Below are 56,710 nucleotides of genomic sequence, written 5' to 3' on the forward strand. Positions count from 1 at the left end.
GGATTGCTCGGCGACTCGCCGGGGGAGCGTCCCCTCACCGACTTTTCACGAAATCGGTTGATACCTCGCAAGCAGTAACGCGCCACCTTCGAAGCCCTCCCCGCGCACCCACCACCGGCGCCCGGAAAACGATTCCCTCCGGAGCCAGAACTTTCCCCGCCCGACCCGGGTCCCACATGTACCGGATCACCACGCCCTGGTGATCTACCACCATGGGGGGCGAGTACCACAGCGAAGTGAGCGACGCCCAGTTCGCCAAGCAGCTGAGGGACGCCAGGAGGATGGCGGTCAAGGTCTGCTCCCTGCCCGGCGTCTGCTGACCGTACGCGACGGGGGAGTCCGTATGGCGACCGGGACACGGTCGCCATACGGGACGGGGGTCACACCTCGATGACGACCGGAACGATCATCGGGCGGCGGCGGTAGGTGTCGCTCACCCAGCGCCCCACGGTCCTGCGGACCACGCGGCGGACCTGCTGGATGTCCACCACCCCGTCGGCCGCGTTCTCCTGCAGCGCCCGCTCCACCTGCGGCAGGATGTCGTCGAACAAGGCCGGGTCGATGCCGGATCCCCTGGCGTGGATCTCCGGGCCTGCGGCGAGCTTGCCGGTGGCGGTGTCGACCACGATGACGATGGAGATGAAGCCCTCCTCGCCCAGGATGCGGCGGTCCTTCAGCGCGAAGTCGGTGACGTCTCCCACCGAGGTGCCGTCCACGTAGACGTAACCGGCGGGAACCGCGCCCACGATCTTGGCCCGGCCGTCGACCAGGTCCACCACGACGCCGTCCTCGGCGATCACGATGTGGTCGTCCGGCACCCCGGTCAGCGCGGCGAGCTTGGCGTGCGCCCGCAGATGGCGCCACTCGCCGTGCACCGGCATGAAGTTGGACGGCCGCGTCAGGTTGAGCACGTACAGCAGCTCGCCCGCGGCGGCGTGCCCGGAGACGTGCACCTTCGCGTTGCCCTTGTGCACCACGCGGGCGCCCCAGCGGGACAGGCCGTTGATCACGTTGTTGACCGCGGTCTCGTTACCCGGCACCAGCGAGGAGGCCAGGAGGACCGTGTCGCCCTCGGCGATCCGGATCGGGTGATCGCGGTTGGCCATCCGCGACAGCGCCGCCATCGGCTCCCCCTGGGAACCGGTGCAGATCAGCACCACGTCCTCGGGCGGCCAGCCCTCGATCTCCTTGGAGTCGACGATCAGGCCCGGCGAGACCCTCAGATAGCCCAGGTCGCGGGCGACGCCCATGTTGCGCACCATCGAGCGACCGACCAGCGCGACCTTGCGACCGTGCTTCTCCGCCGCGTCGATGACCTGCTGGACACGGTGGATGTGAGAGGCGAAGCTCGCCACGATCACGCGCTTGCCGGCCGTGCGGACGACCTCGTCGATGACCGGCGCGATCTCCCGCTCACTGGTGACGAAGCCCGGTACCTCGGCGTTGGTCGAGTCGGACATCAGCAGGTCGACGCCCTCCGCGCCGAGCCTGGCGAACCCCCCCAGGTCGGTCAGCCGCCCGTCACTGGGCAGCTGGTCCATCCGGAAGTCACCGGTATGCAGGACGATGCCCGCGGGTGTCCTGATCGCGACGGCCAGCGCGTCGGGGATGGAGTGGTTGACGGCGAGGAACTCGCACTCGAACGGCCCGAACCTGTGCCGCTCCCCCTCCACGACCTCGCGCCTGGCCGGCTGGATTCGGTGCTCGGTGAGCTTGGCCTCGATCAGCGCCAGCGTCAGTTTGGACCCCACGATCGGGATGTCGCGACGCTCGCGCAGCAGGTACGGCACGGCACCGATGTGGTCCTCGTGCGCGTGGGTCAGGACCACGGCCTCGATGTCGTCCAGGCGGCCCCGGATGTACTCGAAGTCGGGCAGGATCAGATCGATGCCGGGCTGGTCGGGCTCGGGGAACAGCACCCCGCAGTCGACGACCAGCAGACGGCCCTCGTACTCGAACACGGCCATGTTGCGGCCGATCTCGCCAAGGCCGCCCAGAGCGACGATGCGCAGGGCGCCTTCGGGCAACGTGGGCGGCGGCCCTAGCTCGGGATGGGGGTGACTCATCAGGCCACACCTCTCTCAGCGGTCTCACATGTGACAGAGGCTCCCGTGGGCAGCAGGACTACTCCCTCGCCGAGCACTCCGTCCTCCGGCGGACCAACATTTCTTCTTTCTCGCAAACTCTCGTTCCTCCTGGATGCGGCCGGTCAGGGCCGCGGTCGTCTCTCTCATGTCACAACCTCGTCGGACAGCTTCACACCGCCCGTGATCAAGTCTTCGCGCAGCCTGGTGAGCTGCTCATCGGTCGCCTCCACCAGGGGCGGCCGCAGCGGTCCCGCGGACTGTCCCACCAGGCTCAACGCCGCCTTCGCCATGATCGCGCCACCGGCCTGCATCATGATCGCGGAGACCACGGGGAGCAGCCTGCGGTGGATGGCGAGCGCGCCCGCCGCATCCCCCGAGTGGTACGCCTCGATCATCGCGGCGATCTCCGCGCCCGCGACGTGGCCGATCACGCTGACGCACCCCGCCGCGCCCACCGACAGCCACGGCAGGTTGAGCGCGTCGTCACCCGAGTAGTAGACAAGGCCGGTGGACGCGATGACCTGCGAGCCCTCGAACAGGTCGGCCTTGGCGTCCTTCACCGCGACGATCCGCTCGTGCCCGGCGAGCCGTTCCAGCGTCTCACGCTGGATCGGCACTCCGCTACGGCCGGGGATGTCATAGAGCATGGCCGGTAGAGCCGTTGCGTCTGCCACTGTACAGAAGTGACGGTAGATCCCCTCCTGGGGAGGCTTGCTGTAGTACGGCGTCACCAGCAGGAGACCGTGGGCCCCGGCGCGCTCGGCGGCTCGGGCCAGTTCGACGCTGTGGTGCGTGTCGTTGGTACCGGCTCCGGCGACGACCGTGGCGCGGTCACCGACCGCCTCGACGACGGCGCGCAGCAGGCGCTCTTTCTCCTCGTCGGTGGTCGTCGGGGACTCCCCCGTCGTGCCGCTCACGACAAGGCCGTCATTGCGCTGCTCGTCCACCAGGTAGGTGGCCAGACGACGCGCTGTCTCGTAGTCGACTGCTCCGTCACTTGTGAACGGCGTGACCATGGCGGTCAGCATGCGGCCGAAGGGGGCGTCGGAGGTTCCAGTTGGCGCTGCCATAGACCGAACGCTACCTGGATCCGCTGAAACGGTGGACCCCGCCACCCCGCCTAACCTCCGTCCACCGATGGGCCCAAGAGCGAACATCCCCCCGAGGCGCCCGCTGCACACCGTACACGCGGATATACGACGCCGAGGCGAAGGACTCGGATCCGCCCGTCACGGGGCCGGCTACGGCGATCGGGGCCGTCCACGCCGATACGCGCCGATGCGCGCCGATCCGGGTCGACGCGAGATGACCGGGGGAGATCAGCTGCCGGGATCGACATCCGAGACTCCACGATCAACGCCCGACTACATGGGTTAACGATGTTTTTGTCCGCTTTGGCGATGGTGAAGGATTCCTTGAAGGAAAAAGAGGCCGCCGATATGTGCTCGGGGGTACACACATCGACGACCTCTACCGTTGAATCGGCGGCCCTTACCCGGGCGTTACACGGTCTCTGAGATATTTTTGGACACTTCTGGGAGCGGCACGCAAAGTTGGAGTTCCAAATCTTCGCCATCACCCTGTGTCGCGCATTGAATACGACAGGATGGGACAACGCCCCAGAACCCAGGGATGAACACGTGGCAAGCTCCGATCCTGTCTACCTGCGCGTCGTCGCCGACATCCGGCGCCAGATCGTCGACGGCACCCTTCCCCCAGGCTCCTCGATCCCCTCGCGCGCCCAGCTGACCAGGAAGTACGGCGTGGGCGAGACCGCCGCCAGGCACGCGCTGCGCGTGCTCACCGCCGAAGGCCTGATCGTCGGCCGCGTCGGCTCGGGCCACTACGTGCGGGAGCAGCCGCTGCTGCTCCCGCTGCACCGCTGGCGCTTCCACGACCACCACGCCCCCTTCGGGGCCGACGTCCAGTCGCAGGGCACCCGGGCCACCTGGGAGTGGCGGGCCGAGCCCACCGACGCCACCCCCGACATCGCCCACCGCCTCCGGCTGGACGAATCCGCCCCGCTGACCCGCACCCGTTACGTCTTCCGCGGCGACGGCAAGCCGATCCAGCTGGCCACCTCCTACGAGCCCGCCGAGTTCAGCGAGCCCGTCACCGAGGAGAACCCCCGCAGCCTGATCGCCCGCCTGTCCGCCTTCGGCGTCAAGATCACCGATATCGTCGAGCAGGTCCACACCCGCGTCCCACAGCCCGCCGAGAGCGACGCCCTCGCCCTGCCCGCGGGCGTCAACGTCCTGCATGTCGAGCGCACCCACTGGGCCGGAGACCGCCCTGTGGAGACCAGCGACATCATCATTCCCGGCGACCGCTTCCGCCTGGTCTACTCCCACCCTCTGCACCCCTGAGAGACCTCGGCCACCGCCCTGCCGGCGCCTTCCTCCGCACCCCTGAGAGACCTCGGCCACCGCCCTGCCGGCGCCTTTCGCCCGAACGAACGGGCGGTCACAGGCGGGGACGGGAACGAAGAACCTCCAGGGCGCGGTCCGCGTGGGCCTCCATGTGGGTCTCGCTGTGGATCACTTCCAGGAGGCGGTGGTCCACGTCGACGACGAAGGTCATCCGTCGGGTGAGGAAGGGGCCCACCGCGATGGTGCGGCGGGCGCCGAGGCTCCGGGCGACCGCGCCGTCCGGGTCGGAAAGCAGCGGAAAGCCCAGCTGGTTGGCCTGGGCGAACCTCGCCTGCCTGGCGACCCCGTCCCGGCTGATTCCGATCCTGGTCGCTCCCTCGGCGGCGAAGTCCGCCGCCAGGTCACGGAAGTGGCAGCTCTCGGCCGTGCATCCCGACGTCATGGCCGCCGGATAGAAGAAGAGCACCACCGGCCCCTTGACCAGAAACTCGCTGAGCCGCCTTTGCGTGCCCGTCTCGTCGAGAAGCTCGAAGTCCTCGACCATGTCTCCCACCGCGAGGCTCATGCCCACGAATTGTCTCCCTACGCCATCGGAGGACCTCCGCCGCGGTCGTCGTATCCGACGAGGGCGGAAGTCGATGTTCCGCCCCATTCTCCGGCGATCCGCCCACGGCACAACAGGGCCGCGCCTCACCTCGGTTCTCAGGAGCGGGATCGCTGCGTCAGGGCCACGCACGCGAGGACCACCAGTGCCGCCGCGATCGTGACCGGGCCGAACAACTCGTCGAGCAGCAACCAGGCCCACAGCAGCGTCAGCAGCGGCTGGGCGAGCTGGGTCTGCCCCGCACGGGCGATCCCGCCCATGGCCAGGCCCGCGTACCAGGGGATGAAGCCGAGGAACATCGAGACCAGGCCGACGTACGCGAACCCGGCCAGCGACGCGACGCCGGGCCGCACGTCGGTGGTCAGCGCCAGCACCACCGTGATCGGCACGGTCAGCGGGGCGGCGAGGACGAGGGTGTGGGAGATGACCCGCCAGCCGGGGGTCTCCCGGGCCAGGCGCCCACCCTCGGTGTAGCCGACGGCGGCCGACAGCAGCGCGCCGACGAGCAGCACGTCGGCCCCGGTGATGTGACCGCCCCCCATGCTGAGGGTGAAGGCCGTGATCGCCACGGCGCCAAGGCCGCAGGAGACCCAGAACAGCGCCTTGGGCCGCTCCCCCGCCCGCAGCACGGCGCAGGCGGCGGTGGCCGCGGGCAGCAACCCGATCACCACGGCGGCGTGTGAGGTGGAGGCCCCCGCGTTGAGCGCCAGGCCGCTGAAGACGGGGAAGCCGAACACCACGCCCGCCACGATGACGAGGTAGGACCGGAGCTGGGAGCCGGGCGGCAGCAGCGGCACCCTGGCCGCGAGCAGGAACGCGGCCGCCGCGACCGCCGCGATGGCGGCCCGTCCGACCGCCACCAGATAGGGGTCGAAGCCCTCCATCGCGAAGACCGTCGCCGGGAACGACCCGGAGAACACCAGCACCCCGAGCCCTGCCAGCAGGGTCCCCCGCCACGCCATGCCCGCCGGCCCGGACGGCACCTTTCCAAGGACCTCGGGAGCTCTCCCGCCGGCGCCGACCGCTACTCGATCCGATACGATAGCGCTACTATTATCCCTCATGAATGACGATAGCAGTATCGTCCGATTGGCCGCCACGCTCCGCGAGGAGATCGGGCGGCTCCGCCCGGGCGACAGGTTGCCGTCGAGCCGCGAGCTGGTCCGGCTGTACAACGTGAGCCCCGTGACCGTGTCGCGCGCGATCGGCAGGCTCTCCGCCGAGGGACGGGTGATCACGAAACCCGGTAGCGGCGCCTACGTCGCCCCGGCGGTCACGCACGGCGCCGACAGCGCCGACCTGTCCTGGCAGACGGTGGCGCTCGGCGACCGGGTGGTGGACGACAGCGAGGTCAACGGCCTGCTGACCCCTCCGCCGGACGGGGTCATCCCGCTCACCGGCGGCTACCTCAACCCGGCTCTGCGCCCCTCCAGGGCCCTGTCGGCCGCCGCCTCCCGCGCGCTCCGCCGCCCCGACGTCTGGGAGATGCCGCCGCTGGCGGGCTCCGCCGAGCTGCGCAGGTGGTTCGCCCAGGAGCTGGGCGGCGACGTCACCCCCTCGGACGTCCTCGTCGTCAGCGGCGGGCAGGCGGCGCTCACCCACGCCTTCCGCTCCCTCGCCGCCCCCCAGACCCCCGTCCTCGTCGAGACCCCCACCTATCCGGGCGCGCTGGCCTCGGCGCGGGCCGCCGGACTCCGCGCGACGGCCGTGCCCATGGACCGCGACGGGGTCAGGCCCGAACTCCTCGCGGAGGCGTTCGCCGTGACCGGCGCGCGGGTCTTCCTCTGCCAGCCGACCCTGCACAACCCCACCGGCGCGACCCTGACCCTCGAACGACGCGAGCAGGTGCTGGCGATCGCCCGCGCCGCCGGAGCGTTCGTGATCGAGGACGACTACGCCCGTTACTTCACCACGGCCCCCGTCCCGCCGCCGATGGTCGCGCTGGACACCCACGGCACGGTCGTGCACATCAACTCCCTGACCAAGGTCCTGTCGCCCAGCATGCGGGTCGCCGGAGTCGTCGCCCGCGGCCCCGCCGCCCGGCGCCTGAGGGCGAACCAGCTCGTGGAGTCGTTCTTCGTGGCCAGGCCGCTCCAGGAGACCGCCCTGGAGTTCGTCAGCTCGCCCGCCTGGCGGCGCCACCTGGCCACGCTGGGCACCGAGCTGACGCTCCGCAGGGACACCCTCGCCGCCGCCCTGACCGCCCGGATGCCCGCCGCCGGGATCCACCTGGTTCCCCGCGGCGGCCTGCACCTGTGGGTACGGCTCCCCGCCGAGGAGGACGAGGACGCCGTGGTCGAGGCCGCCAGGAGGGCGGGCGCCCTGGTGAGCCCCGGGCGCATCTACTACCCGGCCGAGCCTCCCGGCCCTCGCATCAGGGTGACCCACTCGGCGGCCGTCCACACGGCCGAGCTCGTCGAGGGCGTCCGCAGGCTGGCCACGGCACTGGACGCCTCCTGACCCCACCCTCTGACCCCACCCGCTCCTTAAAACACCGTCTATCAAGCTATGACAGTGTCGGAAGGAGTACAACCTCCTAATGGCATACAGTGGTTGCGGAGAGGTGAGCTACGACATGGACAACCCCGCCGACCTGGTGATCGACTTCGTCAACACGTACGACGTCGAGAGCGACGCCGACTCGATCCCCTCTCCCGCCGCGCTGACCGCCTGGCTCGCCGGGCGGGGCCTGATCGGGCCAGGAGAGGTGGCCGACGAGACGGATCTGGCGACGGCCGTCGACCTTCGCGAGGGCCTCCGCGCGGCGCTCCGCCACAACCACGGCCGCCCCGGCGGCGAGAACGGGGACAGGCACGAGGACAGGGACAGGGACAGACGCCGGGACGGGGACGGGCTGCCGCGGGCGTTCGCCGCTCTCCCGCTCCGGGTCGCCCTGACCACCGACGGGCCGGTGCTCGAACCGGTCGCGACGGGAGTGCCCGGCGGGCTGGCCGGCATCGCCGGCGCCGTGATGAGCACCCGCGCGGGCGGGATGTGGCCGCGCCTGAAGGTCTGCACCGAGAGCACCTGCCAGTGGGCGTTCGTCGACTCCTCCAAGAACCGTTCACGGTCGTGGTGCTCCATGAGGGTCTGCGGCAACCGCACAAAGACAAGGGCATATCGGGCCCGTCGGCAGACGGAGCCGGGTTCACGTCATCTCTGAGTCGGATTCCCCGATACGGTGTAAGAGCCTGACTCACGGATCCACCCGCCTGATGCCCGCTCGCGTGGCACGAGATCCGCGAGACAGCGCGTTCCGAGGCGACGGCAGAGAAGGAGCGGGCCGAGATGGCAGACGTAGGCGTGCGGGCGGCTCGGCACGAGGATGTCGCCGCGGTGACGAGCACCCAGATCCGCGCCTGGAAGTACGGCTACCGGGATTTCCTTCCCGAAGGACCGCTGGAGCAGATGACCGGCCCGGCGGCCGAGAACATGTGGCGGCAGCAGTGGGACGACGCGATCACCTCGCCGCCCAGCTCCCGGCACCGCGTGCTGGTGGCCGTGGAGCAGGTGGTCCTCGACACCGACGCCTTCCCCGCGCTCGGCCCCGGCGGCATCGAGGCCATGGCGGCGATGCAGGGCGCCGAGAAGGTCGCGGGCCTGGCCTCACACGCCCCGGCCGAGGACCCCGACCTCGACCCGACCATCGCCGGCGAGATGCTCACCTTCCTCATCGACCCCGACCACGTCCGGCGCGGTCACGGCAGCCGGCTGCTCAACGCCACCGTCGACTACCTCCGTGACGACGGCTACCACACCATCGTGACCTGGGTGTTCGCCGACAACTACGCGGTGCTCGGCTTCCTGGAGTCCGCCGGTTGGGGTGCCGACGGGGCCGAACGGGTCATCGACATGGGCCGTACGGTGCGGATGATCCGCCTGGCGACCGACATCAGCTAGAGCCGGAGAGGAACACCGCACCCCCATGGCCACCCCGAGCCAGTGGATCGCCGGAGCACGTCCACGCACCCTTCCCGCCGCCGTCGTCCCCGTCGCCATCGGCACCGGGGTCGCGATCGGATACAGCGGAGGGGTGTGGTGGCGGGCCCTGCTGGCTCTGTTCGTGGCTCTCGTCCTCCAGGTGGGCGTCAACTACGCCAACGACTACAGCGACGGGGTGCGCGGCACCGACGAGGGCCGGGTCGGCCCGATGCGCCTGGTCGGCTCAGGTGCCGCCCCGCCACGCCAGGTCCTCGCCGCGGCCCTCGCCTGCTTCCTCGCCGCCGCGGTGGCGGGACTGGTGCTCGTCGTGTCCACCGGGACGTGGTGGCTGCTGCCGGTCGGCGCGGCGGCGATCGCCGCCGCCTGGTTCTACACCGGCGGCTCCAGCCCGTACGGTTACCGCGCACTCGGCGAGATCTCGGTGTTCGTGTTCTTCGGCCTGGTGGCCGTGACGGGCACCACGTACGTCCAGCTCGAACACCTGCCCCCGCTCGCGGTGGCGGCGGCCGTCCCGGCGGGCCTGCTGGCCTGCGCGATGCTCGTGGTCAACAACCTGCGCGACATCGTGACCGACGGCCCGGCGGGCAAGCGCACCATGGCCGTGGTGCTCGGCGATCGCCGCACCCGTGTCCTCTACACCCTCTGCCTGGTCCTGCCCCTGCTGATCGCGCCCGCGCTGGCGCCCTGGCAGCCGTTCGCGGCGTCGGCACTGCTCGCCGCCCCACTCGCCGTCGCCCCGGTCAAGGCGGTCCGGGCAGGCGCCACGGGCCCGGCGCTCATCGCGACGCTCCAGCAGACGGGCCGCTTCCAGCTCGTGTACGGGCTACTGCTGGCCGTAGGCCTGGCTCTTTGAACGGTCCCCCTCCCGAACGAGGGGATTCTTCCCTTATCCGGCTTTCCTCCCCGTCTTCGGAGAGACAGCCCCGCCAGAGGTGGGAGGTACCTGTCAGAGGTCGAGAAGGGGCTCCAGGCCGATGGTCAGGCCGGGGAGCTCGCGGACCCGGCGCACGCCCAGGAGCACGCCAGGGGTGAACGACGAGCGGTTCATCGTGTCGTGCCGGATGGTCAGGATCTCGCCGTCGCCGCCCAGGATGACCTCCTGGTGGGCGATGAGCCCGGCCAGCCGCACCGCGTGCACCCGGACCCCGTCGACGTCGGCGCCGCGGGCCCCGTCCAGCTCCGTGCTGGTGGCGTCGGGCATCGGCGCGGAGCCCGCCTTGCGCCGGGCCTCGGCGATCAGCTCGGCGGTGCGGCGGGCGGTGCCCGAGGGCGCGTCCGCCTTGTTGGGGTGGTGCAGCTCGACGATCTCGGCGGACTCGAAGTAGCGGGCGGCCTGCTGGGCGAAGTGCATCATGAGCACCGCCGCGATGCCGAAGTTGGGGGCGATCAGCGCGTTGACGCCGGGGTTGGCCTCCAGCCAGCCCCTGACCGTCGCGAGCCGCCCGGCGTCGAAGCCCGTGGTGCCGACCACCGGGTGGACCCCGTGGGAGATGCACCACTCGAGGTTGCCCATGACGACGTCGGGGTGGGTGAAGTCGACCACCACCTCGGCACGCTCCAGCTCCTCGATCGGGTCGCCCTGGTCGACCGCCGCGACCAGTTCCAGATCGTCCGCCGCCTCGACGGCCTTGCACACTTCGACACCGACGCGCCCTCGGGCGCCGAGAACTCCAACCCTGATCACAGCCCCAAGGCTATACCGTACGAGCCCGCCTGGATGTCACGGACCACCCCGGGCCCCGGGTCCCGGGAAGGCCGGACAGAGGGCCTGGAGACGCGGGCCACCCCGGGTGCCCCAGGTCACGGGAAGGGCCCGGACAGAGGGCCTGGAGGACACGGCCCCCCGGGTCACAGGAGAGCCGGACAGAGGGCCTGGAGACGCGGACGGCCCCGGCGGGGAACGCCGGGGCCGCTCGCATTCGGGATCGTCAGCTGACCAGGGCCGCGCTGAAGTCCTTGTCATCGTCGTAGGGGCCGATGACCGCGAGGGACATCGGGCGGTTGAGGACGTCCGCCGCGACCTCGCTGATCTCCTCCGAGGTCACCGCGTCGATCCTGCCGAGCAGGTCGTCGACCGAGAGCAGCTCGTCGAAGACCAGTTCGCCCTTGCCGATCCTGGACATCCGGGAGCCGGTGTCCTCCAGGCCGAGCACGAGACCGCCGCGCATCTGCCCCTTGCCCCGGACGATCTCCTCCTCGGTGATGCCGTCGGCGATCACGCGGAGCACCTCCTCGCGGCAGATCTTCAGCACGTCGTCGATCTTCGACGGCAGGCAGCCGACGTAGATGCCGAACTGGCCGGTGTCCGCGAGGGCGGAGGTGTAGGAGTAGGCCGAGTAGGCGAGGCCCCTCTTCTCCCTGATCTCCTGGAACAGCCGCGACGACATGCCACCGCCGAGCGCCGCGTTGAGCACGCCGAGCGCGAAGCGGCGCTCGTCGGTGCGGGTCAGCGCGGTCGTACCCAGGACCAGGTTGGCCTGCTCGGTCGGCCGGTGCACCACCCGCGTACCCGAGCGGGTCTCGACACCGGGCCCCGACACGCGCGGAGGCACCGGCGAGGCGTCCCCGCCCAGTGCCCCCGCCCGCTCGTAGGCCGCGGCGACCAGGGCCACGACCTGCTCGTGGTCGACGTTGCCCGCCACCGACACCACCGTGTGGGTGGGCAGGTAGTAGCGCCGGTAGTACTCGGCGATCCGGTCGCGGGTGACCGCGGTGATCGAGTCGACGGTGCCGAGGATCGGCCTGCCGACGGGCGTGTCGCCGTACAGCTCGGTGGAGAACTGCTCGTGCACCACGTCGGAGGGGTCGTCGTCGTGCATGGCGATCTCCTCCAGGATCACGCCACGCTCGGCCTCGACGTCCTCGTCGGTGATGAGCGAGGAGGTCACCACGTCGGCGAGCACGTCGATCGCCACCCGCAGGTCCTCGTCGAGGACCCGCGCGTAGTAGCAGGTGTACTCCTTGGCGGTGAAGGCGTTGATCTCGCCGCCGATGCCCTCGATGGCCGCGGAGATCTCCAGCGCGTCCCGTGTGGGGGTCCCCTTGAACAGCAGGTGCTCAAGGAAGTGGGAGGAGCCCATGTGCTGGGGGGACTCGTCTCTCGATCCGATGCCGACCCACATGCCGACCGCGACGGAACGCACGGTCGGCATGGACTCGGTCACCACCCGGAGCCCACCGGGGAGGACGGTGCGCTTCACGACCCCGGCGCCGTCCTTGCCGGGGTGCAGAGTGGTGGTGATCACGAGTTGCGGTCTTCCCCTCCACCGCGGTTGCCGCCACCACCACTGCTGCTGCGGGTGCGGGTGCGGCGGGGCCGCTCCTCGCGCGGCCGGTCGTCGGCGGGTGCCTCAGCGGGCGGGGCCGCCGAGGTGTCGGAGTCGCCGGCCTCCGCCTTGGCCGCGGCCTCCTTCTCGATGACCTCGACGGGCACCAGGGAGAGCTTGCCGCGCGAGTCGATCTCGGCGATCTCCACCTGGACCTTCTCGCCGACGTTCATGACGTCCTCGACGTTCTCGATGCGCTTGCCGCCGTGCAGCTTGCGGATCTGGGAGACGTGCAGGAGGCCGTCCTTGCCCGGCATGAGGGAGACGAAGGCGCCGAAGGCGGCGATCTTGACGACCGTGCCCAGGTAGCGCTCGCCGACCTCCGGCATGTGCGGGTTCGCGATGGCGTTGATCGCCGACCTGGCCGCCTCGGCGGACGGGCCGTCGGTGGCGCCGATGTAGATGGTTCCGTCGTCCTCGAGGGTGATCTCGGCGCCGGTGTCGTCCTGGATCTGGTTGATCATCTTGCCCTTCGGGCCGATGACCTCTCCGATCTTGTCCACCGGGATCTTGATCGTGATGATGCGCGGGGCCGTGACGTTCATCTCCGCCGGGGAGTCGATGGCCTCCTGCATCACGTCGATGATGGCCAGACGAGCGCCCTTGGCCTGCTTCAGCGCGGCCGCCAGCACGGAGGCCGGAATGCCGTCCAGCTTGGTGTCGAGCTGGAGCGCGGTGATGACGTCCTTGGTGCCGGCGACCTTGAAGTCCATGTCGCCCATGGCGTCCTCGGCCCCGAGGATGTCGGTCAGCGTGACGTACTGGTCGCCCTCGTTGATGAGGCCCATCGCGATGCCCGCGACGATGCCCTTGAGCGGGACACCCGCGTCGAGCAGCGCCATCGTCGAGGCGCACACCGACCCCATGGAGGTCGAGCCGTTGGAACCCAGCGCCTCGGAGACCTGGCGGATCGCGTACGGGAACTCCTCGCGCAGCGGCAGGACGGGCAGCAGCGCCCGCTCGGCGAGCGCGCCGTGGCCGATCTCGCGCCGCTTGGGAGAGCCCACCCGGCCGGTCTCGCCGGTGGAGTAGGGCGGGAAGTTGTAGTTGTGCATGTAGCGCTTGGTGCGCTCGGGGTTGAGCGTGTCGATCATCTGCTCCATGCGGAGCATGTTGAGGGTGGTGATGCCCAGGATCTGGGTCTCGCCACGCTCGAACAGGGCCGAGCCGTGCACCCGGGGCACGACGTGGACCTCGGCACTGAGCTGCCTGATGTCCTTGACGCCGCGGCCGTCGATACGGACGCCCTCGGCGATGACGCGCTCGCGCATGAGCTTCTTGGTCAGCGACCGGAACGCGGCGCCGATCTCCTTCTCGCGGCCCTCGAAGTCGGGTCCGACCTTCTCCAGCGCCAGGGCCTTGACCCGGTCGAGCTCGGCCTCGCGCTCCTGCTTGCCCGCGATGGTCAGCGCGGCGGCGAGCTCGCTCTTGACCGCGCCGGTCACGGCCTCCAGGACGTCGTCCTGGTAGTCGAGGAAGAGCGGGTACTCGGCGGTCTCCTTGGCGGCGACCTTCGCGATCTTGGCCTGTGCCTCGCAGAGCACCTTGATGAACGGCTTGGAAGCCTCCAGGCCCTGCGCCACGGTCTCCTCGGTCGGCGCCACGGCTCCCTCGCCGACGAGCCTGAGCGTGTCACGGGTGGACTCGGCCTCGACCATCATGATCGCGACGTCGCCGTCGTCGAGCACGCGGCCCGCGACCACCATGTCGAAGGTGGCGTTCGCCAGCTCGGAGTTGGTCGGGAAGGCGACCCACTGGCCCTCGATCAGCGCGACGCGGACGCCGCCGATCGGGCCGGAGAACGGCAGCCCCGCCAGCTGGGTGGAGAGGGACGCGGCGTTGATCGCGACGACGTCGTACAGGTGCTCGGGGTGGAGCGCCATGATGGTGGCGACCACCTGGATCTCGTTGCGCAGGCCCTTGACGAACGAGGGGCGCAGCGGCCGGTCGATCAGGCGGCAGGTGAGGATGGCGTCCTCGGAGGGACGGCCCTCACGCCGGAAGAACGAGCCGGGAATGCGGCCCGCGGCGTACATTCGCTCCTCGACGTCCACCGTGAGGGGGAAGAAGTCGAGGTTCTCCTTGGGATTCTTGGACGCGGTGGTCGCGGAGAGGACCATCGTGTCGTCATCGAGGTAGACGACGGCGGAACCCGCCGCCTGGCGCGCGAGCCGCCCGGTCTCGAACCGGATGGTACGCGTGCCGAATGAGCCGTTGTCGATAACGGCTTCGCTGCTGTGGACACCCTCCACGGGGACCTCCTTGTGGGTCGGTCGCCCGCGTCCGGCCAGACGCACGTGTCGCGCCTGGTTCGTCGTGTTTGCCGGCTCCCCGTAGGTGCAGCGCCGGTCTTCGATCGAAGCGCCCGGTTCCGTATGGCTTGTGCCAAGATGACCGGGGGCCACTACCGAGGACCGGCCCTCCGACGCCGTGGGGCGCGCTTGCTTGCGGACGCGGGGCACTGTCTCGGCTATTCAGTTTGCTCACTGGGACGGCGTCTTCATGGCGCGACGCGCCGACACCGAGCCATATGAGATGAGGGAGCGGCGCGAGGCCGCTCCCTCATGACTCTATCGGCGCAGGCCGAGCCGCTCGATGAGCGAACGGTAGCGCGCGATGTCCTTGCTCTGCAGGTACTTCAGCAGCCGGCGGCGGCGGCCGACGAGCAGCAGCAGACCGCGACGGCTGTGGTGGTCGTGCTTGTGCATCTTCAGGTGCTCGGTGAGCTCGCTGATGCGCTTGCTCAGCAACGCGATCTGCACCTCGGGGGAACCGGTGTCGGTCTCACCCTTGGCGTAGTCACCGATGATCTGCTTCTTTGCGGCGGTGTCGAGCGACACTTCTCTCCTTGAACCTCTACGGGCACGCGCAGTTCCGACTCCCCGAACGACCGTGCGTGCCTACAGTCGCCGTGGCGAGATCAGCGCCGGGATCGTGAGAACACGGTTACAGAGCTGACATGCCAGGCTACCACCGGCCTCGTCGCCCCCGCACATCATGCGGCAGCCCCATGAATCCGGCCCCCGTGGACCGCCTGGACGGCGTGTCGGCTCACGAGAGCCACGCGTGGCTCGGCGGGACGACGGGTTCGGCGAGTTCAGCGGGACGGCGGGTTCGGCGGGCGCTCGAACGGGCCATACGGCCCCTGTGGCGAGGAACGCGCGGGAGAGATCAGCCCGTCAGGCGCCGTACCTCGTCCACGTCCGCCCGGATCTGCTCGACGAGCGCCGCGATCGAGTCGAACCTGGTGTTGCCGCGAAGCCTCGGCCCGAAGTCGACGGCCACATGCGCACCGTAGAGGTCGAGATCGTCACGGTCGAGCGCGTACGCCTCGACGGTGCGGGGCACGCCCTCGAAGGTCGGGTTGGTACCCACGGAGATCGCCGCGGGCCAGCGCTCGCCGCCGTACACGGCGGGCAGGTTGCCGGTCTCGACGCCCTGCAGCCAACCGGCGTAGACGCCGTCGGCGGGGATCGCGGTGAACTCCGGCGACTCCAGGTTGGCCGTCGGGAAACCGAGCTGCCGGCCGCGCTGGTAGCCGCGGACCACCACGCCCTCGACCCGGTGCGGGCGGCCGAGCGTCAGCCTGACCGCCTCCATGTCACCGGAGGTGATCTGCTCGCGGATCAGCGTGGAGGAGATCGTCTCACCATCGCTGACCAGCGGGACCGCCTCGGCCACGAAGTCGTACTTCTCGCCGAGGGTGCGCAGTGTCTCCACGTCACCGGAGGCCTTGTGGCCGAAGCGGAAGTTCTCCCCCACCACGACCCCGGCGGCGTGCAACCGGTCGACGAGCACGGTCTGCACGAACTCGTCGGGGCTCATCCGGGAGAACTCCAGCGTGAACGGCAGGACGCACACCGCGTCGACGCCCAGCCCGGCGAGAAGCTCGGTGCGGTGCCTGGCCGTCGTCAGCCTCGGAGGATGCGTGCCGGGCCGCACCACCTCCTCCGGATGCGGGTCGAAGGTCACCACCACCGAGGGCACCGCAAGATCCGCGGCCATCGCGACGGCTCTGGCCACCATCTGCTGATGCCCGCGGTGAACGCCGTCGAAGACGCCGATCGTGACGACGGACCTGCCCCAGTTCTCGGGCACGTCGTCCAATCCGTGCCAACCTCGCACCGCAGCCTCTTCCCCTTGTAGCGGATCGACCCCTAAAGCCTGCCATGCTCCCCGGTCATCTCTCCAACCGGGGAGCGTATCGGAAAGTGACAGGCCACCTGACGTCCGCCGACGAGGCTCGGCGCGGGACGTTCGGTACGGCACCGCTCCTGGGCGATCGGGCAGCGGGGGTGGAAGGAACAGCCGGTGGGCCGGTCGATCGGGCTGGGCACGTCGCCGGTCAGCACGACACGCTCGCGGCGTGGCGCTCCCGACCCGTCGTCGATCTCCGGAACCGCCGAGAGCAGCGCGTGGGTGTAGGGGTGGGCGGGGGCGGCGTACAGCGCCTCGGCCTCGGCCACCTCGACGATCTCCCCGAGGTACATCACCGCGATCCGGTCCGACACGTGCCGCACCACGCCGAGGTCGTGCGCGATGAAGACGTAGGTGAGCCCGAGCTCCTCCTGGAGATCGGCGAAGAGGTTGAGCACCTGCGCCTGCACCGACACGTCGAGCGCGGAGACCGGCTCGTCGGCCACCACGAGCTTGGGCGACAGGGCGATGGCCCTGGCGATGCCGATCCGCTGGCGCTGGCCACCGGAGAACTCGTGCGGGTAGCGGTCCAGGTGGCTCTTGGCCAGGCCGACCAGGTCGAACAGCTCACCGACCCGGTTCCTGATCGCGCCGGCGTCGCCGTACCCGTGGATCCTGAGCGGCTCCGCGACGGCGTCACCGGCCGTGCGGCGCGGGTTGAGCGAGGCGTAGGGGTCCTGGAAGACGAGCTGCAAATCCTTGCGGACCGGGCGGAGGCCGCGCCGGGACAGGCCGGTGATGTCCTGCCCGTCGAACTCCACCCGGCCCGCGGTGACATCGGTCAGCCGGACCAGGCAGCGGCCGAGCGTGGACTTGCCACACCCGGACTCACCGACCACGCCGAGGGTCTCCCCGGCGCGGACCTCCAGCGAGACCCCGTTGACGGCCTGTACGCCCCGGCCTCCACGCGCCCTGAAGTGCTTGACCACGTTGGTGGCCCTGAGCAGGGCGTTCATCGTCGTGTCCGTTGTGTTCACGGGTCGCTCAACGCTCCTCATCCGCCGCGAGGGCGGTCTGTCGTGCCGGGGACGCCACCAGGCCGTCGCGGTCGCCGCGACGGATCCGCTCCCTGCCCTCCCGGGGCAGCAGGCAGGCGTCGAGGTGGCCGGCCACGCCGACGAGCGGGGGGACCTCGTCGCAGGCGTGGTGGCGGTGGACGCAGCGGTCGGCGAAGGGGCAGCCGCCGCCCGAGGCGCCGGGGGCGCCCGGGATCGTGGGCAGCCGCCGGACGCGCGGGCCGCCCACCCGGGGCACCGAGTCGAGCAGGCCCCAGGTGTAGGGGTGGCGGGGGGCGTGGAAGACCTTTCCGCGGGGACCGCGCTCGACCGCGCGCCCGCCGTACATGACCAAGACCTCGTCGGCGATCTCCGAGACCACGCCCATGTCGTGGGTGATCATGACGATCGCCGAGCCGTGGTCGGTGCGCAGGCGGCGCATCAGGTCGAGGATCTGCGCCTGGGTGGTGACGTCGAGCGCGGTGGTGGGCTCGTCGGCGATCAGCAGCCCGGGGTTGCACGACAGCGCCATGGCGATGACCACGCGCTGGCGCATGCCGCCGGAGAACTCGTGCGGGTAGGAGTCCACCCGCTTGCCGGGGGCCGGGATGCCGACCTCGTCGAGCAGCTTGACCGCGCGGTCGCGGGCCTGCCTCTTCGAGATCCTCTCGTGGGCGCGGATCTGCTCGGCGATCTGCCAGCCGACCGTGTAGACGGGGGTGAGGGCGGTCATCGGGTCCTGGAAGATCATGGCGATCTCCCGCCCCCGGACGGCCCGCATCTCCTTGTCCTTCAGCGACAGCAGGTCACGGCCACGGAAGATCACACTTCCAGAAATTTCGGCATTAGGGGTACGGATCAGCCGGAGCACGCCGAGCATCGACACGCTCTTGCCCGAGCCCGACTCCCCCACGATGCCCAGCACCTCGCCGGGCCGTACGGAGAAGGACAGCCCGTCGACGGCCGTGAACCGGCCCCTGCCGGTGCGGAAGCGCACCCGCAGGTCGTCGACTTCGAGAAGCGGTTGGTCAGGCACGGCGCACCCTAGGGTCGAGCCGGGCGTACAGGACGTCCACCACGGCGTTGGCCAGTACGACGAAGAAGGCGGCGTAGAGGACCGTGCCCATGATCACGGGCAGGTCGAGGTTCTGCAGCGCCTGGTAGGTGAGTTTGCCGATGCCCGGCAGGCCGAAGACCACCTCGGTGAGCAACGCCGCGCCCCCGACGAGGGCGCCGAAGTCCAGGCCGAACAGCGACACGATCGGGATCAGCGAGCAGCGCAGCGCGTGCCTGATCAGGATGCGCCACTCGGACAGGCCCTTGGCGCGGGCGGTGCGCACGTAGTCCTCGTTCAGCGCCTGGATCAGCTCGCCGCGCAGCAGCCTGGCGTAGATCCCGGCGTACAGCAGGGCCAGGGTGAGCCAGGGCAGCAGCAGGTGCAGCGCCCACTGTCCAGGGCTCTGCGAGAGCGGGACGTAGCCGAGCGGCGGGACCCAGGAGAAGACCGAGTCGTGCAGTTCCTTCTGGGTGATGAGGTTGACCACCTCGCCCAGCCAGTAGACCGGCAGCGAGACGCCGAAGACGCCGAGCAGCATGACCAGCGGGTCGACCACCGTGCCGCGCATGGCGCCGGCGAGGGTGCCCATCGCCACGCCCAGCACCATCCAGATCACCGCCGCGCCGGCGACGAGCGAGAGCGTGACCGGGACCGCGGCCATGATCTGCGGGATCACCAGCGTGCCCCGGTTGACGAACGAGGTGAGGTCCTGGGTGACGAACAGGTGCTTCATCATCATCAGGTACTGCACGGGCAGCGGCTGGTCGAAGCCGAACGACGCGCGCACCTGCTCCAGCGTGGCCGGGTCGGCGTTCTTGCCCGCGATGCGTGCCGCCGGGTCCACGCCCGGCGTGGCGAAGAAGATCAGGAAGACCAGCACGCTGATCGCGAAGAGGACGAGCAGCGCGGCACCGAAGCGCCGCAGGATGTAGCCGATCATCAGGCGCCTCCCCGCAGCCGGGCGTTCGGGTCGAGCGCGTCGCGCACGCCGTCGCCGAAGACGTTGAGCACGACCGCGGTCAGCGCGACGAACAGCCCCGCGGCGATAGTGATCATCGGCCGGGTGTAGAGCAGGGCGAGGCCGTCGTTGATGATCGTGCCCCAGCTCGCGTCGGGCGACTGGACACCGACCGACAGGAACGACAGCGCCGACTCGGTGAGCATGCTGAGCGCCGTCATCAGCGGCAGGAACACCACCACTGTGGGCAGGATGTTCGGCAGCACCTCACGGCGCATGATCCGCAGGTCGCTCGCGCCCAGGCCGACGGCGGCGTGCAGGAACTCCTTGTCGCGCAGCGCCATCACCTGGCCCCGCAGTGGCCGGGCCACGTAGGGGACGTAGATGATCGCGATGATGACGATCGGCAGTGCGAGGCTGCCCGCGTCGATGTGGACCGGCCCCAGGTGCAGGCCGCTGGTGAGCAGCACCACCGACAGGCAGATGGCCAGCAGGTAGACCGGGAAGGCCCAGATCACGTCGAAGAACCGGGAGAGCACGGCGTCGATCCAGCCGCCGAAATAGCCGGCGACCACGCCGAGCACGGTGGCCAGCGCACAGCAGAGCAGCGCCGCGGAGACGCCGATCAGCAGGCTGTTGCGCCCGCCGTACAGGAGCCTGGCCATGACGTCGCGGCCCTGGTTGTCCGCCCCGAGCAGGTAGTGGCCGGGGTCGCCGGTCGGGCCGATCGGGGTGACGCCCAGACCGAGGCCCTCGGTGCTCTGCTGGAGGACCTGGACCTCCTGGCCGTCCACGACCGTGGTGCCGGAGATGTTGGAGACGAACGGGTCGGTGTGCGCGATCGAACCCGCGTAGACCGGGGCCAGCAGGCAGACGAGCACGATGAGGAGCAGTCCGGCTCCGGCGATCATCGCCGAGCGGTTGCGCAGGATCCGGACGGCGGCCTGCCGCCACGGGCCGGCACCGGGCCGGACCGTGGCGGCGACCGCGGGGATGGTCTCCGCCCCGCTCATCGTGCTCACCTACTTGACCCAGAGCTGGGAGATGAGCATGAAGAACTGCTTGTGGAACTGGTAGTTGCCGACCCTGCTGGAGACGAAGTCGACCTGCTTGGGGGTGAACAGCGGGATGATCGGGCTTGCCTTGGTCAGGTCGCGGTCGATCTCGCCCCACTTGGCGTTCGCGGCGTTCTTGTCGGTCCGGTCCAGCGTCATGGCCTCGGCCATCCGGGCGTCGATGTCCTTGTCACAGAAGCCGGAGATGTTGATGCTGGAGTCGCTGCCCGGGCGGAAGGACGCGCAGGACAGCAGCACGTTCAGGAAGTCCGAGGCGGCGGGGTAGTCGGCGTACCACTGGGAGACGCTGGCCTGGACCTTGTTCTTGTCGTTCTGGATGTAGGTGAAGTGGATGTTCGTCGAGATGACCTTGAGCTTGGCCTGGTAGCCGATCTGCTCCAGGGTGCTGCGGACGTACTCGCCGATCTGCTTGCTCACGTCGTCGTCGGCGACGACCAGGGAGACCTCCTGGCCCGCGGTGCCCGACTGCTGGACGAGTTCCCTGGCCTTGGCCAGGTCCTGCTTGGGGAAGTCACAGAAGTCGGCGTGACCGGGGATGCCGGGCGGCAGGAGTGAGCAGGCGGGCTGGGCCACGTTGGCCCCGCCGAACATCTTCACCACGGCCTGGCGGTCGATCGCCCAGTTGAGCGCCTGACGGGCCTCGGGCTTGTCGAACGGGGCGAGGTTGACGTTGAGCGGGAGGTACCAGAAGGCCGAGAGCTGGTTCACGTGCGCCTGGGAGGCGTACTTGGTGCCGATCTCGCTGAGCCGATCGGCGGGCAGCGGGTCGAAGACCCAGTCGGCCTGGCCGTTCTGGACAGCGGTGACCGCGGCCTCGGCGGTGAGGCCGTAGGAGTAGACGATCTCGTCCGGGTACCCCTGCGGCTGCGCCTCGCGCGACCACTCGGTGAAGTTGGGGTTGCGGACGAGCTTGAGCTCCTTGTTGGGGTCGTAGGAGGCCGCCGTGTAGGGCCCGGTGCCGCCGATCGGCTTGGTGCCCTGGTCCTTGTCCGGGGTGTCCTTCGGCAGCACCGCCGCGTGCGGCAGCGCGAGCTTGAGCGGGAACTCCGAGTCCGGCTCGACCAGGTTGATCGTGACCGTGTTCTTGGCCTTGTCGGCGACCACGCCCGCCTCGAGCGTGCAGCCCTTCGGCTTCTTGACGCAGTCTTCGGCGCCGACGATCCCGGCGTAGAAGGTGCCGGAGGTCGGCCCGGAGACCTTGTAGATCCGCTCGAAGGAGGCCACCACGTCGTCGACGGTGACCTCGCCGCCGCCGGCGAACCTCACGCCCTTGCGGAGGGTGAAGGTGTAGGACCTGCCGTCCTGACTGACCTGGGGCATGGCCTCGGCCAGGTCCGGGACCAGGTCGTAGGAGGCCTCGCCACCGACCTTCTTGAAGGCCAGCAGGCCGTCGTACATGGCCTGGAAGACCTGCCAGTTGCCGTTGCTGTAGTTGATGTGCGGGTCGAGCGTGCCGTCGCCGGCCTTGGCCTGCAGGCGGAGCGTGCCGCCCTTGTGCTGCTCCTGGAAGCCCGCTGAGCCCGCCTGGGAGGATCCGGCCGGGCCGGCCTGCCCTGCGGACCCGGCCGGGGCGGAGGCGCCGGAACAGGCGGCGACGGACAGGGCGAGCAGGGCCGCGCCCGCTGCGATCGGGATGTTGCGCTTCATGGGGGTCCTAGTCCGTGGAGTCGAGGAATGAGCCGACCACCTGCAGGAAGAGCTCCTCTTCCTCGATGTGCGGCATGTGACTGGAGTGCTCGAAGATCTGCCATCGGACGTCGGGGATGTGGTCCGCGAAGGGCTGCACGGTGCGAGGGGTGGCCTCGTCGTGCCGCCCGGAGACGAGCAGGGTGGGCGCGGTCACCTGGTGCAGCCTGTCGACCACCGACCAGTCCCGCAGGCTGCCGACGACGTGGAACTCGGTCGGCCCGTTCATCGTGTGGTACACGGTCGGGTCCTCCGCGGTCTTGGCGTCGCTGGCCAGGACCTCCGGCGGGTTGGGAACGATCATGCAGACGTGGCGGGCGTTGAACACCTTCTCCGCCGCGCGGTACTCGGGGCTGCCGGTGGTCCCGGCGGCCTCGTGCTCGCGGAGCGTCCGCTCGACCTCGGCCGGAAGCTCGGCGCGCAGCCGGTCGCACTCCTCGCGCCAGAGCCCCATCGAGGCGGGCGAGTCGGCGATGACCAGCCCCTTGAGGCCCTCGGGCCGGAGTACCGCGTGCTCGGCGGCCAGCATGCCGCCCCACGACTGGCCGATCAGGTGGTATCCGCCGGCGATGCCGAGATGGGTCAGCAGGTTGTCCAGTTCGGCGAGGAAGAGCTCGACCGTCCAGAAGTCGGCGCCGCGATCGGGCAGGTGGGTGGAGAGCCCCACACCGAGCTGGTCGTAGTGGACGACCGCCCGGTCCTGCTCGGCCAGCCGCGCCATACGCAGGGTGTAGTCGTGGGCGGCGCCGGGGCCGCCGTGCAGCACGACGAGGGGGGCTTTGCCCGCGTTCAGGTCTCCCGTGACGCGGTACCAGGTATGCCAGTCCTTGAAGGGGGCCAGGCCCTGGGTGGTCGGTTCGGGGATCGCCACCGCAGTCCTCCATACAACAAGTGGGCATATGCCACTAGATGAGCCGAATGTCCATGTCGTGGACATCATATGGATTAATGGCCTGAACACAATACCTTTTTTGGAATCGTAAGGTTGTGTAACGTGCCGGGTGTGTACCCCGACGCGACGTCCCCCGGCACCGACGATCTCTCCCGCATGCTGGGCCAGGTGCTGGGCGACGCCACCCAGTCCTCCGTGCTCAGCCCCGTCAGGGTGCAGTCGGTGGCCACCGAGGTGGCCGATCGGCTGATGACCGCCGTCGCGATAGGCGACTACCTGCCCGGCGAACGCCTCCCCGGAGAACGCGAGCTGGCCACGATCCTCGACGTGAGCCGCGCGACGGTCCGCGAGGCCATCGGCCGGCTCCAGGCGGTGGGCATCGTGGAGATCAAGCGCGGCCGGACCGGCGGGGCCTACGTCAGGACGAGCTGGACCGAGGCCACGGCCTCCGCCGTGCGCCGCACGCTCCTGCCCCGCTGGCCCGAGCTGGAGCAGCTGTTCGACCTGCGCTGCCTGGTGGAGGGGCTGGTCGCGCGGACCGCCGCACTCCGCCGTACGGACGAGGACCTGTCGGCCATGCGCGTGGCGCTGGACGGCTACGCGACGGCCGGCACGCTGGGCCAGGAACAGGCGGCCGACGCGGCCTTCCACGGCGCCATACTGGCCGCGACGGCCAACCCGAAGATCAGCGCGCTCAGCCGGGACCTGCTGACGCGGGTGAGCCTCGGATTCCCCGTCGAACCGTACGGGGAGGACGATCCCGATGATTACCAGCGGGCGCTGACCGAGCACCGGAAGATCTACGAGGCCATCGCGGCCGGCGACGCCGAGCGGGCAGGCTCCCTGTCGGAGCAGCACTTCGCCCTGACCTCCGACATGATGCGCGCCATGCTCGAACGCGCCCAGGAACGGGCCTCCGGATAGCCCGCACCCGCCCGGCGACCAGATCCCGGGCAGCCTCGTCCCACCCGGCGACCGATCCCCGGACAGCCCCGGCCCCGTTCGGCGACCGATCCCCGGACAGCCCCGGCCCCGTTCGGCGACCGGTTTCCCGGACAGGACCGTCCAGGAAGCCGCGGTCCAGGCTAGGGGCGGGTCTCCAGATAGCCGATCAGCGTGCGGACCATCGCACCGGTCGCGCCCACCGGGCCCAGGTCGGTGGGCTTGTCCAGGTAGGCGGTCGTGGCGAAGTCCAGGTGGGCCCAGGGCAGGCCGGCGGTGAACGGCCGCAGGAACAGCGCGGCGATCGTCGCGTCGGCCAGATTGCCGCCCTCGTTCTTCGCGTCGGCCACCTCGGAGGCGAGCCTGTCGGCGTACGGCTCCCAGAGCGGCAGCTCCCACATCGGCTCACCGGCCCGTGAACCGGCCGCGATCAGCTCGCCGACCAGCCCCCGGTCACTGCCGATCACCCCGGTGATGTCCTCACCGAGCGCGTGCATCACCGAGTAGGTCAGCGTGGCCGCGTCGATCAGCACGTCGGGAGAGCTCTCGGCCAGGTAGGCGAGCGCGTCGGCCAGTACCAGACGGCCCTCGCTGTCGGTGTCGGTCACCTCGGTGGTCCGCCCGTTGCGGTGCCTGAGCACGTCCCCGGGCCGGGTGGCGGAGCCGCTGACCATGTTCTCGGCCGCGGGCACCACGGCGGTGACCCCCACCGGCAGCCCCAGCCTGGCGGCGGCCTGGACGACCGCGAGCATGGTCGCCCCACCCGCCATGTCACACTTCATGGTGGACATCGCCCCGAGGCCCTTGATGGCGAGACCGCCGGAGTCGAAGGTGATGCCCTTGCCCACGAGGCCGACCGTGCCGCTCGCGCCGTCACCGGGGTGGCTCACCTCGATCAGGCAGGGCGGGTTCGCGCTGGCCGCGCCGACGCCGAGGATGCCGCCGAAGCCGCCCTCGCGGAGCGCACCGGTCTCCAGCACCCGCACGCCCAGCCCGCACGCCCCGGCCATCTCCCGCGCCCGCTCGGCCAGGTCCATCGGGACCAGGTCACCGGCCGGGGTGTTGACCAGGTCGCGGGCGAACGTCACCGCGTCGGCGACGATCCCGGCCCGCACGACCCCCGCGGGGTTCTCAGCCGCCAGGATGATCAGTTCGCGTACGGCATGCCCGGATGGCTCGCTCTTGTAGCCGTCGAACCGGTAACCGCCCAGCCGCACGCCCTCGATGACCGCCTGGGCGTGGGGGAAGGCGATGGCCACGGTGGGGAACTCGGCGAGCCGTGGCGCGACGCGGCCCACCGCCCGCCGTACCGCGTGCTCGCCGTCGTCGGTGCCGAGCCCGACCAGCAGGACCGCGGCCGCGCGGAAGACGTCGCCGTCCCGGCGCGGCAGCAGCAGGTCCTGACCGGCCCTGCCGGTGAACCTGACCTGGCCGAACACGCCGCCGAGGCCGAGCCCGGGGTCGTGCCCCTCGCGCACCGGCAGGACGAGCAGGTCCGCGGCGATCTCGGCGGCGGGCAGGGAGGAGAGGGACACCTCCATGAGACGACTCCTAACAGGACTAAATGGTTCGGTTCACGAACCTTAAAGCACTGCCAGGTCACGCGGGTCACCGGGTCACCGGGTCACCGGGTCAGGAGACGAACACCGCCAGTGACCTGGTGATCTTGTCGTGCTCCTCGACCAGTGCCAGCAGGGTGCCGTCCGGGCCGAACACGCCGATCGGCCCCTTGCCCAGCCCCAGCGAGGGCAGCCGCCCGCCGTGCGAGACGGTGCTCGCCTCCTCGGCGGTCACGTCGCGGCGAGGGAAGGCCGCCGCGACCGCGTCGGCCATCGGCAGGATCGAGCACTCGGCGGAGAGCTGCTCGACGGTGCGCGCCATCGACAGGTCGTAGGGCCCCACGCGGGTGCGGCGCAGGTAGGTCAGGTGGCCGCCGACGCCCAGATCGGCCCCCAGGTCACGGGCCAGCGCGCGGATGTAGGTGCCGCTGGAGCAGGTCACCGAGACGTCGACGTCGATCAGGTCGCCGTCGCGGCGGATGCCGATGATCTCGAAGCCCGACACGGTCACCGGGCGCGCCTTCAGCTCGACCTCCTCCCCCGCCCTGGCTCGCTTGTAGGCTCGCTCGCCGTTCACCTTGATGGCGCTGACCTGCGGCGGGATCTGCATGATCGGGCCGGTCAGTGCGGCGACCCCCTTTCGGACGTCCTCCTCGGCGACACCCGCCGCCGACGCGGTCGCGATGATCTCCCCCTCGGCGTCGTCGGTGTTGGTGGCCTGGCCGAGGCGGATCGTGGCATCGTAGCCCTTCTCGGTGAGCGCGAGGTGGCCGAGCAGGCGGGTGGCCTTCTCGACGCCGACCACCAGCACGCCGGTGGCCATCGGATCGAGGGTGCCCGCGTGGCCGACCTTGCGGGTGCCCGCGATGCCGCGGAGCTTGGCCACGACATCGTGCGAGGTCCACTCGGCGGGCTTGTCGACGATGATCAGGCCGCTCGGCGGCGGGGTGCGCTTGGCGCGAGCCGTGCTCAATGGGATTCCTTTGACAGACGTGCCAGGAGAGTTCTACAGCAGTGCCCGGAGACTGGCGATCGTCTCCTCGACGGGCAGGTGGGAGGTGAAACCCGCCGCCCTGGCGTGCCCGCCGCCGCCCAGTTCGGCGCAGACGCGCGAGACGTCCACCCCTCCCTTGGACCGCGTCGAGACCTGCCAGGCACCCTCGTCGTCCTCCTTGAGGATCGCGGCGACGTCCGCCTCGTCGGTGCGCCGGACCACGTCGATGATCCCCTCCACCTCGTCGTACGGCAGCCCGTGCGCGGCCCGGTCTGCCCGGGTGACGAACGTCCAGACCAGGCCACCGCCCACCTCCGGCTCCAGCCGGACCCTGTCCAGCGCGGTACCGAGCACCTTCAGGTAACCGAACGGGGAGCGGTCCCACAGCTCGCGGGCGAGTTCCTCGGGGTCAAGCCCGCATGCCACCAGCCGGGCGGCCATGGCATGCGCCCGCGGGGTGGTGGAGGAGTGCCGAAACGAGCCGGTGTCGGTGACGAGCCCGACGTACAGGCAGGTCGCGATGTCCCTGTCGATCGGCAGGCCGAGCCTGTGGATCAACTCCTCGGCGAGCACGGCGGTGGCGGCGGCGCCGGGGTCGACCAGGTTGAGCGTGCCGAACCCGGTGTTGGACGGATGGTGGTCCAGCACGATCAGCTCTCGCGCCCCGGCCGCGTTTCCGGCCAGGGTGCCAAGGCGCTCAACGGTGGGGAGGTCGAAGGTGACCATCACCTCGGGTACGGCGGGATAGTGCGCGGGGTCGATCAGCAGGTCCTGCCCCGGCAGGAAGCGGAGCAGCCTGGGCACGTGGAAGCTCCGGTCGCCGAAGGACGCGGTGACCCGCTTGCCCGCCGCGCGCAGCGCGAGCCCGACGCCCAGCATGGAGCCGAGCGCGTCACCGTCGGGCGAGACATGGCAGGCCAGCGCGACCTCGTCCGCGGCCGAGATGATCCGGGCGGCCCGGTCCCAGTCCTGACCGGGCACCGGGCCGTCGTCACGCGGGTCGGGCGTCACGTCGCGGAATATCCCGCGCGCTCCGAGGATTCGTCCTCTTCGTCCTCGGAGTCGCCGGCCCTGTCCTCGGGCTTGCGGTAAGGGTCGGCGTCCCCCGCGTGCAGAGCCCCCTCGGCCCGCTTGGCGATCTCCACGTCCCTGGCCTTCGCCTCGGCGAGCAGGTCCTCCAGATGACGGGCGGTGTCAGGGAGCGGGTCGTGGGTGAACGTCAGCGTCGGCGTGTGGCGCAGACCCGTCTGGCGGCCCACCTCCGAGCGGATGAGCCCCTTGGCGCTCTCCAGCGCCAGTGCGGAGTCGGCCCGCTCGGCCTCCGAGCCGAAAACGGTGTAGAACACCGTGGCCTCACTCAGGTCGTTGGTGATCCGTGTGTCCGTCACGGTCACGAACCCCAGCCTGGGGTCCTTGATCCGGCGCTCCAGCATCTCCGCCACGATCTGCTGGATCCGGTCGGCGATCTTGCGTGCTCGCGCGGCGTCCATAGCTCCCCCCTTCTTGTGGGGACGGCCGGAGCGGGAGGGGTGCTTCCGCCACCGGCCGTCCCCCCATCTAGTCCTCGTCCTCGTTGTAGAGCCGGTGTCTGGCGGACAGCAACTCGATCTCCGGCCGGAAGGCGATCAGCCGCTCGCAGTCGTCCAGCACCGCACCGCAGTTGGCGGCGGTGGCGGAGACGACCGCGATCCCGATCTCGGTACGGCGATGCAGATCAAGATGACCGGTCTCCGCGACTGCCACACCCGGGAAGCGTCGCTGCACCTCGGCGACGATGGGACGCACCACCGAGCGCTTCTGCTTCAGCGAGTGGACCTCGCCGAGCAGGATGTCCAATGTCAGGGCACCTACATACATAGTGGATCACTCGCCACGGTCGTCACCGTGCCATCGGGAGGGACGGACCGCCCGCCGACGCCCCCAAGGGGGCGACCGGCGGGACGGTCCTCCTGCCTGTCCGAGGCATCAGGCGCGCGGCTTCTCCCGCATCTCGAAGGTCTCGATGACGTCATCGATCTTGATGTCGCTGTAGCCGACACCGATACCGCACTCGAACCCTTCACGCACCTCGGTCGCGTCGTCCTTGAAGCGGCGCAGCGAGGAGACGGTGAGGTTGTCGGAGATGACGACCCCGCCGCGGATGATACGGGCCTTGCTGTTGCGGACGATCGTGCCCGAGCGGACCAGAGCACCGGCGATGTTGCCGATCTTCGGCACCTTGAAGACCTCGCGGACTTCGGCGGTGCCCATCTGGACCTCTTCGAACTCCGGCTTGAGCATGCCCTTGAGGGCCGCCTCGATCTCCTCGATCGCCTGGTAGATGACCGAGTAGTAGCGGATGTCGACGCCCTCGCGCTCGGCCAGATCGCGCGCCCTGACCTCGGGACGCACGTTGAAGCCGATGATGACCGCGTTGTCGTCGGCGACCGCCAGGTTGACGTCGTACTCGGTGATCGCACCGACGGCGCGGTGGAGCACCCGCAGGCGCACCTCGTCGCCGACGTCGATCTTGAGCAGCGCGTCCTCCAGAGCCTCGACGGAACCGGAGACGTCACCCTTGATGATGAGCTTGAGCTCGTCGACCTGGCCCTTCTCCATCTCGCTGAAGAGCTCTTCGAGGGTGCGGCGACGGCCGGACTTGGCCATGTCCGCGATGCGCTTGCGCGCCGCGCGCTGCTGGGCGATCTGGCGTGCCATCCGGTCGTCGGTGACGACGATGAAGTTGTCACCGGCGCCCGGCACCGCGGTCAGACCGAGGACCGCCACCGGGCGGGACGGGTCGGCCTCCTGAATCGCCTCGCCCTTGTCGTCGAGCATCGCCCGGACGCGTCCGAAGGCCTCGCCACAGACGATCGAGTCGCCGACCCGGAGCGTGCCGCGCTGGACCAGCACGGTCGCGACCGGGCCGCGGCCCTTGTCGAGGTGGGCCTCGATGGCGACGCCCTGCGCGTCCATCGTGTCGTTGGCCCGCAGGTCGAGCTCGGCGTCCGCGGTGAGCAGGATGGCCTCGAGAAGGTTCTCGATGCCGGTCCCGTTCTTGGCGGAGATGTCGACGAACATCGTGGTGCCGCCGTACTCCTCGGCGACCAGGCCGTACTCGGTGAGCTGGGCGCGCACCTTGCTCGGGTCCGCCCCCTCCTTGTCGACCTTGTTGACCGCGACGACGATCGGCACGTCGGCCGCCTGGGCGTGGTTGAGCGCCTCGATGGTCTGCGGCTTCACGCCGTCGTCGGCCGCGACGACCAGGACGGCGATGTCGGTCACCTTGGCACCTCGGGCACGCATGGCGGTGAACGCCTCGTGACCCGGGGTGTCGATGAAGGTGATCTTCCGATCCTCGCCCTCGTGCTCGGTGGCGATCTGGTAGGCACCGATGTGCTGGGTGATGCCACCCGCCTCCTGCGCCACCTCGTTGGTGTTGCGGATGGCGTCGAGCAGCTTGGTCTTACCGTGGTCGACGTGACCCATGACGGTCACCACCGGCGGGCGCGCGACCAGGTCGGACTCGTCGCCCTCGTCCTCGCCGAACTCGATGTCGAAGGTCTCCAGGAGCTCGCGGTCCTCCTCCTCCGGGCTGACCACAAGCAGGTTGTAGTCGAGCTCGGCGGCCAGAAGCTGGAGCGTCTCCTCGTTGACCGACTGCGTGGCGGTCACCATCTCGCCCAGGTGCAGCATGATCTGCACCAGGGACGCCGGGATCGCACCGATCTTGTCGGCGAAGTCCGACAGGGAGGCGCCGCGCGACAGGCGGATCGTCTGCCCGTTGCCGCGAGGAGCCTGCACGCCGCCGATCGCCGGGGCCTGCATGTTGTCGAACTCTTGACGCCGCTGGCGCTTGGACTTGCGACCACGGGTCGGGCGTCCTCCGGGACGGCCGAACGCGCCCGCGGTGCCTCCACCGCGGCCACGGCCACCACCACCGGGACGGCCGGCGAAACCGCCGCCACCGCCGCCACCGGGACCACCGGTTCCGGTACCGGGACGACCGGCGCCGCCACCGCCACCCGGACGGCCGGCGAAACCGCCGCCGCCACCGGGACGACCGGCACCGCCACCGGGACGGCCCGCGCCGCCACCGGGACGACCGGCACCCGCACCGCCACCGGGGCGGCCTGCGCCGCCACCGGGACCGGCGGGCCGGCCCTGCGGCATCATCATCGGGCTGGGACGCGGACCACCGGGACGCGGACCACCGGGGCCACCGGCACCGCCACCGGGACGCGGGCCACCCGCGCCGGGACCCGGACGCGGACCGGCCGCACCGGGCGGACCGGAACGGGCGCCGGGCGGACGGGGACCGGCGCTGTCGCGACCCTCGCGGGGACCGCGGTCCTCGCGGGGACCGGGACGCGGCCCTCTGTCGCCGGGGCCGCCCTCACGGCCGGGGCCGCCTCCGTGGCCACCGGGACCGCCGGGACGCGGCGGACGGGCCTGGCCCATGCCGCTGGCGTTCGACGAGAACGGGTTGTTACCGGGGCGCGGACCACGCGGGCCCGGACGCGGACCCGGCTTGGGCGCACCCGCGCCGGCACCGGACCTGGGGCCCGAGGGCGCTCCTCCGGGACCACCCGAGGGACGGCCCTCCGGACGCCCCTCGGGGCGCGCCGCGGGACCAGGGCGCGGAGCGGGCCGCGGACCCGGCTTGGGGCCGGAGGCCGCCGGACGGCCGCTGTCGCGGGGCGCCTCGAAGCGCGGCGCCTGCACCTGCGGCGGCTGCTGCCGCGGCGGCTGCGGGGGCTGCGCCTGCTGGGGCTCCGGCTGGGGAACGACCGGCGGGGCCTGCGGCGCGGGAGCCGCCGGACGAGCCGGCATGGGACCCGGTCGCGGTCCCGGCCGCGGGGCCGGTCCCGGCTTGGGGATGGATGTCGACGCCGAAGGGGCGCCGTTTGGCTGGCCGTCACCCGGCCGAGGTGCCGCATGAGGCGGCCTGGGGCCTCTGCCCCTGTCGGACGAACCCTTACTGGGGCCGCCCAGCGCTTCTGTGAGCCTGCGGACTACCGGTGCTTCGATAGTCGAGGACGCCGAACGCACGAACTCGCCCATCTCCTGGAGCTTGGCCATGACGACCTTGCTCTCCACACCGAACTCCTTGGCGAGCTCGTATACCCGGACCTTCGCCACTGCACTCCCTTGTCTTGGCCCGGGAGGCGGTGCCGCCGGACCGTCGTTACGTTGACGTACTCATCGCCGCATGCTCATCAGGCGCTCATAGCTATCTGACCAGCCCATCAAATCGGCGTCCTACATGACAGTCGGTAACCATTTCACCCGATCCTTTCAGCCTGTTGCTCTTCCAGGTGGCCACGCAGCCGCGACAGGTCGAGCGGAACCGCGACGCGAAACGCGCGCGGAAACGCTCGGCGACGCTCTGCGAGTTCGAGACAGCTCAGGGTGGGATGCAGTGAAGCACCACGCCCCTGGAGCCGTCTTCGCAGGTCAGGGAGTATAACGCCCTCGACCACCACCAGGCGGAGCAGCTCGGAGGAAACCGTGCGAACCCGGCACCCCACACATGTTCTCAGTGGGACAGCCTGGCCACCATATTCCAGCTTACCGTGTGGGCGCATCTGCGGAACCTGCCGCGTCCCCCGGCTGGGTGTCGGGACGGATGTCGATGCGCCAGCCGGTGAGGCGATTGGCCAGTCGGGCGTTCTGCCCCTCCTTGCCGATGGCGAGGGAGAGCTGGTAGTCCGGCACGGTCACCCGCGCGGCACGGCCGTCGAAGTCGATCACCTCTACGTGAGAAACGCGGGCCGGCGACAGGGCATTCCCCACGAACTCCGCGGGATCCTCCGACCAGTCGATGATGTCGATCTTCTCACCGTGCAACTCGGTCATCACGTTGCGCACGCGCGAGCCCATCGGCCCGATGCAGGCGCCCTTGGCGTTCACCCCCGGGCGCCGCGAGCGGACCGCGAGCTTGGTGCGGTGACCGGCCTCGCGGGCGATGGCGGCGATCTCGACCGTGCCGTCGGCGATCTCCGGCACCTCCAGGGCGAAGAGCTTCTTCACCAGGCCTGGGTGGGTGCGCGACAGGGTCACCGAGGGGCCCTTGTGCCCCTTCTTGACCTGGACCACGTAACAGCGGATCCGTTCGCCGTGGACGTACTCCTCACCCGGGACCTGCTCGCTGTGCGGCAGCACCGCCTCGATCTTGCCCAGGTCGACCAGGACCACCCTCGGGTCCTTGCCCTGCTGGATGACGCCCGCCACCAGCTCGCCCTCGCGGCTGGCGAACTCGCCAAAGTTGATCTCGTCCTCCGCGTCACGGAGCTGCTGCAGGATGACCTGCTTGGCGGTGGTCGCGGCGATGCGGCTGAAGTTGCCCGGGGTGTCGTCGAACTCCCTGAGCACCTCCCCGCTCTCGTCGTCGAGTTCGGCGGCGAAGATGGTCACGTGCCCGGACTTGCGGTCGAGCTCGGCGCGCGCCTTGGCCGCCGCGCCCTCGCTCCGGAAATATGCGATCAGCAGCGCGTCCTCGATCGCCTTGACGACCAGGTCGAAGGAGATGTCCTTCTCCCGCTCCAGGCTGCGCAGGACGCTCATGTCGATGTCCACGAGGCTTCCCCCTTAGCCCTCGTCGCCGTCTTCGCCGTCGTCTTCGGCGTCGTCGAGCCGGCGGAATTCCACCTGAACCCGTCCTCGGGTCAGGTCCTCATAGTCGATGCGGCGCGGCGCGCCGTCGACGTCCAGCTCCACGCCGGTCTCGTCGGTGGCGACGATCCGGCCCTCCACGGCGGTGCCGTCCCGCAGGTCGGCCTTGACCAGCCTCCGCACCGCGCGGCGCCAGTGGCGCGGCTCGGTGAGCGGACGGTCGACTCCCGGAGAGGAGACCTCCAGCACGTACGGGGTGGTTCCCATCGCGTCGTCGGCGTCCAGCGTCGCCGAGACCGCGAGGCTGACCTCCGCGACGTCGTCGAGGCTCACGCCGCCGTCACGGTCGACGACGACACGCAACAGCCGCCGCTTGCCCGCGGGGGTGACCGTGACGTCCTCCAAGTCGAGCCCCTCGGCTCCGACGACAGGTTCCAGAAGCTTGATCAGGCGGTCGCGGGATGTGGCGCTGCCCATGCCGACCTCCCATTGTCACGATCTCAGCCGGGCGGACCTCGCCCATGCGATTAACCAGCCTATCCACACCAGGGCGTGGAAACAGCGCCACTCGGTGTGGCGGAGCCGCCCGAGAAGCGAGGTGAGTGCCATTATTCCAAGCCCGTACGATGCTAGGAGCGTCAGCTGTCGACACAGAACCGGAGGTCGTCCGTGCGTTCCGTCTCCCGGCGCGCCCTGCTGCGGGGCGGCGCTCTAGGGGCGGCGGCCGTGACCGTCGCGGGATGCGCCGCCGAGAAACGGGTGCCTCCGGTGGCCGAGCGTCCCGATCCCGAGACCGTGCTCCTGCGGGAGCTGATCGCCGGCAAGGAGCGGGCAGTGGCCCTGTACGCCTCGGCCGCCTCGGCCAGGCTCGCGCCCTTCAGGCAGCGGCACGAGGCCCATCTGGCCGAGCTTCGCCGCCGCCTCCCGCCCGGCGCCGTCTCCGGCTCCGCGACGCCCACGCCCTCGCCCTCGCCCACGCCATCCGGCGGCGCGTCCGCGGGCGGCAAGGCGTCGGTACGGGCCCTTCGCGATCTGGAGCGCAGGGCGGCGGCGCTCCGTACCCGCCAGGTCGAGGGGGCCTCGCCCCCGCTGGCCCAGCTGATCGCGTCCATCGGCGCCTGCGAGGCCGCGCACGCCCTGGCCCTGTCGAGATCACTGTGAGGGCCGGCCAGGGGCTCGGCGCGGCGCTGGCGGCCGAGCACGCCGCCGTGTACGCGTACGGGGTCATCGGGGCCAGGAGCACGGGCAGGTTGCGCACCGAGATGACGGCGGCCTACAACGCCCACCGCGCCCGCCGTGACCGGCTCCGCGCCACGATCATCACCATGGGCGGCACCCCGGCCGAGCCGACCGCGGCCTACGAGCTCCCGGTCACGCCGTCCACGGCGGCGCAGGCGGTGGAGCTGGCCGTGCTGGTCGAGCGGAGGGTGACCGGCGCCTATCTGGAACTGGCGGCCTCCGCCGACACGGCGCTGCGCAAGATGGCCGCGCTGGCCATGCAGGAGTGCGTCACCCGCTCCTACGACCTGCGCCCGGAGATCGACACCTTCCCCGGCATGCCGCCCGCGCCCGCCGCCTCCCCCAGCACCTCACCCACCGTCTCCCCCACGGCGACCGCCACCGAGTGACTTTCACGGCCAGGGCTGGTCAACGCGGGGCTTCAAAGCGCGTTACCGCGCCTCAAGCCCCCTCCTTCAGGAGGGGGTCGTTGACCGATGGCCGCTTTCCCGGAGTAAGGATTTCCCGGAGTGACGGGCTGGTCGGCGCGGTATCGACGCCCGACGACGGTCTCCGCGTTCATGAGATGAGATTCAAAACCGCTTTCGAGCATGTTTGTACGGTGCCTGCCGGGTAGCTGAATCTCCGTGAAACCGCCTAAGGAGGAGCAATGGGCTGGGGATATCGGAAATCCATGAAGTTCGGTCCGTTCCGTCTTAACCTCTCGCGGAGTGGAGTGGGTCACAGCTGGGGAAACCGCGCCTTCAGGGTCACCAGGACGGCAGATGGGCGCCGCACGCTGAGCGTCAACCTGCCCGGCGGTTTCCACTGGCGCAAGACGCTCGGCAGCGGTGCGCGTCGCTGACGGCGTTTCCCGGGAACCGTTCGCGAACGCCGGTCGTTCTTCTGACACGGCACGAGGCTCGGGGAGAGAACAATGGGCTGGGGATACAGAAAGTCAATCAAAATCGGTCCCTTCCGGATCGACCTGTCTCCACGAGGGGTCGGCCACAGCTTCGGCAATCGCAGATTCCACGTCGCGAGAACTCCCGACGGCCGCAAACACGTGACCATCAACCTGCCCGGCGGATTCCACGTGAGCAGGACGATCGGCCGGAGTTCCCGTTACCGCCGCTACTGAGACGGGGCCACAGACGGGAAGGAGCGGCCCACCCGCCGCGGGTGGGCCGCTCCTTCACATGCGTGGTGGCGCGGGACGAGATCGTCGCCTCCCGGCCCGCGGGTTCACTCCTGGCAGGCCGCCACGACGCGGTCTGCCGCCTCGGCGAGCGGGATCTCCTCCTTGGCGCCGGTGGCTCGGTCGCGCAGCTCCACGACGCCCTGGGTGAGGCCTCGGCCGACGATCAGGATCGTCGGCATGCCGAGCAGCTCGGCGTCCTTGAACTTCACCCCCGGCGAGACACCGGGGCGGTCGTCCACCAGGACGCGCAGGCCGCGGCCCGCCAGCTCCTCGGCGATCCGGAGGGCGGCCTCGATCTGACCGTCCTTGCCGGTGCCCACGATGTGGACGTCGGCAGGGGCGATCTCGCGGGGCCAGAGAAGACCGAGCTCGTCGTGCCGCTGCTCGGCCAGCACCGCCACGGCACGGGAGACGCCGATGCCGTAGGAGCCCATGGTGATGCGGACCGGCTTGCCGTCGGGGCCGAGGGCGTCGAGCTTCGCGGCGTCGGCGTACTTGCGGCCGAGCTGGAAGATGTGGCCGATCTCGATACCGCGGTCGATGGAGAGGCCGGAGCCGCAGACCGGGCAGGCGTCGCCCGCGCGGACCTCGGCGGCCTCGATGGTGCCGTCGGCGACGAAGTCACGGCCCGCGACGACGTCCGCGGCGTGCTTGCCCGGCTCGTTGGCGCCGGTCACCCAGGCGCTGCCGTCGACCACGCGGGGGTCGACGAGGTAGCGGATGCCGAGATCCTTGAGGACCTGCGGGCCGATGTAGCCGCGGACCAGGCCGGGGTGTCTGGCGAAGTCCTCGGCCTCGAAGATGGCGGGCTCGCCGGGGGCCAGGGAGGCCTCCAGCCGCTTGAAGTCGACCTCGCGGTCTCCGGGCACGCCGACGACCAGGGTCTCGGTCTTGCCCGAGCCGGGGACGGTCACCTTCACCACGATGTTCTTGAGCGTCCGGGCGGCGGTGATGCCGAGGCCGTGGTGCTCGTTGACGTGGTTGACCAGCGACTCGATGGTCGGGGTGCCGGGGGTGTCGAGCACCCGCATGGCGGGACGCTCGCCGGCGCCCTCGGCGGCCGGGGCGGGGGTGACGACGGCCTCCGCGTTGGCCGCGTAGCCGCAGGCGTGGCAGGCCACGAAGGTGTCCTCGCCGGTGGCCGCGGGGGCGAGGAACTCCTCGGAGGCCGACCCGCCCATCGCACCTGACGTGGCGAAACAGATCTTGTAGGAGATGCCGAGCCTGTCGAAGGTCTTGATGTAGGTCTCGCGGTGGCGCTCGTAGGAGTGCTTGAGACCCTCGTCGTCGAGGTCGAAGGAGTAGGAGTCCTTCATGACGAACTCGCGCCCGCGCAGGATGCCGGCCCGAGGCCGGGCCTCGTCGCGATATTTCGTCTGGATCTGGTAGAGGGTCACCGGATAGTCCTTGTAGGAGGAGTACTCCCCCTTGACCATGTCGGTGAACATCTCCTCGTGGGTGGGACCGAGCAGGTAGTCGGCCCCCTTGCGGTCCTTGAGGCGGAAGAGCGTGTCCCCGTACTCGGTCCAGCGGCCGGTCGCCTCGTAGTACTCACGGGGCAGGAGAGCGGGGAAGAGCACCTCCTGGCCGCCCATGCGGTTCATCTCCTCGCGCACGACGCGCGTGACGTTCTCCAGGACCGTCTTGCCGAGTGGCAGCCAGGAGTAGACGCCGGGGGCGACGCGGCGGACGTAACCGGCGCGGACGAGCAGCTTGTGGCTCGGCACTTCCGCGTCTGCCGGGTCGTCCCTCAGCGTTCGAAGAAACAGCGACGACATGCGCAGCAGCACGGCTACTCCTAGCTAGTGGGGATCGATGCTCTACAGGCTATCGAGTCCGGCAAGCCGATTGTCTGCCGTCGACCGCTTCAGAGCCCGGTGAGGAAGACGAAGTGGAAGGCCCCGAAGGCCAGCGCGACCAGTGTGGAGCAGATCCGGTCACACCTGCGGGCCAGTGCGATCAGCATCCCCGCCGCGAGCGCGGCCACGACCACCGTTCCCCACGGCCAGAAGCCGGGAACGTACTCGGGGCCGCCGGGCACCATCTTGTCGATGCCTTCGAACAGGGACAGCCCGGCCGCCCCTCCGGCCGCGAGACCTCCCCAGCGGTCGGGGCGCTTGGCCAGGTAGGAGAAGACCCCGATCGCCACGAGGTTGACGAGCGTGAGGTTCATCGTGGCGACGTCGTCACCGAGCCTGGTGAACGAGTCCTCCGGCTCGAAGAGGGTGGCGGCCAGCACCGAGAGCAGCGGCCCGAACGCGGCGAGCATGCTGGAGAGCACCGCCCAGCCGAAACCGGCCGCGGTCCGCCCCACGACGACGACGAGGAGGATGTACGCGCACGAGTTGTAGATGGCGTAAGGCAGGTCGGGCCCGTAGGCCAGCAGCGCTCCGACGCCACCCAACAGCATCCCCACGAAGAGCGAGAGGACCATGTGCCGGAGAATGGCGCGATCCCGCCGGTCCCCCGCGACGAAGTCAAGCGTGTAGTTGCGTTCCACCGAAGCCACCGATCCCCCGATCACATGTACTCGTGGCCACCGGCAGTATATCTGACCTGTGCTAACGTCCAGGGCAAGGTAAATTTCACAAGACAAGCGATCGCTTGGTTATAGTGTTGCCGTGAGTCCTTTCCCGAGCGTTTCCCCAAGCCTTTCCGAGGAGCGTGTGGGGCTCCGTGACGCCGTCCGCTCCTTCCTCTCCCGGCACCCGGACGCCCCCTGGGGCCGGTTCGCCGCCGAGCTGGGCGTGGCCGGCCTGGCGGTCGGCGAGGAGTACGGCGGCGCGGGCTGCGGCATGGTCGAGGCGGCCGTCGTGTGCGAGGAGGTCGGCCGCGTCCTGTCGCCCCACCCCTATCTGCAGACCGCGGTACCGGCCGTGGAGGCGATCACTAAGGACCTTCAGACTGGCCCGGCGGGCACCGGTACTACAGAATCGCGTTATGACAGCCAGTGCCCTGGGAGGCGATATGTCGCTGCGAGTCGCGATCGTGGGGTCGGGGCCGGCCGGGATCTACACGGCCGAGGCCCTGAGGAAACAGGCCACCGTGCCCCTGCGGGTGGACGTGCTGGAGCGGCTGCCGACCCCGTACGGGCTGGTGCGCTACGGGGTGGCCCCCGACCACACCTCGATCAAGTCGATAGCGGGCTACCTGCGCGGCGTGCTGGAACTTCCTGACGTGCGGTTCCTCGGCGGTGTCGAGTTCGGCAAGGATGTCGGCGTCACCGATCTGCTCGACTGCTACGACGCCGTGGTCTACTGCACCGGCGCGATGGTGGACCGGCGGATGGGCATACCCGGCGAGGACCTGCCGGGCAGCGTGGCCGCCACCGACTTCGTCAACTGGTATTGCGGCCACCCCGACGTGCCGGGCGACCGCTTCGTCCTCGACAGCCCCGAGGTCGCGGTGATCGGCGTGGGGAACGTTGCGGTCGACGTGGTGCGCATCCTGGCCAAGACCGCCGACGAGCTGCGCGCCACCGACGTGCCACAGGAGGCGCTCGACCGGCTGGCCGCCAGCGAGGTGAAGGCCATCCACATGGTCGGCCGCCGGGGACCCGAGCACGCCAAGTTCACCCTGAAGGAGCTCAGGGAGCTGGGCGAGCTGACCAACGCGGACGTGCGGGTGCGGCCCGAGGAGAGCGTCGCGGACGTCTCGGCGGCGTCCCGGCAGATCAGGGGCAACGTCGAGGTCCTGCAGAGCTGGGCGGCCCGCGGCCTGACGGGCCGTCCCCGGCGGCTGGACGTGCGGTTCTGGATGCGCCCGGTGGAGATCCTCGGCGAGGGGCGGGTGGAGGCGCTCAAGCTGGAGCGAACCCGGCTGGTGGAGGGCCGGGTGGTCGGCACCGGCGAGTTCGAGACCCTCCCGGTCGGCATGGTGCTGCGCTCGGTCGGCTACCAGAGCGTGCCGCTGCCCGGCGTTCCCTTCTCCGAGGCCACCATGACCGTGCCGAACGAGGCGGGCCGGGTCCGCGACCGCGAGTACGTGGCGGGCTGGCTCAAGCGTGGTCCCAGCGGTGTGATCGGCACCAACAAGTCCGACGCCGCCGAGACGGTCCACACCCTTCTCGCCGATCTCGCCGGCCACGAACCGGTACGCCGCACGGACCCGGACGACCTCCTCGCCTCCCGGGGCGTCTCACCGATCACCTACGAGCACTGGCTGTCCATCGAGGCCGCCGAGGCGGCACTGGCCAGGTCCCTCGACCGGGGCGAGCGGGTGAAACTCCTCGGACTCGCCGCCATGCTCACCGCCTGTGGCCGTCAATGACGCGGCCGCGGCCACGCCCGGAGAACCGGGGCGTGGCCGCGGCCAGGGCGCTGTTCGCGCTATTCGCCGTTCCCGCTCTCGGTGCCGCCCTGCTCGCCACCCGGACCGTCGGGGCCCTGCCCCTCCGCCGGGCCCTGCGGGTCGACGCCGCCGTCACCGCCGTCACCGCCACTACCGCCGTTACCGCCGCCGTTCTGCGGCGCGCAGGAGATCGTGAAGTTCGCCTTCTTGGAGACGACCTTGCGCGGGCTCAGCACCTGAAGCGCCTGCCAGCCCTTCAGGTTGCCGCGGAAGGTGGCGCGATCCTTCAGGATCTTCGTCCCGTTCACCTTGACGGTCTTCACCGCGCTCTTGGAGCCGTCGCCCCTGAGCCAGCGGTAGGCCACCACGGTGGGCCCGCTTACCTTGATCTTCGCCGTGAAGCCGACGGTCACCGGGCACTTGCCGGCGTGCTTGGCCGGGCTCGCCTTCACCGACACGGCCACCTTGGGCTTCGCGGGCGCGGACGCCGCGGCGGCCGGAGACGCCTGCGTCATCAGCAGTACGGCCAGCAGGGACCCGGCCAGCGCGGAGAGCCCCTTGAGTCTGTTCATGTCATCCCATCGACGAGTGATCGAACTGCGGTGGCAAAGTTTAGCCATGGTGACTTGTGCTCCGGTTGGGACCGGCTGAGTCCGCTGGTCAGCATGGGGCGGCGGTGACGGCGATGACGGCGATGACGGTAGTGACGGCGGTGATCAGCGGCGATCGGTGGCGATCGGCGATCATCTGCGGTGATCGGCGGCGAGGAGCTGGGGCTAAGGTGCGTTCAAAACGGCGCGTCCGGTTCGAACCGGCACGTCCATACCGGCACGTCCATACCGGCACGTCCTCAGAGGAGCATCAGCATGCGCGTCACGCTCGCCGACCCGTCCGCACTGATCCCGGGCTTCGAGCGGACTCATCGCGAGCAGTCCGCGCTGTACCCGTACGGGCCGGTCGGGTGGCAGCCGGTGCACACGGTCTACGTCCCCGCGGACCGGTTCGACGCCGGGACGGTGCGGGCGTGGGGTGACGCCGCGCTGGAGCTGATGCGGCGGCACCTGCCGGAGGGCGACCTGGCCGCGATCCTCGGCGTGGACGGGGACGTCGCCGGAGCCGTCCACGGCAGGGTGCTCGCCAAACTCGGTGAGGAGCCCGTCGAGGACCTGCGCGTCGACTTCGAGGACGGGTACGGGCCGCGTCCCGAGGAGGAGGACGGCCACACCCGCGGCGCCGCCGAGGCGCTCGCGGCCATGCACATGGCTGGAACACTCCCTCGCCGCTGGGGGCTACGGGTGAAGTCGTTCGCCGACGGTGACCCGGTCCGCTCCCTCAGGACGCTGGACGGCTTCCTCACCGGCGTGGTCGAGCGGGTCGGGCACCTGCCCGAGGGATTCGTGGTCACCTTCCCGAAGGTGCTGATGAGGGCCTATCTCCACCAGTTCGCCGACTGCCTGCGAGCGCTGGAGGACGGGCTGGGCCTTCGTGAGGGCACGCTCCGGTTCGAGATCCAGGTGGAGGCGCCGCAGACGGTGCGCTTCCTCGACTCCGGCCTGGTCGCCTCCCTGCGGGGCAGGCTGGCCGCGGCGCACTTCGGCGTCTTCGACTACACGGCGAGCTGCGCCCTGCCCCCGCACGAGCAGCGGCTGGACCATCCCGCCTGTGACCACGCCCGGCACGTCATGCAGACGGTCTTCGCCGGGACCGGCGTGGAACTTTCGGACGGCTCGCTGGCGGCCTCTCCCGCCTCGGATGACCGGCGGGCCGTGCAGGAGCTGTGGCGGCGCCACGCGGAGCTGGTCGGGCACTCCCTGGGCCACGGCTTCTACCAGGGCTGGGACATGCACCCGTCACACCTGGTCAGCCGGTACGCGACGGTCTATGCCTTCCACCTGTCCCGCTACCGGGAGTACGCCCATCGGGTGCGTGCCTGGCGGGAGCGGCGCGAGGCGGGCGAGGGCGTGATGGACGAGCCCGCCACGATCAAGACCATGACCGCCGCCCTGCGCCGTGCCGACCTGGCCCTGGACCCCACCCCGGCTCCGTCGACGCCCTGACCTCGATCGCCGGTCCGCCCGGCCGGCGGTGACGCCTGATCGGGGCGACCCGGCAGCGGCTCCCTGCGCGCCTCAGTCGACCAGGGCGCGCCACTCGCGGACCCTGCGGGTGTCGACCGGGTCCGACCAGGACGCCCGCACGGCGCTGCCGACATGGAAGGCCCGCACGCCGTACTCCATCAGTGCCCCGACATGGCCCGGCCTCAGCCCGCCCCCGGCCATGATCAGCGGGCCGTCGCCGGCCTCGCACCGGGCCTTGAGCAGCGGCAGCCCGTCCGCCACGCCACCGGGCGCGCCAGAGGTGAGCACGGTGGCGAGGTTGGGCAGCAGCCGGACGGCACGCCAGCTCGCCTGGATGTCGGCCGCATGGTCCACCGCCCGGTGGAAGGTCCAGGGCAGCGGCGCGACCGCGTGGATGAGTACCTCGGTGGCGGCCAGGTCGACCACCCCCGCCCGATCGAGGAACCCGAACACGAACCCGGCCGCGCCCGCGTCGGTGAGTGCCCTGGCCTGGCGGCTCAGGGCCTTCAGCGACTCGGGCGTGGCCAGGAACGAGGCCTCGCCGCGCAGCATCACCATCTGCGGCAGCGCGCACTCCTTGGAGATCGCCGCGACCGTCTCCGGCGCCGGGGTGAGCCCGCCTACGGCCATATCGGCGACGACCTCCAGGCGATCGGCGCCACCGGCTTCGGCCGCGACGGCATCACGCACGTCAAGCGTGATCACCTCAAGCAAGGATCCGGTCATGAATGGAGGCTATCGGATGGGTTTGCCCTGAGATCGCCGTGGTTCAGACATGCTCGGGGACGGATGACCCTCGCCGGTCCGAGAAGGGCAGCGCGAGACCTGATCCGTGGGCGCGCAGGCCACCCGGCCGCTGGAACAGGGCGCCGGAGGCGCGATGCGACAGGTCGACCGTGCGGAGGTGCGCGAAACGCTGCCCCCGATAGTAGTCCTGAAGTCTTGAGTTGTCCTTGGAGCAGTCAAGCCTGAGCCATCTTCTCCCCAGGGCCAGGACCCGCAGGCCCGCCCAGTCCAGCAGCACCTCTCCCAGCCCCCGGCCGACGTGGGCGCGCGCCACGGCCAGTTTGTGGACGTAGAGCGCCGAACCGGGCTCGTCCTGCGGAGCCCAGAACTCGGGGTCGGCGTGAGTGTCCAGGGCGAGGGTGGCGGCGAGCCCGTTCTCCCCGTCCAGCAGGTACATGACGCCCTCGCCGATCAGCGGGGTGATGCGCTCGGCGGGAAAGCCGGCGGCGGGCCACTGCCGCACGCCGCGGCGGTTCAGCCACCCGGCGGTCTCGGCGAGGAGCGCGAGCACCTCGTCCAGATCACCGTCCGTGGCCCTGCGCAGCGTGAACGGGCGCGCGGTGGTGGGACTGGCGGTGTTCGAGTGCATGGTTCATCCCTTCGTTGCGTTCGGTACGCGAGTTAACACGGAGCGTGACCGCACGATGGCGCACGGCACCCGTGTCGGGCTAGGCGGATGCCTAGGGGCTTGGGGCGAGCGGCGAGGAGACGCCGGCTGGTGCGACAGGCACAAGAGGCGCAGCAGGCGCAAGAGGCGCAAGAAGCATGAGAAGCGCAGGCGGGAGAGGCGCAGGCGGGAGGGCGACGAGCGGGGGGACCTCGGGCGAGACTGCCGGGACCGGGGAAGACACGGACCGGAGGGCGCCGAACGGGAGGAGCACGGGCGGGTGGGGAAGGCGGGACCCGGCCGCCCGGCGGACGCGGCCCGGTGGTCGCCCGCGACGCGAGCGGGGCGGAGGCCGGCCCGTCAGGGCGGTTACGGAGATGTCAACGGCTTTCCAGCTCGTACCTGATCAGGTGCTTGTCCGCGGGCAGTACCGACACCGCCACGCGCACGGGGGTGTCCTCCTCGTCGTAACCGACCCGGATGTAGACGACGACCGGCGTGCCGAGCTGGAGCTGGAGCCGCTCGGTCTCCGCGCTGTTGGGCATCCGCGCCCAGATGTCGTCCACCATCCGCACCTGCCGGTGGCCGAGCTCCTCGAGAACCTTGTTGGCCCCGCGCCTGATGTCGCCGGGGCGGGTGATCTCGGAGTCGGCGACCAGGGCCAGCGGAAAGTAGGAGTCGTTGGTGTTGTAGGGCTGGCCGTCCACGAAGCGCAGCCTGCGGCGGACCACGGCGAGCTCGTCGTCCGAGAGCTCCAGCCTGCTGGCGATCTCCTCGGCCGGTTGCACGATCGAGACCTCGATCTCCTGGCTCGGCGCGCGCCCCTCCTGCGAGACCGCCCAGGCGAAGGCCTCCAGGGTCTCCTCACGCCGCGGCTGCAGCTCGCGCTGGGGGTGCATGAGCAGCGGGCGGCGCTCCCGCACGACGGTGCCCCTGCGGGGGGTGCGGGTGACCAGGCCCTCGTTCACAAGCTCGCCGAGAGCGAGCCGCACGGTGTTCCGGCTCACCTGGTGCACGATCATGAGCTCCGCCTCGGTCGGCAGCTGATCCCCTGGTCCGAGCGCACCGGAGTAGATGGTCCTCCTCAGATCGGAGGCCACCAGTTGATACAGCGTTGACCGCGCCATTAAGTCCCCTTTGTGCCAACAAAACTAGACGATCTGGTTCTAGTGGGGAACAGCCCCTTGACCCGACCTCCCGAGACCCGCATTATCCAATCGTTGGTACAAATCCATCGAAAGGTCAGCGAGGGGGTGGAGGCCGGTGCTGTCGGTCCGTGCGGATACGCCGCATCTGCCCTGGTGCGACCCCAGCGAGGCAACACGTTTACTGCGCTACGCGTTGCACCGCCAGGGATTCACCCACACCTACCAGAGCAACGGGCGCGGGATGTCCGTGCTCTCGGTGCTGACCGATCTAACCGTCTGGTGCAAGAACGGGCTTTTTGTCTGGAACGAGGATGGCGTTCAGTCCTCGCATCCGGCCGAAGACCCGGTCGGGGCGGCACGCCTCATCTCGCGGCACTACCGGCGGCCCATGCCTGACGACGATCTCGCGGTGGAGGAGGCGGGCCACCGGGTCCGCGCCTTCGCCGACACAGACTCCGCGCGCGACTAGCCGGCGGAGGACCCCACCCCTCGCCGGGGTCCTCCGCCATCGCGCCGGAGCGGAACGCGTCCTGGCGGGTCCCCCACGCCCGCCAGGGCGCGCTCCCCATCTCCGGAGCGCGGCCCGGCGGGACGGGACCCGCCGGGCCGCTACCGTGGCGCGACCATGACGGCGATCCTCAGCCGAGCGGGCACCAGTCGATCGGCGAGAGCTCCTCGTCCACCACCCTGGGGCACGCCCGGACGGCCAGACCCGCGACCGGCGGCTCCGCACCGCGCCAGTTGCCGTACATGACGCACACCGGCGCCTCGTCCAGCCGCACCATCACCACCGTGTACGGCTCGCTCACCCCGGCCAGGAAGGGCTGGTGGCTGACGATCCAGCTCTCGACGCGACCGGCGGGGGCGATGGGCTCCCAGTGCCACTCGCGGGTCCTGCAGCGGTGACAGTAGGCGCGGGCGGGGAAGCGCGGCGTGGCGCAGGAGTCGCATCTCTGGAGCACGAACTCCCCTCCGGCGGTCCGCTTCCACCACTCCGCCGAGTCACGATAGACCGGCGCCGGACCGAGGGCGGCGGGCACGGGCCGAGCTGAGTGGGGTCAAGCCGCTCGCGGTGCCCTGCGACGTCACCTCCGAGGCCGAGGTGCGCGCCATGTTCGACGCGGTGACCGAGGCGCACGGGCGGGTGGACGTGGTGGTCAACAACGCGGGCCTGGGCGGTACGGCGCGGCTGGTGGAGATGACCGACGAGTAGTGGGACGCCGTCCTGGGAGTGCCCCTCACCGGCACGATGCGCTGTACCAGGGCCGCCCTGCGGCTGATGGTCCTCCAGGGTTCCGGAGTGATCGTCAACAACCCCTCGGTGATCGGCTGGCGCGCCCAGGAGGGCCAGTCGCACTACGCGGCCGCCAAGGCCGGGGTGATGGCCCTGACCAGGTGCGCCGCCCTGGAGGCCGCCCCGCACGGCATCCGGAGTCAACGCGGTGGCCCCCTCTCTGGTCATGCACCCCTTCCTGGCTAAGGTCACCACCGACGAACTGCTCACCGAGCTGACCTCCCGCGAGTCCTTCGGCCGCTCGGCGGAACCGTGGGAGGTGGCCAACGTGATCGTCTTCCTGGCGAGCGAGTACTCCACGTACATGACCGGCGAGGTCGTCTCGGTCTCCAACCGGCACCCTTAGCCGGGTCGTACGACGTACGCGGAGGGTGCGCTTCCCCGAGGCTCCCCGACTGCGGGACGCGATGCGGGACGCCCGGGACTTCTACTTCGACTCGATCAGCCAGGTCCACATGGACCGCTGGCCCCAGGGCCGGCCGGTGCTGCTCAGGGACGCCGCGAGCGAAGAAGGCGAGTATCGGGGCACCACTGCCGCATACTCCAGCTTTCCCGCACAACCTTGGCGAGACTGAGAATTTTTCCCTATTTGCCGGTATGTAGATGCAGGAAGTCAGCAGATCCGGGACAACCAACAGCTCTGGCCATGACGACAAGCAAACACCGTACAGCAAAACCAACAAAACGGTAATTCACCGCGAACTTGGATTTTCCAAGCCTCGATGCCTGGAATCCACCCACGCTCCCCACCTACTCCGGCTATCCTCCCTCAGGCTCATCGAGTTCAAAACTCGTCAGGCGTATCGAAGCGAGGCCCACGGAGGGGTACTTGGAGATCTGGGAGCGTTCGTCGATTCGTTTCATGCTCAATGCGAAGCTCGACGAACTTCACGGTGAAGGGTTCGAGGATTTCTTCCATGAAGTTATGCATGTTCTGAACCCTGGCTTCCTAAATGTCCGAACCGCTGGACGTCTCGGCGACCAAGGGGCGGACGGCCTTCTCCTGATCGGGAAGAAGCTGTACGCGTGCTACGCGCCACAGACCGTCGCTCCCTCTAAGATCGCCCGCAAGTTCCGGACCGACCTCGCCAAGGCCATCGCGAAGCGCGATGGCGAGTTCGGCACCTTCGTCTTCGTACACAACGACCGCAGAGGCATACATCCCGAGTTGACATCGCTACTCGCGACCGCACGCAACGATCATCCCGAACTTTTTTTCGAGAACTTCGGCCGGCGGCACTTCTATACCGAACTCTGCAGGATGGAGAAGTGGCAGGTCGAGGACTTCCTTGGCCCGTTTCCCGCAGAGCCGGTGGTTGTCAGCGTCGTGCTTGAGGAGCTGATCCCGCTCCTGGATCACCTCGCCGAATACCGACGCCCCCTCGAAGACCTACCGGCCATCCCCAGACCTCCGCTCAAGAAAATGGAATACAACGGGTTCTCCTGGGATATTCAGCATCGCATGAAGCTCGCTCTGTCCTACGTCAACCACGTGGAGGACTACTACCGGAGCAGGCTCGATCCCAACGAGAGGGACGAGGTCGCGGCGGGCTTTCGCGAGCACTACGAGATGATCGCCCAGACGTGTGAGGACTCCGACAACATCCTCTGGCGGCTTGAGCGACACGTTCTCGGCAATGCCTCGCAACAATCCCCTATGGAACTGAACGCGCTCGTTGTCCTGATGTACTTCTTCGGTGAATGTGAGATCTTCAAGGTGCCGCCCACGGGTTGGGTCCCGGAGGCCGAGATGGGAGTGACCACGTGATCGTGCCGACCAAAGGGGTCGCTCCCCAGCGCGCCCTGCTGGCTGTGGGGGCTCAGATCGTGATGGCCACCGGGCGTCAGCCCGTGACCGTCACCCAGGCCTGGCGCCGCCTGTTGACCTGGCGCGAGGACAACGACCATCGGGCGCCCCTGACGTTCTGGTGGTTCGCTCTCGCGCTCGACCTGCTCTACGCCCTGGGCCTGGTCGAGCTTGAACAGGACATGTTGATTTTCCGGGCTCGTGACAATGCTGCGTAGCCTGACCTCTGACGACGACAGGTTCCGGACGATCCACTTTGGGGCGGGGCTGAACCTCCTGGTCGCCGAACGCACCGACGCCTCCACCGACACCGACAGTCGCAACGGTGCCGGCAAGTCGAGCATGGTCGAGTTACTGCATTTTCTGCTGGGTGCCCGCAACGAACCCAAGGCGGTCTGGGCCGGCGAGAAGCTCCGCGACCACACATTCAGGCTGAAACTTGACTGGCCGGGCCGGCCGGAGCCCTTGACGGTGACGCGCTCGGCGACACGGCCGAACAGAGTGACACTCGATCCGGACATAACACGGAGGTCCCCCAGGGTCCTGTTCGAACACGCCGCCGAGGTGTCGACGAAAGACTGGCAGTGGGCGATGGAACGGGATCTCTACAGGGTCGACTCCGAAGGAGCGGAAGTCAGCGGCCGGACGCTGTTGTCATTCGCGATCCGCCGTGTCGATGCAGGAGGCTTTCTTGAGCCCACCAGGACATTCGCCCAGCAGTCGCCTCACGACGCGATGGTCAACCTGTGCCATCTCTTCGGCCTGGACGTCGGCCTGGCAGCACGGTATCGCCTCCTGTCCAATCAGGAGGCCACGAGAAAGAAGCTCGTCGAAGCCGCGAAAGATCCTGTCTGGGGGAAAATCGTCGGCCGTTCCGCCGAACTCCGAGGGGAAATCGGCGCCATAGAACAGCGGGTGAGCGAACTTGAGCGCCAGATCGCGAGTTTTCAGGTCGTCCCCGAATACGAGAACATTCGCCGGGAGGCCGACGAGCTCGATCGGCGCATCCGGTCAATCCGGGCATCCGAAGCGGTAGACCGACGCAACCTTCAGGACATGGAACAGTCCGTCGACGAGGTAGCCGAGCCGGATGACCGGTATCTAGAATCGGCCTACAAGCAGTTGAACCTGATTCTCGGCCAGGAGGTGCGCCGCCGGTTCGACGATGTGCGCGCCTTCCACGAGACCGTGGTCCGAAACCGTGAGAAGCAGTTACACGAGGAGATATCCCGGCTCCGTCGACTTCTGGAGGAGCGCACCCGGACGCGCGCGCGACTCGGCGAGCGACAAGCCGCCCTCCTGCATACGCTGAACTCGGGTGGCGCGCTTGACGCGCTCAACTCCCTGCAATATGCCCTGGCTCGCGAACAGGCGCATCTTGAGTCTCTCCGTCACCGGTTCCAGGCCGCGCAGGCGCTCGAGGCGAGCCGACGGGAGATCGAGGCGAAACGCCTTGAGCTCGAACAGGAGATGGTGACCGACCTTGAGGACCGGGACACCATCACTTTCGAAGCGAGCAGCCTTTTCAACACGTACGCCCGGCGCCTGTACGGAGACGGGAAAAACCCCTATCTGACCTTCAGCCCGGGTAAGCAGCGAATGCAGATCGAGCCCAAGATCGAGGACGACGGGAGCAGGGGAATCCATAACATGGTGATCTTCTGCTTCGACCTGACCGCCGCCGTCATCGCCCACCGTGCCGGCCGGGGTCCGGACTTCCTTGTTCACGACAGCCATCTGTACGACGGTGTGGACGAACGTCAGGTGGCACGAGCCCTCCAGTTGGCGGCCGAGGTTACCAAGACCGAGCGGATGCAATACATCGTCACCATGAACTCCGACGATCTGAACAAGGCGGTTTCAATGGGGTTCGACGCGAATCCTCACATCATCGAGCCTCATCTGACCGACCAGCCGGATGGCGGACTGTTCGGCTTCAGATTTTAACGGTCACTCCCCGTTCTGGATCGACCCCTATCCGTCATGTCAAATTCGTCGGGGCCGCCCTGGCGGCTCTGGCTTCCGACCGAGAGTCAGCCCGGGGTGCTCCGCGACACGAGTTCGGGGCACCGAGGAAGACCGTCTTCGCGACATCGGACGCCGCGAAGACGATCCTCCGGAATGGTGACCTTCAGACCGCCTCAGGAGTGGTCACCCTGGGAACGCCGCCGGAACGGTTACCTCAGACCCGCGTCCAGGGCGGTGGTCAGGGTGCCGGTGTCACCGGACATCTCCCAGACCATCGCGCCGAGCAGGCCCTTGCTCCGGAGCCACGCGGTCTTCTTCCCGATCAACCAGACCTCGTCGAAGGTCCACGACTGACCGCCGTTGCCGGTGTAGCAGTAGGTCGCCACCGACTGCTCGTCGTGTCTCACCGTGCATCCCGGCACGGAGGCCAGCAGGTTGGCGTACCCGCGAGTGCCCGCCTCGTCCGGGAACTGCCCCGGCGCCGCACCGGTGGCCGCCTGCCACTCGCCGAACCTTCCGCCGTCGGCGACGCCCTGCCAGCCTCGGCCGTAGTACGCGAGACCGATGGTTATCTTGCGCGGGTTCACCCCCGCCTGGAGATAGACGTCGACCGTGTTCTCGACGCTGAAGTGGAACGGGTACGGGTACGGGTCCTCGGCGTCGGCGTACAGGTTGCCCTGGTGTCCGGCCCGGTTGGGCTCCCAGGAGTTGTCGCTGCCCGCGCCGTGGAAGTCGTAGCCCTGGACGTTGAAGATGTCCAGGGACCTGGCGACCTCGGGCAGGTCCCACCCGGCGGCGATCTTCGCCGGGTCGGCGGGGGTGAAGGCGGTGAGCTGGTAGCGCTTACCGGTCTCCTGGGTCAGCGCGTCGAGCTGCCTGCGGAACTCGGCGATCAGCAGCGTGTTGTTCGCCTTGTCGTTCGGGCCGATGTGGTTGCCCGCGTGCCCCTCCGCGCCCGGCCACTCCCAGTCCAGGTCGATGCCGTCGAAGATCCCGGCGGCGCTGCCGGGGCCGCCCGCGCCGTTGTAGACCGGCAGGTTCCCCTTGATGTACGTGTCGATGCAGGAGCTCACGAACTTCTTGCGCGCCGCGTCGGTGGCCGCCACGTCGGAGAAGTACTTCGAGTACGTCCAGCCGCCGAGCGAGATCAGCACCTTGAGGTTCGGGTACTTCGCCTTGAGCTTGCGGAGCTGGTTGTAGTTGCCGCGCAGCTTCTCCCAGCCGTAGCCGGCGACGCCGTCCACCGACTGCGCAGCGCTCATCGGCCTGCCGTAGTCGGCGTCCGCATCGCCGGCGGTCGCCCTGGTTCGGGTCCTGCGGGTTGGCCGCGGTGCCCTTGGTGACGCCCTGCAGGCACGTCAGGTTCACCGGGTCGATGTTGCCGAAGGCGTAGTTGAGGTGGGTCAGCTTCGCGGCGGCACCGGTCGTGTCCAGGTTGCGCACGAAGTACTGGCGGCCGTAGATGCCCCACTGGACGAAGTAGCCGATCCTGGCGTATCCGCTGCCGATGATGTCCGTCGGTGCTCACCTTCAGCGCGGTGCTCGCCGCCGACATGTTGTCGTACAGGTCGCGGGCCTTCACGGTGAAGGTGTACTCGGTGGACGGCGACAGCCCGCTCACCGTGGCGGAGGTGCCGGTCACCGTCGCGGCCAGGGCCGCGCCGGTGTAGACCTCGTATCCGGCGATGCCCTTGTTGTCGGTCGAGGCGTCCCAGGTGAGCGAGACGGTCTTGGTGGTCTTGACCGGTGAGCGCAGGTTGCCGGGCGCGCCGGGCGGCGTGTCGGCGGCGCCGTCGCACCTGACGTCGTTGATCCTGCAGTTCTCCGGCTCTGCGGACGCGCTGCTGAGCGTGAACGCGGGGCTGTACGGCTCGGTGGTACCGCGTGCCGCCACGGTCGTGTTGTAGTGGGCCGGGCTCAGCGTGACCTGGCGCCCGCTCTGGTTCAGCGATCCGTTCTGCGCGGCGCTCGCGGTGACCCCGGCGGGCAGGTCGAAGGTGATCGACCAGCCGGTGACCTGAGTGGTGCCGGGGTTGCTCACCACGAACTTCAGGCCACCGACGGCGGGCGGCGGTCAGTCGGAGTGGCCGGCAGCAGGCGCGAACCGCACAGGAAACAGACCTGGCCATTGGTGCGTTCCAGATCTGTGATGTTTCGGAACTGGCGGAGTTTCGGTCGTACGCCCTAGCGTGCGGACCATGACCATCGATGGGCGCTCGGCGCACATTCTCGACGTCCTGATCACCGAGTTCGGCGATTCCATGAAGCGCGACCCCGCGGCCTTCCGGCGCAAGTTCCGGAAAATGGCCGCCTCGCCCTTCGCCTTCTACCGAGGCAGCGCCTGCCTGTTCTACGCGGACATGACCGGCGAATTCGCCGACGACGCGTTCCTGGACGACCAGACCAGGCGGGTCTGGATCCACGGCGACCTGCACGCCGAGAACTTCGGCACCTACATGAACGCCTCGGGCGTGCTGGTCTTCAACGTCAACGACTTCGACGAGGCCTTTGTCGGACCGTACATCTGGGACCTGCGGCGCTTCTCGGCCAGCATCGCGCTCATCGGATACGCCAAGGCGCTGTCCGACGACGTCATCACCGCCCTGGTGACCGAGTTCGCCGGCGCCTACCTCACCGAGCTGGCCGGCATCTCGGAGGGCGGGGACGACGCGATCGGCTCGCTGACCCTGGAGACCACCACCGGCGTGCTGCACCGGGTGCTGCAGCACGCCCGGCTGAACACCCGGGTGGCGCTGCTGGAGACGGAGACCACCATCGAGAACTTCGACCGCAGGTTCGCCCTCATGGACGGCCGCTACCCGGTCGACGAGGAGACCCGGCAACTGGTGGAGGCGGCCTTCCAGGACTACCTGACGACCCTTCCCGCCGTCTCGACGGTCCAGCACAAGATCAAGGACTTCGCGCTCCGCACCGGCATCGGGATCGGCTCGGCCGGGCTGCCCTCGTACAACATGCTGCTTGAGGGTCACACCCAGGCCCTGGAGAACGACGTCATCCTCTACATGAAGCAGGCCCAGGTCCCGGCCGTGGCGCGGCACGTCACGGACGAGAAGGTGCACGGCTACTTCAAGCACCAGGGCCACCGCACCGCCGAGTCGCAGCGGGCCCTGCAGGCGTACGCCGACCCGTGGCTCGGCTACACCACGCTGAACGGCGTCGGCCAGATGGTCGCCGAGGTCTCCCCCTACACCGCCGACCTGGACTGGGGCGACGTCAACGAGCCGGACGAGCTCTCCTCGGTCATCCGTGACCTGGGCCGGGCGGTGGCCAGGATGCACTCGGTGGCCGACGACGAGTCCAGCCACGACCTGGTCGACTTCTCCACCGAGGACGCGATCGTGGCCGTGATCGACGGCGACGTCGAGGGCTTCACCCGCACCCTGGTCGGCTTCGCGCACGCCTACGGGGCGCGGGCCAGGGCCGACCACGGGCTCTTCGTCGACCTGTTCAGGAACGGTCTCCTCCCCGGCCTCTGAGATCGGCTTCCCAACCCGGCCCCCGGGCCCTGCCTCCGAGACCGGCCCCTGTGATCGGTCTCGGAAGGCGGGCTCCGGGAACGTCCTCGGTGAACGCCCTTCGGGAACGTCCTCCGTGAACGCCCTTCGGGAACGTCCTCCGTGAACGTCCTCCGTGAACGTCCTTCGGGAACGTCCTCCGTGAACGTCCTTCGGGAAGGACCGTGCCCGGGTGCGGTCCGCCTCACTTCACAGTCGCTCCGCCCCCGTTTCCGCCTCCGCCTCGTACCGGGCGGAGCGGGCCTCAGCGTGGTGGCAGGCGACCTGGGCCCCGGCCGAGGACGGCAGGACGGGCAGTTCCCCGGACGCGCACAGCCCGTCGACCCCCGCCTCGGCCGCCGCGCCCGAGGCCAGGGTCTGGCAGCGCGGGTGGAAGCGGCAGCCGGCCGGGATCCGGGTGGGATCCGGCGGCTCGCCGCCCAGCACGACGGGCGACGGCGACTCGGGCAGGACCGACAGCAGTGCCTGGGTGTACGGGTGCGAGGGCGAGGTGAGGATCCGCTCCACCGGCCCCGACTCGACGATCCTGCCGAGGTACATCACCGCGACCCGGTCGGCGATGTTCCAGGCCAGCCCGAGGTCGTGGGTGACGACCAGGGCCGACAGGCCCAGCTCCGCGCGGAGGCGGAGCAGCAGGGCGAGGATCTCGCCGCGTACCGACGCGTCCAGCGAGGCCACCGGCTCGTCGGCGACCAGCACCCTGGGCTCCAGCGCGAGAGCTCCGGCGATGACGACGCGCTGGCGCTGGCCACCGGACAGCTCGTGCGGGTGCCGGTCGAAGAAGCGCTCGGGAGGACGCAGCCCGGCCCTCGACAGGGCCAAGGCGACCAGGTCGCCCTCGCCGGGCAGCCGGTGGATGCGCGGCCCCTCGGCCACCGCCTCGTAGACGGTGTGCCGTGGGTTGAGCGATCCGGTGGGGTCCTGGAGCACGAGTTGCACCTCGCGCCGGTGGGCCCGCAGTGCCCGCGAGGAGTAGGTCAGCGGGGCCCCGCCGTAGCGAACCGATCCCGAGGTGAGCCGCTCCAGACCGAGCAGGGTCCTGGCCAGCGTCGTCTTGCCGCAGCCCGACTCGCCGACCAGCGCGACGATCTCCCCCTCGCCCACCGTGAGGTTCACCCCGTCCACCGCGCGGGCTCGGCGTCCGCGCGAGACGAACTCCACCCGCACCTCCCGTGCTTCGAGCAGGGTCATCGGGTCTCCTCCCCGACGTGGACGCACGCGGCGGTGTGCGGCGCTCCGGTACGGTCACCCGCGGCCCGCAACTCGACCGGCTCCGACGCGCACGAGGCGAGCGAGACCGGACAGCGGGGGTGGAAGGAGCAGCCCGCGGGCAGGTGCGCGGGGTCGGGCGGATCACCGCCCAGTCCTCTGGGCGCCATCCTGGAGGCGGGGTCGCCGACGGTGGGGAACGCCTCGGCCAGCGCCCTGCTGTAGGGGTGTCGCCCGCCGGTGAAGACCTCGCGCGCGGGACCGGACTCGACCACCCGGCCCGCGTACATGACCGCCAGCCGGTCACACGTCGCCGCCAGGACCGACAGGTCGTGGGAGATCATGATGAGGCCGATCCCGTGCTCGGCGATGAGCGAGCGGATCAGCGAGAGCACCTGCGCCTGGATCATCACGTCCAGCGCGGTGGTCGGCTCGTCGGCGACGATCAGGCGGGGTGAGCAGGCGAGCGCCATGGCGATCATCACGCGCTGGCGCTGCCCGCCGGAGAGCTCGTGCGGGTAGCCCCGCGCCCGCCAGGCGGGCAGGCCGACCTGCTCCAGCAACTCCGCCACCCTGCGCCGCGCCTCGGCCCCGGTCGCCATGCCGTGCACCCGCAGCGGCTCGGCGATCTGGTCGCCGATCCGGCGCACCGGGTTCAGCGCGTGCTGGGCCCCCTGGAAGACCAGCGAGGCCGACGCCCACCGGACCGCGCGCAACCGCCCCCAGCTCATCGTCAGGACGTCCTCGCCGTCCAGCAGGATCTCCCCGGACACCGACGCGTCCCTGGGCAGCAACCGCAGCAGGGACATGGCCAGCGTCGACTTGCCCGACCCCGACTCCCCCGCCACACCGAGGGCTTCGCCGGACGCCAGGCCGAGCGAGACACCCCGCACGGCGGGCACGTCCCCGGCCGCGCCCCGGTAGGTCACCGCCAGGTCGCGCAGTTCGAGCAGGGTCACGAGGCTCCCCTCAGCCGCGGGTCGAGTACGGTCTCCAGGTCGCGCAGTTCGAGCAGGGTCACAAGGCTCCCCTCAGCCGCGGGTTGAGTACGGTCTCCAGGGCGCGCCCGCAGAGGGTGAACGCCAGGACCACCGCCACGATGCACAGGCCGGGCGGCAGCACGTACCACCAGGCTCCCGAGGTGGCCGCGCCCCAGTCGTAGGAGCCGCGCAGCATGCCGCCCCACGACACCTGGCCGGAGCCCGCGCCGAGAAAGGCGAGAGTGGACTCGGTGACAATGGCACCGGCCACCATGAGCGTGGTGTTGGCCAGGACCAGCGGCGCGACGTTCGGCAGCACGTGCCGGGTCATCACGTGCCAGTGCCCGGCGCCCAGTGCCCTGGACCTCTCGATGTACGGCCTGGCCTCGACCGCCAGCGTCTGTGCCCGGATCAGCCTCGCCGTGGACGCCCAGGAGGTCACCCCGATCGCCAGGATGATCGTGGACGGGCCGCCGCCGAGGATGGCCGCGAGCACCATGGCCAGGACCAGCGACGGCAGCACCAGGAACCAGTCGGTGACGCGCATCAGCACGGCGGCGATCCAGCCCCTGAAGTGCCCGGCCGCGATGCCGAACACCGTGCCGATCACCATGCTGAGCAGCGCCGACATGAATCCGATAAGCAGCGAGACCCGCGCGCCCCACAGGAGCATGAGCAGGACCGAGCGGCCGGACTCGTCGGTGCCGAGCGGGAAGTCCGTGCTCGGCGGCGCCATCCTGGCCCCCGTCGCCTTCGTCACGTCCATCCCGGACGGGTCGGTGACCAGCGGCGTGAGCAGGGCCGCCAGGACGGCGACCAGCAGGATCACCGCCCCGTACAGCCCTGCTCGCTGCCTGGTGTACCGGCGGCGGAGCCGCGCCAGAGCGGCGCGGCGGCGGGTGCGGGCCACCGCGCTCATGTCGCTCAAGCCGACCTCACTCTCGGGTCCAGGACGTGGTAGACCACGTCGGCCAGCGTGTTCATGACGATCACCGCGACGCAGACGAGCATGAAGGTGCCCTGCATCACCGCGTAGTCGGGTCCCCTGATCGCCTCGACGAACAGCAGCCCGAGGCCGGGCCAGGAGTAGACGAACTCCACCGAGACCGCGCCGCCGACCACGAACCCGATCTGCATGAACACCAGGGTCACCGTCGGCAGCAGCGCGTTCGGCACCGCGTGGCGGCGCCGGACGGCATCGTCGCGCAGGCCCTTGGCGCGGGCGGTGGTCACGTAGTCCTGGCCGATCTCGTCGAGGAGCGAGGAGCGCATGACCAGCAGGTACTGCGCGTAGACGACGGCGACCAGGG

55 protein-coding genes and 2 pseudogenes (1 of these 57 cut by a window edge) are annotated in these 56,710 nt (G+C 69.9%); 20 read left to right on the forward strand and 37 right to left on the reverse strand.

The genetic code is table 11. The features are described from left to right. Positions 1-380: 380 nt before the first annotated feature. Both OIE13_RS21135 and dapA read right to left on the reverse strand, forming a co-directional pair. Positions 381-2,066, reverse strand: coding sequence for a ribonuclease J (locus OIE13_RS21135; protein ID WP_326637128.1), 1,686 nt, complete (start codon positions 2,064-2,066; stop codon positions 381-383). Between the two features lie 164 nt (positions 2,067-2,230). Continuing rightward, positions 2,231-3,157 (reverse strand): 4-hydroxy-tetrahydrodipicolinate synthase, encoded by a 927-nt coding sequence (dapA, locus tag OIE13_RS21140; RefSeq protein WP_326637126.1) that lies wholly within the window; start codon positions 3,155-3,157, stop codon positions 2,231-2,233. A gap of 570 nt (positions 3,158-3,727) precedes the next feature. Between dapA and OIE13_RS21145 the strand changes: the two genes are divergently transcribed. Further along, positions 3,728-4,453 (forward strand): GntR family transcriptional regulator, encoded by a 726-nt coding sequence (locus OIE13_RS21145; protein ID WP_326637125.1) that lies wholly within the window; start codon positions 3,728-3,730, stop codon positions 4,451-4,453. A 97-nt stretch (positions 4,454-4,550) separates the two neighbouring features. Here the strand turns inward: OIE13_RS21145 and OIE13_RS21150 are convergent, their stop codons facing one another. Together OIE13_RS21150 and OIE13_RS21155 are read right to left on the reverse strand one after the other, a co-directional pair. Then, positions 4,551-5,021: a peroxiredoxin gene (locus tag OIE13_RS21150; protein WP_326646996.1), complete on the reverse strand. Its 471-nt coding sequence runs from the start codon at positions 5,019-5,021 to the stop codon at positions 4,551-4,553. Between the two features lie 137 nt (positions 5,022-5,158). After that, entirely contained in the window at positions 5,159-6,043 is an 885-nt protein-coding gene (locus tag OIE13_RS21155) for a DMT family transporter (protein WP_326828611.1), read from the reverse strand. Between the two features lie 79 nt (positions 6,044-6,122). Here OIE13_RS21155 and OIE13_RS21160 point away from each other — a divergent pair, with 79 nt between their 5' ends. The 4 genes from OIE13_RS21160 to OIE13_RS21175 all read left to right on the forward strand — a co-directional run bounded on the left by OIE13_RS21160 (position 6,123) and on the right by OIE13_RS21175 (position 9,855). Beyond that, complete coding sequence (locus OIE13_RS21160) at positions 6,123-7,520, forward strand: aminotransferase-like domain-containing protein (protein WP_326637123.1); 1,398 nt, start codon at positions 6,123-6,125, stop codon at positions 7,518-7,520. A 79-nt stretch (positions 7,521-7,599) separates the two neighbouring features. Then, positions 7,600-8,223 (forward strand): CGNR zinc finger domain-containing protein, encoded by a 624-nt coding sequence (locus OIE13_RS21165; RefSeq protein ID WP_326637121.1) that lies wholly within the window; start codon positions 7,600-7,602, stop codon positions 8,221-8,223. A 125-nt stretch (positions 8,224-8,348) separates the two neighbouring features. Then, a complete protein-coding gene (locus OIE13_RS21170) occupies positions 8,349-8,960 on the forward strand; it encodes a GNAT family N-acetyltransferase (RefSeq protein WP_030904184.1) in 612 nt (203 codons plus the stop codon). 25 nt (positions 8,961-8,985) lie between these two features. Continuing rightward, positions 8,986-9,855 (forward strand): 1,4-dihydroxy-2-naphthoate polyprenyltransferase, encoded by an 870-nt coding sequence (locus OIE13_RS21175; RefSeq protein WP_326637115.1) that lies wholly within the window; start codon positions 8,986-8,988, stop codon positions 9,853-9,855. Positions 9,856-9,948: 93 nt separating this feature from the next. Here the strand turns inward: OIE13_RS21175 and dapB are convergent, their stop codons facing one another. The 11 genes from dapB to OIE13_RS21230 form a co-directional block, all read right to left on the reverse strand. After that, positions 9,949-10,686: a 4-hydroxy-tetrahydrodipicolinate reductase gene (gene dapB, locus OIE13_RS21180; protein ID WP_326637113.1), complete on the reverse strand. Its 738-nt coding sequence runs from the start codon at positions 10,684-10,686 to the stop codon at positions 9,949-9,951. A 244-nt stretch (positions 10,687-10,930) separates the two neighbouring features. Further along, positions 10,931-12,244, reverse strand: coding sequence for a M16 family metallopeptidase (locus OIE13_RS21185; RefSeq protein ID WP_326646995.1), 1,314 nt, complete (start codon positions 12,242-12,244; stop codon positions 10,931-10,933). Beyond that, complete coding sequence (locus OIE13_RS21190; protein ID WP_326637111.1) at positions 12,244-14,580, reverse strand: polyribonucleotide nucleotidyltransferase; 2,337 nt, start codon at positions 14,578-14,580, stop codon at positions 12,244-12,246. Before OIE13_RS21190 ends, OIE13_RS21185 begins: the two co-directional genes overlap by 1 nt. A gap of 318 nt (positions 14,581-14,898) precedes the next feature. Next, the gene (gene rpsO / locus OIE13_RS21195; protein ID WP_326637109.1) at positions 14,899-15,168 is read right to left on the reverse strand and encodes a 30S ribosomal protein S15; all 270 of its coding nucleotides are present in this window, start codon (positions 15,166-15,168) and stop codon (positions 14,899-14,901) included. A 331-nt stretch (positions 15,169-15,499) separates the two neighbouring features. Next, positions 15,500-16,453, reverse strand: coding sequence for a bifunctional riboflavin kinase/FAD synthetase (locus OIE13_RS21200; RefSeq protein ID WP_326637107.1), 954 nt, complete (start codon positions 16,451-16,453; stop codon positions 15,500-15,502). A 32-nt stretch (positions 16,454-16,485) separates the two neighbouring features. Then, positions 16,486-17,502 carry an ABC transporter ATP-binding protein gene (locus OIE13_RS21205; protein WP_442811529.1) on the reverse strand — a complete coding sequence of 339 codons (1,017 nt, stop codon included), beginning with the start codon at positions 17,500-17,502 and terminating at the stop codon, positions 16,486-16,488. 7 nt (positions 17,503-17,509) lie between these two features. Continuing rightward, positions 17,510-18,556: an ABC transporter ATP-binding protein gene (locus OIE13_RS21210; RefSeq protein WP_326637103.1), complete on the reverse strand. Its 1,047-nt coding sequence runs from the start codon at positions 18,554-18,556 to the stop codon at positions 17,510-17,512. Further along, positions 18,549-19,517 (reverse strand): ABC transporter permease, encoded by a 969-nt coding sequence (locus OIE13_RS21215; RefSeq protein WP_326637102.1) that lies wholly within the window; start codon positions 19,515-19,517, stop codon positions 18,549-18,551. Before OIE13_RS21215 ends, OIE13_RS21210 begins: the two co-directional genes overlap by 8 nt. Further along, the gene (locus tag OIE13_RS21220) at positions 19,517-20,548 is read right to left on the reverse strand and encodes an ABC transporter permease (protein ID WP_326637100.1); all 1,032 of its coding nucleotides are present in this window, start codon (positions 20,546-20,548) and stop codon (positions 19,517-19,519) included. Before OIE13_RS21220 ends, OIE13_RS21215 begins: the two co-directional genes overlap by 1 nt. 9 nt (positions 20,549-20,557) lie before the next feature. Continuing rightward, positions 20,558-22,258: an ABC transporter substrate-binding protein gene (locus OIE13_RS21225; RefSeq protein ID WP_326637098.1), complete on the reverse strand. Its 1,701-nt coding sequence runs from the start codon at positions 22,256-22,258 to the stop codon at positions 20,558-20,560. Between the two features lie 7 nt (positions 22,259-22,265). Next, entirely contained in the window at positions 22,266-23,168 is a 903-nt protein-coding gene (locus OIE13_RS21230; protein ID WP_326637096.1) for a proline iminopeptidase-family hydrolase, read from the reverse strand. Between the two features lie 123 nt (positions 23,169-23,291). On the opposite strand from OIE13_RS21230, the gene OIE13_RS21235 reads away from it, so the two are divergent. After that, positions 23,292-24,113 carry a FadR/GntR family transcriptional regulator gene (locus tag OIE13_RS21235; protein ID WP_326637094.1) on the forward strand — a complete coding sequence of 274 codons (822 nt, stop codon included), beginning with the start codon at positions 23,292-23,294 and terminating at the stop codon, positions 24,111-24,113. A gap of 161 nt (positions 24,114-24,274) precedes the next feature. On the opposite strand, the gene OIE13_RS21240 is transcribed toward OIE13_RS21235, so the two are convergent. The 9 genes from OIE13_RS21240 to rimP all read right to left on the reverse strand — a co-directional run bounded on the left by OIE13_RS21240 (position 24,275) and on the right by rimP (position 33,755). Further along, positions 24,275-25,672 (reverse strand): leucyl aminopeptidase, encoded by a 1,398-nt coding sequence (locus OIE13_RS21240; RefSeq protein WP_326637092.1) that lies wholly within the window; start codon positions 25,670-25,672, stop codon positions 24,275-24,277. Between the two features lie 91 nt (positions 25,673-25,763). Continuing rightward, a complete protein-coding gene (truB, locus tag OIE13_RS21245; RefSeq protein WP_326828612.1) occupies positions 25,764-26,663 on the reverse strand; it encodes a tRNA pseudouridine(55) synthase TruB in 900 nt (299 codons plus the stop codon). Between the two features lie 33 nt (positions 26,664-26,696). Continuing rightward, the gene (locus OIE13_RS21250) at positions 26,697-27,695 is read right to left on the reverse strand and encodes a DHH family phosphoesterase (RefSeq protein WP_326637088.1); all 999 of its coding nucleotides are present in this window, start codon (positions 27,693-27,695) and stop codon (positions 26,697-26,699) included. Next, positions 27,692-28,174 carry a 30S ribosome-binding factor RbfA gene (gene rbfA / locus OIE13_RS21255; protein ID WP_326637087.1) on the reverse strand — a complete coding sequence of 161 codons (483 nt, stop codon included), beginning with the start codon at positions 28,172-28,174 and terminating at the stop codon, positions 27,692-27,694. The genes OIE13_RS21250 and rbfA overlap by 4 nt, the downstream gene beginning before the upstream one ends. 67 nt (positions 28,175-28,241) lie before the next feature. Beyond that, positions 28,242-28,541, reverse strand: coding sequence for a DUF503 domain-containing protein (locus OIE13_RS21260; RefSeq protein WP_030904200.1), 300 nt, complete (start codon positions 28,539-28,541; stop codon positions 28,242-28,244). Between the two features lie 108 nt (positions 28,542-28,649). Continuing rightward, a complete protein-coding gene (gene infB / locus OIE13_RS21265) occupies positions 28,650-31,805 on the reverse strand; it encodes a translation initiation factor IF-2 (RefSeq protein ID WP_326828613.1) in 3,156 nt (1,051 codons plus the stop codon). Between the two features lie 143 nt (positions 31,806-31,948). Continuing rightward, the gene (locus tag OIE13_RS21270) at positions 31,949-32,251 is read right to left on the reverse strand and encodes a YlxR family protein (protein ID WP_326637081.1); all 303 of its coding nucleotides are present in this window, start codon (positions 32,249-32,251) and stop codon (positions 31,949-31,951) included. After that, a complete protein-coding gene (gene nusA, locus OIE13_RS21275) occupies positions 32,235-33,242 on the reverse strand; it encodes a transcription termination factor NusA (RefSeq protein WP_326637079.1) in 1,008 nt (335 codons plus the stop codon). Before nusA ends, OIE13_RS21270 begins: the two co-directional genes overlap by 17 nt. Positions 33,243-33,254: 12 nt before the next feature. Continuing rightward, positions 33,255-33,755 carry a ribosome maturation factor RimP gene (rimP, locus tag OIE13_RS21280; RefSeq protein WP_326637077.1) on the reverse strand — a complete coding sequence of 167 codons (501 nt, stop codon included), beginning with the start codon at positions 33,753-33,755 and terminating at the stop codon, positions 33,255-33,257. Positions 33,756-33,947: 192 nt separating this feature from the next. Between rimP and OIE13_RS21285 the strand changes: the two genes are divergently transcribed. The 4 genes from OIE13_RS21285 (at position 33,948) to OIE13_RS21300 (ending at position 35,637) form a co-directional block, all read left to right on the forward strand. After that, positions 33,948-34,439, forward strand: coding sequence for a hypothetical protein (locus OIE13_RS21285; RefSeq protein ID WP_326637075.1), 492 nt, complete (start codon positions 33,948-33,950; stop codon positions 34,437-34,439). Beyond that, positions 34,436-34,906, forward strand: a complete 471-nt coding sequence (locus OIE13_RS21290; RefSeq protein ID WP_326637073.1) for a ferritin-like domain-containing protein — start codon at positions 34,436-34,438, stop codon at positions 34,904-34,906. The genes OIE13_RS21285 and OIE13_RS21290 overlap by 4 nt, the downstream gene beginning before the upstream one ends. Before the next feature lie 260 nt (positions 34,907-35,166). Beyond that, a complete protein-coding gene (locus OIE13_RS21295) occupies positions 35,167-35,361 on the forward strand; it encodes a DUF4236 domain-containing protein (protein WP_326637068.1) in 195 nt (64 codons plus the stop codon). Between the two features lie 72 nt (positions 35,362-35,433). Beyond that, positions 35,434-35,637: a DUF4236 domain-containing protein gene (locus tag OIE13_RS21300; protein WP_326637067.1), complete on the forward strand. Its 204-nt coding sequence runs from the start codon at positions 35,434-35,436 to the stop codon at positions 35,635-35,637. Positions 35,638-35,741: 104 nt separating this feature from the next. Here the strand turns inward: OIE13_RS21300 and OIE13_RS21305 are convergent, their stop codons facing one another. Both OIE13_RS21305 and OIE13_RS21310 read right to left on the reverse strand, forming a co-directional pair. Continuing rightward, complete coding sequence (locus OIE13_RS21305; protein WP_326637064.1) at positions 35,742-37,487, reverse strand: proline--tRNA ligase; 1,746 nt, start codon at positions 37,485-37,487, stop codon at positions 35,742-35,744. A gap of 77 nt (positions 37,488-37,564) precedes the next feature. Further along, complete coding sequence (locus tag OIE13_RS21310) at positions 37,565-38,197, reverse strand: hypothetical protein (RefSeq protein ID WP_326637062.1); 633 nt, start codon at positions 38,195-38,197, stop codon at positions 37,565-37,567. A gap of 166 nt (positions 38,198-38,363) precedes the next feature. On the opposite strand from OIE13_RS21310, the pseudogene OIE13_RS21315 reads away from it, so the two are divergent. Both OIE13_RS21315 and OIE13_RS21320 read left to right on the forward strand, forming a co-directional pair. Continuing rightward, positions 38,364-38,534 (forward strand): annotated as a pseudogene (locus tag OIE13_RS21315) (acyl-CoA dehydrogenase family protein); the annotation flags it as partial. A 130-nt stretch (positions 38,535-38,664) separates the two neighbouring features. Next, the gene (locus OIE13_RS21320; RefSeq protein ID WP_326828614.1) at positions 38,665-39,966 is read left to right on the forward strand and encodes an FAD-dependent oxidoreductase; all 1,302 of its coding nucleotides are present in this window, start codon (positions 38,665-38,667) and stop codon (positions 39,964-39,966) included. Between the two features lie 59 nt (positions 39,967-40,025). On the opposite strand, the gene OIE13_RS21325 is transcribed toward OIE13_RS21320, so the two are convergent. Then, positions 40,026-40,559 (reverse strand): hypothetical protein, encoded by a 534-nt coding sequence (locus OIE13_RS21325; protein ID WP_326637058.1) that lies wholly within the window; start codon positions 40,557-40,559, stop codon positions 40,026-40,028. A gap of 294 nt (positions 40,560-40,853) precedes the next feature. Between OIE13_RS21325 and OIE13_RS21330 the strand changes: the two genes are divergently transcribed. Further along, on the forward strand, positions 40,854-42,044 hold the full coding sequence (locus OIE13_RS21330; protein WP_326637057.1) for a DUF6986 family protein: 1,191 nt from the start codon (positions 40,854-40,856) through the stop codon (positions 42,042-42,044). A 72-nt stretch (positions 42,045-42,116) separates the two neighbouring features. On the opposite strand, the gene OIE13_RS21335 is transcribed toward OIE13_RS21330, so the two are convergent. From OIE13_RS21335 to OIE13_RS21345, 3 genes are all read right to left on the reverse strand, one after another. Next, a complete protein-coding gene (locus OIE13_RS21335; RefSeq protein WP_326637055.1) occupies positions 42,117-42,791 on the reverse strand; it encodes a copper homeostasis protein CutC in 675 nt (224 codons plus the stop codon). A 43-nt stretch (positions 42,792-42,834) separates the two neighbouring features. After that, a complete protein-coding gene (locus OIE13_RS21340; protein WP_326637053.1) occupies positions 42,835-43,440 on the reverse strand; it encodes a GNAT family N-acetyltransferase in 606 nt (201 codons plus the stop codon). A 398-nt stretch (positions 43,441-43,838) separates the two neighbouring features. Then, positions 43,839-44,585 (reverse strand): GntR family transcriptional regulator, encoded by a 747-nt coding sequence (locus OIE13_RS21345; protein ID WP_326637050.1) that lies wholly within the window; start codon positions 44,583-44,585, stop codon positions 43,839-43,841. A gap of 136 nt (positions 44,586-44,721) precedes the next feature. Here OIE13_RS21345 and OIE13_RS21350 point away from each other — a divergent pair, with 136 nt between their 5' ends. Continuing rightward, positions 44,722-45,075, forward strand: coding sequence for a hypothetical protein (locus tag OIE13_RS21350; protein WP_326637048.1), 354 nt, complete (start codon positions 44,722-44,724; stop codon positions 45,073-45,075). A 169-nt stretch (positions 45,076-45,244) separates the two neighbouring features. On the opposite strand, the gene OIE13_RS21355 is transcribed toward OIE13_RS21350, so the two are convergent. Further along, positions 45,245-45,646 carry a Zn-ribbon domain-containing OB-fold protein gene (locus OIE13_RS21355; protein WP_326637047.1) on the reverse strand — a complete coding sequence of 134 codons (402 nt, stop codon included), beginning with the start codon at positions 45,644-45,646 and terminating at the stop codon, positions 45,245-45,247. 29 nt (positions 45,647-45,675) lie between these two features. Here OIE13_RS21355 and OIE13_RS21360 point away from each other — a divergent pair. From OIE13_RS21360 to OIE13_RS21380, 5 genes and pseudogenes are all read left to right on the forward strand, one after another. Then, a pseudogene (locus OIE13_RS21360) lies at positions 45,676-46,246 on the forward strand (SDR family oxidoreductase); the annotation flags it as partial. Positions 46,247-46,271: 25 nt separating this feature from the next. Beyond that, positions 46,272-46,475, forward strand: a complete 204-nt coding sequence (locus OIE13_RS21365) for a hypothetical protein (RefSeq protein ID WP_326828615.1) — start codon at positions 46,272-46,274, stop codon at positions 46,473-46,475. A gap of 254 nt (positions 46,476-46,729) precedes the next feature. Further along, positions 46,730-47,668 carry an ABC-three component system protein gene (locus OIE13_RS21370; RefSeq protein WP_326637043.1) on the forward strand — a complete coding sequence of 313 codons (939 nt, stop codon included), beginning with the start codon at positions 46,730-46,732 and terminating at the stop codon, positions 47,666-47,668. Further along, positions 47,665-47,925, forward strand: a complete 261-nt coding sequence (locus OIE13_RS21375) for an ABC-three component system middle component 6 (protein ID WP_326637041.1) — start codon at positions 47,665-47,667, stop codon at positions 47,923-47,925. Before OIE13_RS21370 ends, OIE13_RS21375 begins: the two co-directional genes overlap by 4 nt. Further along, complete coding sequence (locus OIE13_RS21380; protein WP_326637039.1) at positions 47,915-49,654, forward strand: ABC-three component system protein; 1,740 nt, start codon at positions 47,915-47,917, stop codon at positions 49,652-49,654. The genes OIE13_RS21375 and OIE13_RS21380 overlap by 11 nt, the downstream gene beginning before the upstream one ends. A gap of 230 nt (positions 49,655-49,884) precedes the next feature. Here the strand turns inward: OIE13_RS21380 and OIE13_RS21385 are convergent, their stop codons facing one another. Both OIE13_RS21385 and OIE13_RS21390 read right to left on the reverse strand, forming a co-directional pair. Then, the gene (locus tag OIE13_RS21385) at positions 49,885-50,937 is read right to left on the reverse strand and encodes a glycoside hydrolase family 18 protein (RefSeq protein WP_326637037.1); all 1,053 of its coding nucleotides are present in this window, start codon (positions 50,935-50,937) and stop codon (positions 49,885-49,887) included. Beyond that, positions 50,934-51,719 (reverse strand): fibronectin type III domain-containing protein, encoded by a 786-nt coding sequence (locus OIE13_RS21390; RefSeq protein WP_326637035.1) that lies wholly within the window; start codon positions 51,717-51,719, stop codon positions 50,934-50,936. The genes OIE13_RS21385 and OIE13_RS21390 overlap by 4 nt, the downstream gene beginning before the upstream one ends. Positions 51,720-51,873: 154 nt before the next feature. On the opposite strand from OIE13_RS21390, the gene OIE13_RS21395 reads away from it, so the two are divergent. Beyond that, positions 51,874-53,172, forward strand: coding sequence for a DUF2252 domain-containing protein (locus OIE13_RS21395; protein WP_326828616.1), 1,299 nt, complete (start codon positions 51,874-51,876; stop codon positions 53,170-53,172). Between the two features lie 228 nt (positions 53,173-53,400). Here the strand turns inward: OIE13_RS21395 and OIE13_RS21400 are convergent, their stop codons facing one another. The 4 genes in view from OIE13_RS21400 to OIE13_RS21415 are tightly spaced (at most 58 nt apart) and all read right to left on the reverse strand, a layout consistent with a single transcriptional unit that may run on beyond the window. Continuing rightward, complete coding sequence (locus OIE13_RS21400; protein ID WP_326828617.1) at positions 53,401-54,402, reverse strand: ABC transporter ATP-binding protein; 1,002 nt, start codon at positions 54,400-54,402, stop codon at positions 53,401-53,403. Further along, complete coding sequence (locus OIE13_RS21405; RefSeq protein ID WP_326637029.1) at positions 54,399-55,379, reverse strand: ABC transporter ATP-binding protein; 981 nt, start codon at positions 55,377-55,379, stop codon at positions 54,399-54,401. Before OIE13_RS21405 ends, OIE13_RS21400 begins: the two co-directional genes overlap by 4 nt. A gap of 58 nt (positions 55,380-55,437) precedes the next feature. Continuing rightward, complete coding sequence (locus OIE13_RS21410; protein WP_326646994.1) at positions 55,438-56,319, reverse strand: ABC transporter permease; 882 nt, start codon at positions 56,317-56,319, stop codon at positions 55,438-55,440. A 5-nt stretch (positions 56,320-56,324) separates the two neighbouring features. Then, on the reverse strand, positions 56,325-56,710 hold the end of the coding sequence (locus tag OIE13_RS21415) for an ABC transporter permease (RefSeq protein ID WP_326637027.1). Its footprint extends 628 nt past the window's final position; 386 of the gene's 1,014 nt are visible here — the last part of the coding sequence; its start codon lies beyond the right edge, outside the window; the stop codon is at positions 56,325-56,327.

The sequence above is a fragment of the Streptosporangium sp. NBC_01810 genome, from assembly GCF_035917355.1.
GTDB lineage: Bacteria > Actinomycetota > Actinomycetes > Streptosporangiales > Streptosporangiaceae > Streptosporangium.

Coding starts and splice junctions, on each gene's coding strand:
- OIE13_RS21135 (WP_326637128.1), bottom strand. CDS start 2,066: ATGAGTCACCCCCATCCCGAGCTAGGGCCGCCGCCCACGTTGCCCGAA.
- dapA (WP_326637126.1), bottom strand. CDS start 3,157: ATGGCAGCGCCAACTGGAACCTCCGACGCCCCCTTCGGCCGCATGCTG.
- OIE13_RS21150 (WP_326646996.1), bottom strand. CDS start 5,021: ATGAGCCTCGCGGTGGGAGACATGGTCGAGGACTTCGAGCTTCTCGAC.
- OIE13_RS21160 (WP_326637123.1), top strand. CDS start 6,123: ATGAATGACGATAGCAGTATCGTCCGATTGGCCGCCACGCTCCGCGAG.
- OIE13_RS21165 (WP_326637121.1), top strand. CDS start 7,600: ATGGCATACAGTGGTTGCGGAGAGGTGAGCTACGACATGGACAACCCC.
- OIE13_RS21170 (WP_030904184.1), top strand. CDS start 8,349: ATGGCAGACGTAGGCGTGCGGGCGGCTCGGCACGAGGATGTCGCCGCG.
- OIE13_RS21175 (WP_326637115.1), top strand. CDS start 8,986: ATGGCCACCCCGAGCCAGTGGATCGCCGGAGCACGTCCACGCACCCTT.
- OIE13_RS21215 (WP_326637102.1), bottom strand. CDS start 19,517: ATGATCGGCTACATCCTGCGGCGCTTCGGTGCCGCGCTGCTCGTCCTC.
- OIE13_RS21220 (WP_326637100.1), bottom strand. CDS start 20,548: ATGAGCGGGGCGGAGACCATCCCCGCGGTCGCCGCCACGGTCCGGCCC.
- OIE13_RS21225 (WP_326637098.1), bottom strand. CDS start 22,258: ATGAAGCGCAACATCCCGATCGCAGCGGGCGCGGCCCTGCTCGCCCTG.
- OIE13_RS21240 (WP_326637092.1), bottom strand. CDS start 25,672: ATGGAGGTGTCCCTCTCCTCCCTGCCCGCCGCCGAGATCGCCGCGGAC.
- rbfA (WP_326637087.1), bottom strand. CDS start 28,174: ATGGACGCCGCGCGAGCACGCAAGATCGCCGACCGGATCCAGCAGATC.
- OIE13_RS21260 (WP_030904200.1), bottom strand. CDS start 28,541: ATGTATGTAGGTGCCCTGACATTGGACATCCTGCTCGGCGAGGTCCAC.
- OIE13_RS21270 (WP_326637081.1), bottom strand. CDS start 32,251: ATGCGCCCACACGGTAAGCTGGAATATGGTGGCCAGGCTGTCCCACTG.
- rimP (WP_326637077.1), bottom strand. CDS start 33,755: ATGGGCAGCGCCACATCCCGCGACCGCCTGATCAAGCTTCTGGAACCT.
- OIE13_RS21295 (WP_326637068.1), top strand. CDS start 35,167: ATGGGCTGGGGATATCGGAAATCCATGAAGTTCGGTCCGTTCCGTCTT.
- OIE13_RS21300 (WP_326637067.1), top strand. CDS start 35,434: ATGGGCTGGGGATACAGAAAGTCAATCAAAATCGGTCCCTTCCGGATC.
- OIE13_RS21320 (WP_326828614.1), top strand. CDS start 38,665: ATGTCGCTGCGAGTCGCGATCGTGGGGTCGGGGCCGGCCGGGATCTAC.
- OIE13_RS21325 (WP_326637058.1), bottom strand. CDS start 40,559: ATGAACAGACTCAAGGGGCTCTCCGCGCTGGCCGGGTCCCTGCTGGCC.
- OIE13_RS21330 (WP_326637057.1), top strand. CDS start 40,854: ATGCGCGTCACGCTCGCCGACCCGTCCGCACTGATCCCGGGCTTCGAG.
- OIE13_RS21335 (WP_326637055.1), bottom strand. CDS start 42,791: ATGACCGGATCCTTGCTTGAGGTGATCACGCTTGACGTGCGTGATGCC.
- OIE13_RS21340 (WP_326637053.1), bottom strand. CDS start 43,440: ATGCACTCGAACACCGCCAGTCCCACCACCGCGCGCCCGTTCACGCTG.
- OIE13_RS21345 (WP_326637050.1), bottom strand. CDS start 44,585: ATGGCGCGGTCAACGCTGTATCAACTGGTGGCCTCCGATCTGAGGAGG.
- OIE13_RS21380 (WP_326637039.1), top strand. CDS start 47,915: ATGCTGCGTAGCCTGACCTCTGACGACGACAGGTTCCGGACGATCCAC.
- OIE13_RS21385 (WP_326637037.1), bottom strand. CDS start 50,937: ATGAGCGCTGCGCAGTCGGTGGACGGCGTCGCCGGCTACGGCTGGGAG.
- OIE13_RS21395 (WP_326828616.1), top strand. CDS start 51,874: ATGACCATCGATGGGCGCTCGGCGCACATTCTCGACGTCCTGATCACC.
- OIE13_RS21400 (WP_326828617.1), bottom strand. CDS start 54,402: ATGACCCTGCTCGAAGCACGGGAGGTGCGGGTGGAGTTCGTCTCGCGC.
- OIE13_RS21410 (WP_326646994.1), bottom strand. CDS start 56,319: ATGAGCGCGGTGGCCCGCACCCGCCGCCGCGCCGCTCTGGCGCGGCTC.